General features: G+C 61.5%; 51 protein-coding genes (2 of these 51 only partly in view). 26 read left to right on the top strand and 25 right to left on the bottom strand.

Annotated elements, in window-relative coordinates; translation table 11 throughout:
- A protein-coding gene (locus AB4O12_RS20115; protein WP_039757489.1) for a DUF4399 domain-containing protein crosses the window boundary here: on the top strand, positions 1 to 204 show its 3' portion. The gene continues 222 nt to the left of window position 1, outside the view; 204 of the gene's 426 nt are visible here — the last part of the coding sequence; the start codon falls outside the window, past its left edge; its stop codon occupies positions 202 to 204.
- Positions 205 to 308: 104 nt separating this feature from the next.
- On the opposite strand, the gene serA is transcribed toward AB4O12_RS20115, so the two are convergent.
- Positions 309 to 1,538 (bottom strand): phosphoglycerate dehydrogenase, encoded by a 1,230-nt coding sequence (serA, locus tag AB4O12_RS20110; RefSeq protein ID WP_460059632.1) that lies wholly within the window; start codon positions 1,536 to 1,538, stop codon positions 309 to 311.
- Positions 1,539 to 1,743: 205 nt separating this feature from the next.
- Between serA and AB4O12_RS20105 the strand changes: the two genes are divergently transcribed.
- The 4 genes from AB4O12_RS20105 to AB4O12_RS20090 all read left to right on the top strand — a co-directional run bounded on the left by AB4O12_RS20105 (position 1,744) and on the right by AB4O12_RS20090 (position 6,071).
- Positions 1,744 to 3,138 carry an FAD-binding oxidoreductase gene (locus AB4O12_RS20105; RefSeq protein ID WP_024014706.1) on the top strand — a complete coding sequence of 465 codons (1,395 nt, stop codon included), beginning with the start codon at positions 1,744 to 1,746 and terminating at the stop codon, positions 3,136 to 3,138.
- 41 nt (positions 3,139 to 3,179) lie between these two features.
- On the top strand, positions 3,180 to 3,845 hold the full coding sequence (locus AB4O12_RS20100) for a fumarylacetoacetate hydrolase family protein (RefSeq protein WP_024014705.1): 666 nt from the start codon (positions 3,180 to 3,182) through the stop codon (positions 3,843 to 3,845).
- A 204-nt stretch (positions 3,846 to 4,049) separates the two neighbouring features.
- Positions 4,050 to 4,973 carry an SdiA-regulated domain-containing protein gene (locus AB4O12_RS20095; RefSeq protein ID WP_252877073.1) on the top strand — a complete coding sequence of 308 codons (924 nt, stop codon included), beginning with the start codon at positions 4,050 to 4,052 and terminating at the stop codon, positions 4,971 to 4,973.
- A gap of 180 nt (positions 4,974 to 5,153) precedes the next feature.
- Positions 5,154 to 6,071 carry an SdiA-regulated domain-containing protein gene (locus tag AB4O12_RS20090; RefSeq protein WP_056786260.1) on the top strand — a complete coding sequence of 306 codons (918 nt, stop codon included), beginning with the start codon at positions 5,154 to 5,156 and terminating at the stop codon, positions 6,069 to 6,071.
- Positions 6,072 to 6,214: 143 nt separating this feature from the next.
- On the opposite strand, the gene rpiA is transcribed toward AB4O12_RS20090, so the two are convergent.
- On the bottom strand, positions 6,215 to 6,889 hold the full coding sequence (gene rpiA, locus AB4O12_RS20085) for a ribose-5-phosphate isomerase RpiA (protein ID WP_007913886.1): 675 nt from the start codon (positions 6,887 to 6,889) through the stop codon (positions 6,215 to 6,217).
- A 317-nt stretch (positions 6,890 to 7,206) separates the two neighbouring features.
- Between rpiA and ilvA the strand changes: the two genes are divergently transcribed.
- Both ilvA and AB4O12_RS20075 read left to right on the top strand, forming a co-directional pair.
- Positions 7,207 to 8,721 (top strand): threonine ammonia-lyase, biosynthetic, encoded by a 1,515-nt coding sequence (ilvA, locus tag AB4O12_RS20080; RefSeq protein ID WP_016772678.1) that lies wholly within the window; start codon positions 7,207 to 7,209, stop codon positions 8,719 to 8,721.
- A 41-nt stretch (positions 8,722 to 8,762) separates the two neighbouring features.
- On the top strand, positions 8,763 to 9,176 hold the full coding sequence (locus AB4O12_RS20075; RefSeq protein WP_056786263.1) for a DUF2269 family protein: 414 nt from the start codon (positions 8,763 to 8,765) through the stop codon (positions 9,174 to 9,176).
- A gap of 120 nt (positions 9,177 to 9,296) precedes the next feature.
- Here the strand turns inward: AB4O12_RS20075 and AB4O12_RS20070 are convergent, their stop codons facing one another.
- Entirely contained in the window at positions 9,297 to 9,953 is a 657-nt protein-coding gene (locus AB4O12_RS20070) for a histidinol-phosphatase (RefSeq protein WP_056786265.1), read from the bottom strand.
- A gap of 143 nt (positions 9,954 to 10,096) precedes the next feature.
- Between AB4O12_RS20070 and AB4O12_RS20065 the strand changes: the two genes are divergently transcribed.
- Both AB4O12_RS20065 and ptsP read left to right on the top strand, forming a co-directional pair.
- On the top strand, positions 10,097 to 10,576 hold the full coding sequence (locus AB4O12_RS20065; protein ID WP_003229203.1) for an RNA pyrophosphohydrolase: 480 nt from the start codon (positions 10,097 to 10,099) through the stop codon (positions 10,574 to 10,576).
- A 22-nt stretch (positions 10,577 to 10,598) separates the two neighbouring features.
- Complete coding sequence (gene ptsP / locus AB4O12_RS20060) at positions 10,599 to 12,878, top strand: phosphoenolpyruvate--protein phosphotransferase (protein WP_041476855.1); 2,280 nt, start codon at positions 10,599 to 10,601, stop codon at positions 12,876 to 12,878.
- A 210-nt stretch (positions 12,879 to 13,088) separates the two neighbouring features.
- Here the strand turns inward: ptsP and AB4O12_RS20055 are convergent, their stop codons facing one another.
- Positions 13,089 to 13,835, bottom strand: a complete 747-nt coding sequence (locus tag AB4O12_RS20055) for an NRDE family protein (RefSeq protein ID WP_457264969.1) — start codon at positions 13,833 to 13,835, stop codon at positions 13,089 to 13,091.
- 130 nt (positions 13,836 to 13,965) lie between these two features.
- On the opposite strand from AB4O12_RS20055, the gene AB4O12_RS20050 reads away from it, so the two are divergent.
- From AB4O12_RS20050 to AB4O12_RS20040, 3 genes are all read left to right on the top strand, one after another.
- Complete coding sequence (locus AB4O12_RS20050; RefSeq protein WP_016772682.1) at positions 13,966 to 14,748, top strand: sulfite exporter TauE/SafE family protein; 783 nt, start codon at positions 13,966 to 13,968, stop codon at positions 14,746 to 14,748.
- Positions 14,749 to 14,827: 79 nt separating this feature from the next.
- Positions 14,828 to 15,643 (top strand): prolipoprotein diacylglyceryl transferase, encoded by an 816-nt coding sequence (lgt, locus tag AB4O12_RS20045; protein ID WP_016772683.1) that lies wholly within the window; start codon positions 14,828 to 14,830, stop codon positions 15,641 to 15,643.
- Between the two features lie 50 nt (positions 15,644 to 15,693).
- Positions 15,694 to 16,665: a thymidylate synthase gene (locus tag AB4O12_RS20040; RefSeq protein ID WP_460059631.1), complete on the top strand. Its 972-nt coding sequence runs from the start codon at positions 15,694 to 15,696 to the stop codon at positions 16,663 to 16,665.
- A gap of 125 nt (positions 16,666 to 16,790) precedes the next feature.
- Here the strand turns inward: AB4O12_RS20040 and cadR are convergent, their stop codons facing one another.
- Positions 16,791 to 17,240 carry a Cd(II)/Pb(II)-responsive transcriptional regulator gene (cadR, locus tag AB4O12_RS20035; protein ID WP_256807894.1) on the bottom strand — a complete coding sequence of 150 codons (450 nt, stop codon included), beginning with the start codon at positions 17,238 to 17,240 and terminating at the stop codon, positions 16,791 to 16,793.
- An 84-nt stretch (positions 17,241 to 17,324) separates the two neighbouring features.
- Between cadR and AB4O12_RS20030 the strand changes: the two genes are divergently transcribed.
- The 7 genes from AB4O12_RS20030 (at position 17,325) to AB4O12_RS20000 (ending at position 26,276) form a co-directional block, all read left to right on the top strand.
- Positions 17,325 to 19,580 (top strand): heavy metal translocating P-type ATPase, encoded by a 2,256-nt coding sequence (locus AB4O12_RS20030; protein ID WP_460059630.1) that lies wholly within the window; start codon positions 17,325 to 17,327, stop codon positions 19,578 to 19,580.
- A 15-nt stretch (positions 19,581 to 19,595) separates the two neighbouring features.
- On the top strand, positions 19,596 to 20,459 hold the full coding sequence (locus tag AB4O12_RS20025; protein WP_038861192.1) for a LysR family transcriptional regulator: 864 nt from the start codon (positions 19,596 to 19,598) through the stop codon (positions 20,457 to 20,459).
- A gap of 147 nt (positions 20,460 to 20,606) precedes the next feature.
- Positions 20,607 to 21,683, top strand: a complete 1,077-nt coding sequence (locus tag AB4O12_RS20020) for a putative 2-aminoethylphosphonate ABC transporter ATP-binding protein (RefSeq protein WP_252884983.1) — start codon at positions 20,607 to 20,609, stop codon at positions 21,681 to 21,683.
- On the top strand, positions 21,683 to 23,407 hold the full coding sequence (locus AB4O12_RS20015) for a putative 2-aminoethylphosphonate ABC transporter permease subunit (protein ID WP_122748338.1): 1,725 nt from the start codon (positions 21,683 to 21,685) through the stop codon (positions 23,405 to 23,407). Before AB4O12_RS20020 ends, AB4O12_RS20015 begins: the two co-directional genes overlap by 1 nt.
- A gap of 37 nt (positions 23,408 to 23,444) precedes the next feature.
- Positions 23,445 to 24,470, top strand: coding sequence for a putative 2-aminoethylphosphonate ABC transporter substrate-binding protein (locus AB4O12_RS20010; protein ID WP_460059629.1), 1,026 nt, complete (start codon positions 23,445 to 23,447; stop codon positions 24,468 to 24,470).
- A 118-nt stretch (positions 24,471 to 24,588) separates the two neighbouring features.
- Entirely contained in the window at positions 24,589 to 25,722 is a 1,134-nt protein-coding gene (locus AB4O12_RS20005; RefSeq protein WP_460059628.1) for a TIGR03364 family FAD-dependent oxidoreductase, read from the top strand.
- Positions 25,719 to 26,276, top strand: a complete 558-nt coding sequence (locus tag AB4O12_RS20000) for a phosphonate degradation HD-domain oxygenase (RefSeq protein WP_122881795.1) — start codon at positions 25,719 to 25,721, stop codon at positions 26,274 to 26,276. The genes AB4O12_RS20005 and AB4O12_RS20000 overlap by 4 nt, the downstream gene beginning before the upstream one ends.
- 162 nt (positions 26,277 to 26,438) lie before the next feature.
- On the opposite strand, the gene AB4O12_RS19995 is transcribed toward AB4O12_RS20000, so the two are convergent.
- Entirely contained in the window at positions 26,439 to 27,824 is a 1,386-nt protein-coding gene (locus AB4O12_RS19995) for a GTPase/DUF3482 domain-containing protein (protein ID WP_460059627.1), read from the bottom strand.
- Complete coding sequence (locus AB4O12_RS19990; protein ID WP_460059626.1) at positions 27,817 to 29,190, bottom strand: DUF2868 domain-containing protein; 1,374 nt, start codon at positions 29,188 to 29,190, stop codon at positions 27,817 to 27,819. Before AB4O12_RS19990 ends, AB4O12_RS19995 begins: the two co-directional genes overlap by 8 nt.
- 85 nt (positions 29,191 to 29,275) lie before the next feature.
- Between AB4O12_RS19990 and AB4O12_RS19985 the strand changes: the two genes are divergently transcribed.
- Entirely contained in the window at positions 29,276 to 29,788 is a 513-nt protein-coding gene (locus tag AB4O12_RS19985; RefSeq protein ID WP_460059625.1) for a dihydrofolate reductase, read from the top strand.
- A gap of 37 nt (positions 29,789 to 29,825) precedes the next feature.
- Here AB4O12_RS19985 and AB4O12_RS19980 read toward each other — a convergent pair whose 3' ends face one another.
- Positions 29,826 to 31,217: an L-cystine transporter gene (locus AB4O12_RS19980; RefSeq protein ID WP_236167729.1), complete on the bottom strand. Its 1,392-nt coding sequence runs from the start codon at positions 31,215 to 31,217 to the stop codon at positions 29,826 to 29,828.
- Between the two features lie 239 nt (positions 31,218 to 31,456).
- On the opposite strand from AB4O12_RS19980, the gene AB4O12_RS19975 reads away from it, so the two are divergent.
- Entirely contained in the window at positions 31,457 to 32,512 is a 1,056-nt protein-coding gene (locus tag AB4O12_RS19975; RefSeq protein ID WP_460059624.1) for an HAD family hydrolase, read from the top strand.
- A gap of 200 nt (positions 32,513 to 32,712) precedes the next feature.
- Here AB4O12_RS19975 and ilvD read toward each other — a convergent pair whose 3' ends face one another.
- The 6 genes from ilvD to AB4O12_RS19945 form a co-directional block, all read right to left on the bottom strand.
- A complete protein-coding gene (ilvD, locus tag AB4O12_RS19970) occupies positions 32,713 to 34,554 on the bottom strand; it encodes a dihydroxy-acid dehydratase (protein ID WP_024014684.1) in 1,842 nt (613 codons plus the stop codon).
- A gap of 256 nt (positions 34,555 to 34,810) precedes the next feature.
- On the bottom strand, positions 34,811 to 36,043 hold the full coding sequence (locus tag AB4O12_RS19965; RefSeq protein ID WP_460059623.1) for an MFS transporter: 1,233 nt from the start codon (positions 36,041 to 36,043) through the stop codon (positions 34,811 to 34,813).
- On the bottom strand, positions 36,036 to 37,013 hold the full coding sequence (locus AB4O12_RS19960; protein WP_095181321.1) for a diiron oxygenase: 978 nt from the start codon (positions 37,011 to 37,013) through the stop codon (positions 36,036 to 36,038). The genes AB4O12_RS19965 and AB4O12_RS19960 overlap by 8 nt, the downstream gene beginning before the upstream one ends.
- Positions 37,010 to 38,083 (bottom strand): SagB family peptide dehydrogenase, encoded by a 1,074-nt coding sequence (locus AB4O12_RS19955; RefSeq protein ID WP_460059622.1) that lies wholly within the window; start codon positions 38,081 to 38,083, stop codon positions 37,010 to 37,012. Before AB4O12_RS19955 ends, AB4O12_RS19960 begins: the two co-directional genes overlap by 4 nt.
- A 451-nt stretch (positions 38,084 to 38,534) precedes the next feature.
- Positions 38,535 to 39,731 carry a class I SAM-dependent rRNA methyltransferase gene (locus AB4O12_RS19950; RefSeq protein WP_016772700.1) on the bottom strand — a complete coding sequence of 399 codons (1,197 nt, stop codon included), beginning with the start codon at positions 39,729 to 39,731 and terminating at the stop codon, positions 38,535 to 38,537.
- Between the two features lie 162 nt (positions 39,732 to 39,893).
- The gene (locus AB4O12_RS19945; RefSeq protein WP_016772701.1) at positions 39,894 to 40,433 is read right to left on the bottom strand and encodes a type 1 glutamine amidotransferase domain-containing protein; all 540 of its coding nucleotides are present in this window, start codon (positions 40,431 to 40,433) and stop codon (positions 39,894 to 39,896) included.
- 228 nt (positions 40,434 to 40,661) lie between these two features.
- Here AB4O12_RS19945 and AB4O12_RS19940 point away from each other — a divergent pair, with 228 nt between their 5' ends.
- Genes AB4O12_RS19940 through AB4O12_RS19930 form a run of 3 tightly spaced genes read left to right on the top strand, consistent with a single transcriptional unit; the run spans position 40,662 to position 42,679 of the window.
- Positions 40,662 to 41,474, top strand: coding sequence for an HDOD domain-containing protein (locus AB4O12_RS19940; RefSeq protein WP_164558347.1), 813 nt, complete (start codon positions 40,662 to 40,664; stop codon positions 41,472 to 41,474).
- A 12-nt stretch (positions 41,475 to 41,486) separates the two neighbouring features.
- Positions 41,487 to 42,299, top strand: coding sequence for a bifunctional DNA-formamidopyrimidine glycosylase/DNA-(apurinic or apyrimidinic site) lyase (gene mutM / locus AB4O12_RS19935; protein ID WP_095181322.1), 813 nt, complete (start codon positions 41,487 to 41,489; stop codon positions 42,297 to 42,299).
- A 56-nt stretch (positions 42,300 to 42,355) separates the two neighbouring features.
- Positions 42,356 to 42,679 carry a hypothetical protein gene (locus AB4O12_RS19930; RefSeq protein WP_041476834.1) on the top strand — a complete coding sequence of 108 codons (324 nt, stop codon included), beginning with the start codon at positions 42,356 to 42,358 and terminating at the stop codon, positions 42,677 to 42,679.
- Between the two features lie 125 nt (positions 42,680 to 42,804).
- Here AB4O12_RS19930 and AB4O12_RS19925 read toward each other — a convergent pair whose 3' ends face one another.
- The 5 genes from AB4O12_RS19925 to AB4O12_RS19905 all read right to left on the bottom strand — a co-directional run bounded on the left by AB4O12_RS19925 (position 42,805) and on the right by AB4O12_RS19905 (position 47,532).
- Positions 42,805 to 43,056, bottom strand: coding sequence for a YfhL family 4Fe-4S dicluster ferredoxin (locus tag AB4O12_RS19925; protein ID WP_003195146.1), 252 nt, complete (start codon positions 43,054 to 43,056; stop codon positions 42,805 to 42,807).
- A gap of 148 nt (positions 43,057 to 43,204) precedes the next feature.
- Positions 43,205 to 43,684, bottom strand: a complete 480-nt coding sequence (gene coaD, locus AB4O12_RS19920; RefSeq protein ID WP_003229157.1) for a pantetheine-phosphate adenylyltransferase — start codon at positions 43,682 to 43,684, stop codon at positions 43,205 to 43,207.
- 115 nt (positions 43,685 to 43,799) lie between these two features.
- Positions 43,800 to 45,395 carry a GMC family oxidoreductase gene (locus AB4O12_RS19915; RefSeq protein ID WP_252868428.1) on the bottom strand — a complete coding sequence of 532 codons (1,596 nt, stop codon included), beginning with the start codon at positions 45,393 to 45,395 and terminating at the stop codon, positions 43,800 to 43,802.
- Positions 45,396 to 45,526: 131 nt separating this feature from the next.
- On the bottom strand, positions 45,527 to 46,072 hold the full coding sequence (locus AB4O12_RS19910) for a twin-arginine translocation pathway signal protein (protein WP_460059621.1): 546 nt from the start codon (positions 46,070 to 46,072) through the stop codon (positions 45,527 to 45,529).
- 29 nt (positions 46,073 to 46,101) lie between these two features.
- A complete protein-coding gene (locus tag AB4O12_RS19905; RefSeq protein WP_460059620.1) occupies positions 46,102 to 47,532 on the bottom strand; it encodes a coniferyl aldehyde dehydrogenase in 1,431 nt (476 codons plus the stop codon).
- A gap of 147 nt (positions 47,533 to 47,679) precedes the next feature.
- Between AB4O12_RS19905 and AB4O12_RS19900 the strand changes: the two genes are divergently transcribed.
- Both AB4O12_RS19900 and AB4O12_RS19895 read left to right on the top strand, forming a co-directional pair.
- Positions 47,680 to 48,351: a TetR/AcrR family transcriptional regulator gene (locus AB4O12_RS19900; RefSeq protein WP_460059619.1), complete on the top strand. Its 672-nt coding sequence runs from the start codon at positions 47,680 to 47,682 to the stop codon at positions 48,349 to 48,351.
- 31 nt (positions 48,352 to 48,382) lie between these two features.
- The gene (locus AB4O12_RS19895; RefSeq protein WP_310218880.1) at positions 48,383 to 49,237 is read left to right on the top strand and encodes a sulfurtransferase; all 855 of its coding nucleotides are present in this window, start codon (positions 48,383 to 48,385) and stop codon (positions 49,235 to 49,237) included.
- Between the two features lie 252 nt (positions 49,238 to 49,489).
- On the opposite strand, the gene AB4O12_RS19890 is transcribed toward AB4O12_RS19895, so the two are convergent.
- From AB4O12_RS19890 to AB4O12_RS19865, 6 genes are all read right to left on the bottom strand, one after another.
- Entirely contained in the window at positions 49,490 to 50,497 is a 1,008-nt protein-coding gene (locus AB4O12_RS19890; RefSeq protein ID WP_460059618.1) for a hydrolase, read from the bottom strand.
- Between the two features lie 71 nt (positions 50,498 to 50,568).
- Positions 50,569 to 52,041 carry a M16 family metallopeptidase gene (locus tag AB4O12_RS19885; protein ID WP_460059616.1) on the bottom strand — a complete coding sequence of 491 codons (1,473 nt, stop codon included), beginning with the start codon at positions 52,039 to 52,041 and terminating at the stop codon, positions 50,569 to 50,571.
- Entirely contained in the window at positions 52,038 to 53,378 is a 1,341-nt protein-coding gene (locus AB4O12_RS19880) for a M16 family metallopeptidase (RefSeq protein WP_460059614.1), read from the bottom strand. Before AB4O12_RS19880 ends, AB4O12_RS19885 begins: the two co-directional genes overlap by 4 nt.
- A 108-nt stretch (positions 53,379 to 53,486) precedes the next feature.
- On the bottom strand, positions 53,487 to 54,089 hold the full coding sequence (rsmD, locus tag AB4O12_RS19875) for a 16S rRNA (guanine(966)-N(2))-methyltransferase RsmD (RefSeq protein WP_460059612.1): 603 nt from the start codon (positions 54,087 to 54,089) through the stop codon (positions 53,487 to 53,489).
- Positions 54,089 to 55,579, bottom strand: a complete 1,491-nt coding sequence (locus tag AB4O12_RS19870) for a M16 family metallopeptidase (RefSeq protein ID WP_460059610.1) — start codon at positions 55,577 to 55,579, stop codon at positions 54,089 to 54,091. Before AB4O12_RS19870 ends, rsmD begins: the two co-directional genes overlap by 1 nt.
- A protein-coding gene (locus tag AB4O12_RS19865; RefSeq protein ID WP_041476824.1) for a M16 family metallopeptidase crosses the window boundary here: on the bottom strand, positions 55,572 to 56,366 show its 3' portion. The gene runs 561 nt beyond the window's last position; 795 of the gene's 1,356 nt are visible here — the last part of the coding sequence; its start codon lies beyond the right edge, outside the window — the gene reads right to left on this strand; the stop codon is at positions 55,572 to 55,574. The genes AB4O12_RS19870 and AB4O12_RS19865 overlap by 8 nt, the downstream gene beginning before the upstream one ends.

Raw genomic sequence — 56,366 nt, 5'->3', positions numbered from 1 at the left:
CTGATCGACGTCGATGATTTGCCGGCCGAAGGCGCGCCGATTCCGACTGACGCCCACCACATGCATTTCGGCAAGGCGCAGACCGAAGCCACGATCAAACTGGCCCCGGGCAAGCACACCTTGCAACTGATCCTCGGCGACAGCGGCCACATGCCGTTCGACCCATCGATCGTTTCGGAAAAAATCACGGTCAACGTGAAATAAAAAAAGGGAGCCTTTCGGGGCTCCCTTTTTTATTCAGCTTCAAGTGGCTAGCTGCAAGCGGCAAGTAAAGGCAAAGCGCTTTCACTTGCCGCTTGTAGCTGCTTTTAGAAAAGCACCCGACTACGGATAGTACCGTTGACGTGTTGCAGCTTCTCTTGCGCCAGCTCCGAGTATTCGGCGTCGACGTCGATCACCACGTAACCGACCTTCTCGTTGGTCTGCAGGAACTGACCGGAGATGTTGATGCCGTTTTCGGCGAAGACCTTGTTGATCTCGCTCATCACACCCGGGATGTTCTCGTGGATGTGCAGCAGGCGGTGCTTGCCGTGGTGAGCCGGCAGGGCCACTTCCGGGAAGTTGACCGACGACACCGAAGTACCGTTGTCGCTGTACTTGACCAGTTTCTCTGCCACTTCCAGACCGATGTTGGCTTGCGCTTCGGCGGTCGAGCCACCGATGTGCGGGGTCAGGATCACGTTGTCGAGGCCACGCAGCGGGCTTTCGAACTCTTCGTCGTTGGAGCGAGGCTCCACCGGGAACACGTCGATGGCCGCGCCGATCAGGTGCTTGTCTTTGATCGCGTCCGCCAAGGCGTCGAGCTCGACCACGGTGCCACGTGCAGCGTTGATCAGGATGCCGCCCTTCTTGATGGCGCGGATTTCCTTCTCGCCGATCATCCACTGAGTGGCGGCGGTTTCCGGTACGTGCAGGGTGACGATGTCGGACATGCCCAGCAGCTCGTGCAGATTGTTGACCTGCGTAGCGTTGCCCAGTGGCAGCTTGGTCACGGTGTCATAGAAGAAAACTTGCATACCCAGACCTTCAGCCAGCACCGACAACTGCGTGCCGATCGAGCCGTAGCCGACGATGCCCAGTTTCTTGCCACGGATCTCGAACGAGTTGGCAGCGGACTTGATCCAGCCGCCACGGTGGCAGGAGGCATTTTTCTCAGGGATGCCGCGCAGCAGCAGGATCGCTTCGGCCAGTACCAGCTCGGCTACGGAACGGGTGTTGGAGTACGGTGCGTTGAACACGGCGATACCGCGCTCGCGGGCCGCACTGAGGTCAACCTGGTTGGTGCCGATGCAGAAACAGCCGACCGCGACCAGTTTCTTCGCGTGATCGAAGATCTCTTCGGTCAGTTGGGTGCGCGAGCGAATGCCGATGAAGTGAGCGTCAGCGATCTTTTCCTTGAGCTGGGCTTCCGGCAAGGAACCAGTCAGGTATTCGATGCTGGTGTAGCCCGCCGCCTTGAGGACGTCGACAGCCGATTGGTGGACGCCTTCGAGAAGAAGGAACTTGATCTTGCTCTTATCGAGAGAAGTCTTGCTCATCTGCGTAAACCTGTATCCCGGAGAAAAATGGCAGGGAGGGAGCAGCCTGGAGCTGACCCGCACGGCAACAAAGCCGTCACCGCGGATCTGGCCTTGGGCACTGTCCTGCGGGGTCGGTATGCTAGCATAGCCACCCCGCTAAACACTCATTCCTGCGACGTGAAGCGTTCTCAGGATGACCATGAATTGTTCGAGAGTTCTGTCGATGACCAATCCTGCGCTGATTGATGAACTGAAGACCCTGGTTGAGCCTGGCAAAGTCCTCACCGACGCCGACTCCCTGAACACTTACGGCAAGGATTGGACCAAACACTTTGCCCCGGCACCGAGCGCCATCGTGTTTCCCAAGACCATCGAGCAAGTGCAGGCCGTGGTGCGTTGGGCCAACACTCATAAGGTTGCGCTGGTGCCATCCGGCGGGCGCACCGGTTTGTCCGCCGCTGCGGTGGCGGCCAATGGCGAAGTGGTGGTTTCGTTCGATTACATGAACCAGATTCTCGACGTCAACCTCACCGACCGCACTGCCGTGTGCCAACCGGGCGTGGTCACTGAGCATCTGCAGAACGTCGCCGAAGAAAACGGCCTGTACTATCCGGTCGACTTCGCCTCGGCAGGTTCCAGCCAGATTGGCGGCAATATCGGCACCAATGCCGGCGGGATCAAAGTGATTCGCTACGGCATGACCCGCAACTGGGTGGCCGGCATGAAAGTCGTCACCGGCAAGGGCGATGTGCTCGAACTGAACAAGGACCTGATCAAGAACGCCACCGGTTACGACTTGCGTCAGCTGTTCATCGGCGCCGAGGGCACCCTCGGTTTCGTCGTCGAAGCGACCATGCGCCTTGATCGCGCGCCGAAAAACCTCACGGCGATGGTCCTCGGTACCGCCGATTTCGATTCGATCATGCCGGTGCTGCATGCCTTCCAGGGCAAACTCGACCTGACGGCGTTCGAATTCTTCTCCGACAAGGCGCTGGCCAAGGTCATGGGCCGTGGCGACGTGCCGGCGCCATTCGACACCGAGTGCCCGTTCTACGCCCTGCTGGAATTCGAAGCGACCACCGAAGAAGTGGCGAACAGCGCGCTGGAAACCTTCGAACACTGCGTTGAACAGGGCTGGGTGCTCGACGGCGTGATGAGCCAGAGCGAAACCCAGCTGCACAATCTGTGGAAGCTGCGCGAGTACATCTCCGAAACCATCTCCCACTGGACGCCGTACAAGAACGACATCTCGGTTACCGTCTCGAAAGTGCCGGCGTTCCTGCGCGAAATCGACGCGATCGTTGGCGAGCACTACCCGGATTTCGAAATCGTCTGGTTCGGCCACATCGGCGACGGCAATCTGCACCTGAACATCCTCAAGCCGGAAAACCTGAGCAAGGACGAGTTCTTCGCCAAGTGCGCCACCGTCAACAAGTGGGTGTTCGAAACCGTCGAGAAATACAACGGCTCGATCTCGGCCGAGCACGGCGTCGGTATGACCAAGCGTGATTACCTGACCTACAGCCGCTCGCCGGCCGAGATCGAGTACATGAAAGCGGTCAAGGCAGTCTTCGACCCGAACGGCATCATGAACCCGGGCAAGATTTTCCCGGTTTGATCGGTAATCTCTGTTGAATCAATAAAGGCAGGAGTCGGTAAATGAGCTATCAGCACCAGTACGTCGACGGCACGCGCATTCACTTCCCGATCGGGAAAGTCGTGTGCATTGGCCGCAATTACGCCGAACACGCCAAGGAACTGGATAACCCAGTGCCGACCGAGCCGCTGCTGTTCATCAAGCCGGGCAGTTGCGTGGTGCCGCTGGAAGGCGGGTTCAGCATTCCGACCGAGCGTGGTTCAGTGCACTACGAGGCGGAGATCGCCGTGTTGATCGGCAAGCCGCTGTCGACCAAGCCGAGCCGTGAAGAAGTCCTCGATGCGATCTCAGGCTTCGCCCCGGCGCTGGACCTGACCCTGCGCGACAAGCAAGCCGAGCTGAAAGCCAAGGGCCTGCCGTGGGAAATCGCCAAGTCGTTCGACGGCGCGGCGGTGATCGCGCCGTTCGTGGTCGGCAGCACCTTCGCTGACCTGACCGACATCGGCATCCGCCTGACCATCAACGGCGAAGTGCGCCAGGACGGCAACAGCAGCGCGATGCTCAACCCGATCGTGCCGATGATCCAGCACATGGCTGGCTGCTTCTCGCTGCAGGCCGGTGACGTGATCCTTACGGGTACGCCAGTGGGCGTCGGCCCGCTGAACGTCGGCGATGAAATCGTCCTCGAGCTGCCGGGGGCGAGCAGCTTCAGCAGCAGCGTGCGCTAACCGCGGAACCCCTTGCAGGGGGTGAGCTTTGTGGTGAGGGTATAAATCCCCTCGCCACAAGTGTGTTGCTGGCAAACGCACACGGCAATCCCGCCATTTCCCGTTTTTTTCACATCCTCTCTGGATAATTCCCGCGATTCTGGCGTCTCAGCCGGCCTCTTTGTGCTATTACCCTTGGCCTGAATTAACGGAACGCATCCCTCGATGGCATCTCGAACTCAGCAGAAATCCCCCTCCCGTTCGCGCTTCGTCCTGCGCTGGTATGTCTGGCTGTTGCTGGTCATCGCCGCAGCCTATGGGCTGGCGTTCGCCATGCATTGGGATGATCGCGGCGTGCTGTGGGTGCTGGAGCGCTTCGAGAGCAAGGCCGAGCAAAAGGAGAGTGTGTGGCTGCCGGATTATCAGGTGGTCATCGATGCCAAGCCGCTGCCGGGTATGGAAAAGGACGAAGCTTCGGATCTGGCCTATAACCCGCAGACCAAGACCCTGTTCGCGGTGATGGGCAAGAATGCCTTCCTGGTCGAGCTGACGCTTGAGGGCGACGTGTTGCGCAAGATGCCGTTGGTGGGCTGGAGCAATCCGGAAGGCCTGACGGTCATGGAAAACGGCTTGCTGGCCATTGTCGATGAGCGTGAGCATACCTTGTCGATCGTCAAGATCGACGCCGCGACTCGTGAGCTGAACATCGCCGATTTCCCCAAATACGACCTCGGGCCGTCGAAAGATCAGAACAAGGCGTTTGAGGCCATCACGTGGGATCCGCGCAATCAGCGATTGATTCTGGGGGAGGAACGCCCACCGGCGCTGTTCACCTGGAAAAGCGATGGCGGCCAGACCCTGCAGGGCGACAAGCAGAAGCTGGCCAGCGATCAGCTGGATCTGCGCAACCTGTCGGCGCTGGCTGTCGATCCGCGCACTGGCCATCTGCTGGTGCTGTCGGCGGATTCACATCTGTTGCTTGAACTCGACGAGGATGGCAAGCAAGTCAGCTTCATGACGTTGCTTGGGAATTTCAACGGTCTGAAAGACACCATTCCCCGCGCCGAAGGCATGACCATGGATGCGGACGGCACGCTGTACATGGTCAGCGAGCCGAACCTGTTCTACCGATTCGAAAAACACCGGTGATGCCTTCCCTGGAGCTGCCGCAGGCTGCGATCTTTTGATCTTGCTTATGAAAGTCAAAAAATCGCAGCCTTCGGCAGCTCCTACGGCGCTTGGCTTGTGATCTGAGGCAAGTGGCCATTAAGCTTCAATTCAGACGGGCGTGATATTTCATCGGCCTGTCATGAATCCGAGCCTGCCTGAATGCGTCGACTTGCCCGCCCCAAACCGCTGATTCTCGTCCTGTTGATGATTGTCCTGATTGCGTTGATCGCGATCGGCCAATACCTGCGTCTGTTCGAGCGCGCCTGGTTCAACCTGCACACGCTGTGGCAACCGGTGAGCAGCGAGGCGATCGGGCTCGACCAGTATCGGGTGACGATCGAGGCGCGGCCGATCGAGGGGCTCGACGATGACGTCTCGGCGCTGACCTACGATCCGGTGCGTAAAAGCCTGTTCACCGTGACCAACAAGAATTCCGAACTGGTCGAATTGTCCCTGGAAGGCAAAATTTTGCGGCGCATCGCTCTGGTTGGGTTCGGCGATCCGGAAGCCGTCGAGTACATCAGTGCCGACACCTACGTGATCACCGACGAGCGTCAGCAACGCCTGATCAAGATCCACCTCGAGGCCGACACCACTTTTCTCGATGCCGAGGATGCCGAGCAAATGACCCTTGGCGTGCACATGTCCGGCAACAAGGGTTTCGAAGGGCTGGCTTATGATTCTGTGGGCAAGCGGCTATTCGTGGCGAAAGAACGCGACCCGATGCTGATCTACGAAGTCCACGGCTTCCCGCATTTCAAACCGGACAAGACCTACGCGGTGCACGTGATCAACAACCCCAAGCGCGATGCCGGAATGTTTGTGCGTGATCTGTCGAGTCTGCAGTACGACGAGCGCAGCGGGCACTTGCTGGCGCTGTCGGACGAGTCGCGCTTGATCATCGAACTGGATGTCGACGGGCGCCCGTTGAGCACCATGTCGATCAGCGGCGGGCGCCAGGGTTTGCAGAAAACCGTGCCGCAGGCGGAGGGAATTGCAATGGATGATGACGGCACGTTGTACCTGGTGAGCGAGCCGAATCTGTTTTACGTCTTCAAAAAACCCACACCAAACTAACTGACATCACAAAACACTGTGGGAGCGAGCCTGCTCGCGAAGGCGGTTGATCAGTCTCTGAATATGTTGACTGACCCGACGCTTTCGCGAGCAGGCTCGCTCCCACAGGTTATTTATCAGCCCATGGCAAGTGGGGCAGTCTGTTACTCAGCCTTCAGGGTTTTCACGCCTTCACTGGTGCCCAGCAACAACAGATCCGCCGGACGCGCGGCGAACAGGCCGTTGGTGACCACGCCGACGATGGCATTGATCTGTGCTTCCAGCTCCACCGGGTTGGTGATCTGCAGGTTGAACACGTCGAGGATGATGTTGCCGTTGTCGGTCAGCACGCCTTCGCGGTACACCGGGTCGCCGCCCAGTTTCACCAGTTGGCGGGCTACGTGGCTGCGGGCCATCGGGATGACTTCCACCGGCAGCGGGAACTCGCCGAGCACCGGCACCAGTTTGCTGGCGTCGGCGATGCAGATGAAGGTCTTGGCCACGGCGGCGACAATCTTCTCGCGGGTCAGGGCCGCGCCGCCGCCCTTGATCAGGTTCAGGTGCGCATCGCTCTCATCGGCGCCGTCGACGTAGAACTCCAGATCGCTGACGGTATTCAGCTCATACACCGGAATCCCATGGCCCTTGAGGCGCGCGGCGGTGGCTTCGGAGCTGGCGACCGCGCCATCGAACGCGCCCTTGTGCTGGGCCAGGGCGTCGATGAAGCAATTGGCGGTGGAGCCGGTGCCGACGCCGACGATGCTCTTGTCGTCGAGTTTCGGCAGGATGAAGTCGACGGCGGCCTGGGCCACGGCCTGTTTGAGTTGATCCTGGGTCATGCGGGCTCCGGAAGCGGGCAAGGGTTGGGCAGAAAGGCCGGCATTATAGGCCTCGCGGTGGTACAGGGGGAAACAAGCTGTGGCGAGGGGATTTATCCCCGTTCGGCGACGCAGTCGTCGTAAAACCCAGGAACGCGGTGTGACTGAAAAAAAGCAGGGGAGCGCTTCGCACTCCAGCGGGGATAAATCCCCTCACCACAACGGTGCTCACTCAAGATTGGGTTTCCAGACCTTAAAACCACCTGTTTAGTGTGGTCGCCTCGGCAAAAGGCGGGTTAGACTCGCTGGTCCCGCCCAGTCGCCAGTGATGCTTTCCGATGCTCGAACAGTACGTCAAAAAGATCCTCACCTCGCGCGTTTATGACGTTGCCGTAGAAACCCCGCTGCAGAACGCCCGCCAGCTCTCCGAGCGGCTGGGCAATGACATCTGGCTCAAGCGCGAAGACTTGCAGCCAGTGTTCTCGTTCAAGATTCGCGGCGCCTACAACAAGCTGACGCAATTGAGCGACGAAGAGCGCGCTCGTGGCGTGGTCACCGCGTCGGCGGGCAATCATGCGCAGGGTCTGGCTCTGGCGGCGAAAGTGTTGGGCGTCAAAGCCACCATCGTCATGCCCAAGACCACCCCGGAAATCAAAGTCGAAGGCGTGCGTTCGCGCGGCGGCAAAGTGGTGCTGCACGGTGACTCGTTTCCGGAAGCGCTGGCCTATTCGCTGAAACTGGTCGATGAAAAAGGCTACGTCTACATCCACCCGTACGATGATCCGCACACCATTGCCGGGCAGGGCACCGTGGCCATGGAAATCCTGCGTCAGCACCCGCAGCCGCTGGATGCGATTTTCGTCCCGGTCGGCGGTGGTGGTCTGATCGCCGGTATCGCGGCGTACGTGAAATACCTGCGTCCGGACATCAAGGTGATTGGCGTCGAACCGGACGATTCCAACTGCCTGCAAGCAGCGATGGCAGCGGGCGAACGCGTGGTTCTGCCGACCGTAGGCATCTTCGCCGACGGCGTGGCGGTGGCGCAGATCGGCCAGTACACCTTCGAGATCTGCAAGGATTACGTCGACGAAGTGATCACTGTCAGCACCGACGAGATCTGCGCGGCGATCAAGGATATCTACGACGATACCCGCTCGATCACCGAGCCTGCCGGCGCGCTGGGCGTGGCCGGGATCAAGAAGTATGTTGAGCAGCGTGGCGTAAGCGGCCAGACTTTCGTCGCCATCGACTCCGGCGCCAACGTCAACTTCGACCGCCTGCGCCACGTCGCCGAACGCGCCGAACTGGGCGAAGGTCGCGAAGCGATCATCGCCGTGACCATTCCGGAAAAGGCCGGCAGCTTCAAGGCGTTCTGCGAAGCCATCGGCAAGCGCCAGATCACTGAATTCAACTACCGCTACAACACCGGCAGCGAAGCGCACATCTTCGTCGGCGTACAGACCCACCCGGACAACGATCCGCGCAGCGCCCTGCTGGCGAGCCTGACCGAACAGGGGTTTCCGGTGCTCGACCTGACCGACAACGAGCTGGCCAAGCTGCACATTCGCCACATGGTCGGTGGCCGCGCCGCGCAGGTGGTCGATGAAGTGGTGCTGCGTTTCGAATTCCCGGAGCGTCCGGGCGCCTTGTTCAACTTCCTCAACAAGCTCGGCGGGCGCTGGAATATCTCGATGTTCCACTACCGCAACCACGGCGCAGCGGACGGCCGCGTGGTCGCCGGCCTGCAAGTGCCCCATGACGAACGTCATCTGGTGCCGGCGGCACTGGCGGAAATCGGCTACCCGTATTGGGATGAAAGCGACAACCCGGCCTATCAGCTGTTTCTTGGCTAAGCGGCTACGCTGATGGGCATGGATCTACGGAAGAGAACGACATGGAAACCCTGACCACCCTGAAAGTCCTCCACGTCGCTGCGACCGTGGTCATCCTCGCGAGCGGGCTGGGGCTCGCCGCCCTGACCTGGCGAAATCGCAGCGAAGGGCCGGCCAGTACGATGCGCCGTCCCTGGCTGTTCATCTGGTGTCTGATGCTGATCGGCATGCTCAGCATGCCTTTCACCGGCTGGTGGCTGGTGCACCTGGTGGGCTGGCCGTTGGGCCAATTGTGGATTCTGGGATCCAGCGTGATCTACGCCGTGGCCACGTTCAGTGCGGTCTGGCTGCTGGTCCGGCTGGATCGGCTGTGGACAAGCGGGGTGGGCAACCGCACATTCAATCTGGCGCTGGCGATTGTCAGCGGCGTCGGGTTTGTCGCCATAGCGGCGTTGATGGGGGCCAAGCCGGTTTAAGGCTTGAGACCGAGTTGACCCCCATCGCTGGCAAGCCAGCTCCCACAGGGGTATTCAGTGAACACAGATTAAGTGGACACTGACAACCCTGTGGGAGCTGGCTTGCCAGCGATAGCAATCTCAGCCGCGCAACGAAATCACCGGCCAGCCACGCTTCTCGGCCTCGGCCCGCAGATTCGGATCCGGGTCCACCGCCACCGGATTCGCCACCTGCTCCAGCAGCGGCAGATCATTCATCGAATCGCTATAGAAATAGCTGTCCTCGAGCGAATAGCCGGTCTCTTCCAGCCAGCGATTGAGGCGCGTGACCTTGCCTTCGCGGAAGCACGGGATGTCGGTGCTGCGCCCGCTGTAGCGGCCGTCGATCATTTCGCATTCGGTGGCAATCAGGGTTTCCACGCCCAGGCGCACGGCGATCGGTGCCGTCACGAAACGGTTGGTGGCGGTGATGATCACTAGTTTGTCGCCGGCATCGCGGTGCTTCTTCAGCAGCTCCAGTGCCTTGGGCAGCACGATCGGCTCGATGCAGTCGCGCATGTAATCGCTGTGCCATTGCTCAAGCACGGCCATTTCCGTGCGGCCGAGAATTTCCAGGCAGAAGTTCAGGTAGGCGGCGTTGTCCAGCTTGCCGGCCAGGTAATCCTGATAGAACTCGTCGTTGCGCGCCTTGTAGGCGATCGGGTCGAGGAAGCCGCGCTCGCACAGATAATCGCCCCAGGCGTGATCGCTGTCGCCGCCCAGTAGGGTGTTGTCCAAATCGAATAGAGCCAGGCGCATTGCAGTTACCCGCTGAAAAGTCAGTAAAAAGGCGACAAGAATACGGTCTTTTCACAAGAGTGCACATAAGGTAGGAACCTTCGTTGCCGCCTGATCAAGCTTTGTGGAACAATGCGGCGACATGCGTTTGCGAGGTTGTTGCCGTGATCGACCCCGATGGTTTCCGCCCCAATGTCGGGATCATTCTGACGAATGACGCCGGCCAGGTGCTATGGGCTCGCCGTATCAATCAGGACGCCTGGCAGTTTCCGCAAGGGGGGATCAACCCCGAGGAGACGCCGGAAGACGCCTTGTACCGCGAGCTGAACGAAGAAGTTGGCCTGGAACGTGAAGATGTTGAAATACTGGCCTGTACCCGAGGCTGGTTGCGCTATCGTTTGCCGCAACGCCTGGTGCGTACCCACAGCCAACCGCTGTGCATCGGCCAGAAACAGAAATGGTTCCTCCTGCGCCTGATCTCCAACGAGCAGCGGGTGCGGATGGATCTGACCGGTAAACCGGAGTTCGATGGCTGGCGCTGGGTCAGCTATTGGTATCCGTTGGGCCAGGTGGTGACATTCAAGCGCGAGGTGTATCGACGCGCTCTCAAAGAGCTTGCCCCGCGCCTTTTAGCGCGCGACTGACGACGGAGTTCGACCCCGAGCCATGCTCAATACGCTGCGCAAGATCGTCCAGGAAGTTAACTCCGCCAAGGATCTCAAGGCGGCGTTGGGGATTATTGTGTTGCGCGTCAAAGAGGCCATGGGCAGCCAGGTCTGCTCGGTCTACCTGCTTGATCCGGAAACCAATCGCTTCGTCCTGATGGCCACCGAGGGCTTGAACAAGCGCTCGATCGGCAAGGTCAGCATGGCCCCCAACGAGGGTCTGGTCGGTCTGGTCGGCACGCGTGAAGAACCCCTGAACCTGGAAAACGCTTCGGTTCACCCGCGCTATCGCTACTTCGCCGAAACCGGTGAAGAGCGTTACGCCTCGTTCCTCGGTGCACCGATCATCCACCACCGCCGCGTCGTCGGCGTGTTGGTCATCCAGCAGAAAGAACGCCGCCAGTTCGACGAAGGTGAAGAAGCCTTCCTCGTGACCATGAGCGCGCAGCTTGCTGGTGTAATCGCCCACGCCGAGGCCACCGGTTCGATCCGTGGTCTGGGCCGGCAGGGCAAGGGCATTCAGGAAGCCAAGTTCGTCGGCGTACCGGGTTCGCCGGGTGCTGCCGTCGGTACCGCCGTGGTGATGCTGCCGCCGGCGGACCTGGACGTGGTGCCGGACAAGACCATCACCGACATCGACGCTGAGCTGGCGCTGTTCAAGACTGCCATCGAAGGCGTGCGCGCCGACATGCGCGCCTTGTCCGCCAAACTCGCGACCCAACTGCGCCCGGAAGAGCGCGCGTTGTTCGACGTCTACCTGATGATGCTCGACGATGCCTCGCTGGGCAGCGAAATCACCACGGTGATCAAAACGGGGCAGTGGGCTCAGGGCGCGCTGCGTCAGGTGGTCACTGAGCACGTCAACCGTTTCGAACTGATGGACGACGCCTACCTGCGCGAGCGTGCTTCGGACGTCAAAGACCTTGGCCGCCGCTTGCTCGCCTATCTGCAGGAAGAGCGCCAGCAGAATCTGGTCTACCCGGAAAAAACCATTCTGGTCAGCGAAGAGCTGACGCCGGCGATGCTCGGCGAGGTGCCGGAAGGCACGCTGGTCGGTCTGGTTTCGGTACTCGGTTCGGGTAACTCTCACGTCGCGATTCTCGCCCGAGCCATGGGCATTCCGACAGTGATGGGCCTGGTCGATCTGCCGTACGCCAAGGTCGACGGCATCGAAATGATCGTCGACGGCACCCGTGGCGAGGTCTACACCAACCCGAGCGAAGTGCTGCGCAAGCAGTTCGCCGAAGTCGTCGAAGAAGAGAAACAACTGGCGCTGGGCCTCGACACCCTGCGCGACCTGCCGTGCGTGACCCTCGATGGTCACCGCATGCCGCTGTGGGTCAACACCGGCCTGCTCGCCGATGTGGCGCGGGCGCAGAAGCGTGGCGCCGAAGGGGTCGGCCTGTACCGCACCGAAGTGCCGTTCATGATCAACCAGCGCTTCCCGAGCGAGAAGGAACAGCTGGCGATCTACCGCGAACAGCTCGCCGCGTTCCACCCGCAACCGGTGACCATGCGCAGCCTCGACATCGGCGGTGACAAATCGCTGTCGTACTTCCCGATCAAGGAAGACAACCCGTTCCTCGGCTGGCGCGGTATCCGCGTCACCCTCGACCACCCGGAAATCTTCCTGGTGCAGACCCGCGCGATGCTCAAGGCCAGCGAAGGCCTGAACAACCTGCGGATTCTGCTGCCGATGATCTCCGGCACTCACGAACTCGAAGAGGCCCTGCACCTGATCCACCGCGCCTGGGGCGAAGTGCGCGACGAAGGTACCGATGTGCCGATGCCGCCGATCGGCGTGATGATCGAGATCCCTGCAGCGGTGTACCAGACCAAGGAGCTGGCGCGGATGGTCGATTTCCTTTCGGTCGGCTCCAACGACCTGACCCAGTACCTGCTGGCGGTAGACCGCAACAACCCGCGCGTCGCCGACCTCTACGACTATCTGCACCCGGCGGTGCTGCAAGCCCTGCAAACCGTGGTCACTGACGCCCACGCCGAAGGCAAGCCGGTGAGCATCTGCGGCGAGATGGCCGGTGATCCGGCGGCGGCGGTGCTGTTGATGGCGATGGGTTTCGACAGCCTGTCGATGAACGCCACCAACCTGCCGAAGGTGAAGTGGATGTTGCGTCAGGTGAACCTGAGCAAGGCGCAGGAGATGCTGGCGGAACTGATGAAGATCGATAACCCGCAGGTTATCCACAGCTCGCTGCAACTGGCGCTGAAGAATCTCGGGTTGGCCAAGATGAATTCGCCGGTGGTGACCAAGGCTCTCTAAAGATCAAAGGCCCCTCACCCTAGCCCTCCCGAAACGTCGGACCGCCCAGAGGGAGAGGGGACTGATTGGGGGATGCTGCAGAACTCCGTCGACCTGTAAGTGCTTTGCTGAATCCATAATCGACTCGATCTCTCAGGTCGATGTATACCGCAAGGCACTTCGGTCGGCCCCCTCTCCCCTCCGGGAGAGGGCTGGGGTGAGGGGCTGCTGTTAGACACAAACCTCAACTTCCCCGAGATGCCCGCCATACGGCCCAAAACTGCGCTCCACCATCCGCCGCGTGCCGTCCGCCTGCACAACCAACGCTGTACTCGCCCGCGTCCCGTAACTCTGGCTGGCAATAAACACGCTCGACAGCAACGACTCCGTCGCCATGCCCACCCCGGTATCCGGCAATTCGGCCTCGGGTGCGGTCTGTGCATCGCTGAGCAAGGTCAACAAATGCTCAGGCTGCGGATCATCCAGTACCGCGCTCAACGCCGCCCTGGCCTTGAGCAGTTTCGGCCAGGGCGTATCCAGCCCCGCGTTGGATAACCCATAAACTCCAGGCTGCAACATCACCGGCTCTGACGCTCGTGCATTGAAATGCCACAACTCATGGGCATTGCCCAGCAGCAGATTGAACCCGGCATATTCGGCGGCACGGGCCACTACATCGCTCAAATAATCATCAATCGACAGATCAGTCGTGAGAAACCGCGCTACCAGCTCGCCCCGGGATTTGGTCGCGGGCGGCTGTTGCGGATCGCGGATATTGGTCAGCGCTGCGAAGCGTCCGTTGCTGCCGATCCCCAGCCAGGTGCCGCCAGCTTCAAGATCGCGCCCGGCATGCACCTGTGACGCCTCGGGCCACGGCGCCAATGGCAGGCTGGGGCGGGCGTAGAACTCGTCGCGGTTGGCCGCGACGATCAGCGGCTGGGCATGGCCCGGGCGCCAGGCGAAAACAATCAGGCACATAAGGTGGTCCTTGTGTGTTTTTTGCCCACTCTACGCATCCGGCGTCCGTGCATCCATCGCCAGTGGAGCAGAAGGCTGCGCATCCGTTAACATGCCGCTCCTGTTTTGCCGATGCGTGCTGGAGACGGTCATGGAATTTCTGCTCTACCTGGCGCTCGGCGCCTGTGCGGGCGTGCTCGCCGGGCTGTTTGGCGTTGGCGGCGGGATCATCATCGTCCCGGTGCTGGTGTTCAGCTTCACTTTGCAGGGCTTCGATCAGTCGATTCTTACGCACCTGGCGGTGGGCACATCGCTGGCGACGATCATATTCACCTCGGTCAACGCCGTGCGTGAACATCACCGTCGTGGCGCGGTGCGCTGGGCGATTTTTCGCTGGATGACCGTGGGCATTCTGCTCGGCGCCGGTTTCGGTGCGCTGACCGCAGAAGCCATCTCCGGGCCGAACCTGCAAAAGATCATCGGTGTGTTCGCTCTGGTGATCGCCGTGCAACTGGCGCTGGATGTCAAACCCAAGGCCAGCCGAACGGTACCGGGCAAACTCGGTCTGACTGCCGCCGGTACGGTGATTGGCTGGGCGTCGGCGATTTTCGGTATTGGCGGCGGCTCGCTGACCGTGCCGTTTCTGACCTGGCGCAGCGTGCCGATGCAGCAGGCCGTGGCGACCTCATCGGCCTGTGGCCTGCCGATCGCTCTGGCCAGTGCAGCAAGTTTCATGATTCTGGGGTGGCACGATCCGTTGTTGCCGGCCCATAGTCTCGGTTTTGTTTATCTGCCGGCATTGTTGGGCATCGCCCTGACCAGCATGGTCTTCGCTCGGCTCGGCGCGCGTCTGGCGCACAGGTTGTCGCCGCGCTTGCTGAAAAGGCTGTTCGCCGCTTTGCTGTTCTGCGTGGGTTTGAGCTTTCTGCTCTGACCGCGTGGCAATCCTGGCTTAATCCTGAGGTGGCAGCGTCACCCGGGAATTTTGCTTTCAACTCTAACAAGGAGTCGCAATGCTGCCTTACCCGCAGATCGACCCGGTGGCCCTGGCCATCGGTCCGCTGAAAATCCACTGGTACGGTCTGATGTACCTGATCGGCATCGGCGGCGCGTGGCTGTTGGCGTCGCGCCGGCTCAACCGCTTCGACCCGACCTGGACCAAGGAGAAACTCTCCGATCTGGTGTTCTGGCTATCGATGGGCGTGATCGTTGGCGGCCGTCTGGGTTACGTGCTGTTCTATGATCTGAGCGCGTACCTGGCCAACCCGACGCTGATTTTCGAAGTGTGGAAGGGCGGCATGTCGTTCCACGGCGGATTCATCGGCGTGATGCTCGCGGCCTTGTGGTTCGGCAAGCGCAATGGCAAGTCGTTCTTCCAGCTGATGGACTTCGTCGCGCCGATGGTGCCGATCGGCCTGGGCGCCGGGCGCATCGGCAACTTCATCAACGCCGAGTTGTGGGGCAAGGCGACCGACGTGCCGTGGGCGATGGTGTTCCCGCCGTTCAGCGATCCGGCGCAGTTGCCGCGCCACCCGTCGCAGCTGTATCAGTTCGCCCTCGAAGGCGTGGCGCTGTTCCTGATCCTGTGGATCTTCTCGCGCAAACCGCGCCCGACCATGGCGGTCTCCGGCATGTTCGCGCTGTTCTACGGCATCTTCCGTTTCATCGTCGAGTTCGTCCGCGTCCCGGATGCTCAGCTCGGCTACTTGGCGTGGAACTGGCTGACCATGGGTCAGGTGCTCTGCGTGCCGATGATTGTCGGCGGGCTGTTGCTGATCTGGCTGGCCTATCGTCGCGCCCCGGCAGCGCCGCTCGCGCCGACGGCTTAAACTACGAACCCCGGCGCGCGACGCCGGGGCTCCAAGGACACAGGTACCTCATGAAGCAATATCTCGAACTGGTCTCGCACGTCATTCAGAACGGCACCAAACAGGCCAACCGCACCGGTATCAACACCATCAGTTTCCCGGGAGCGATGCTGCGTTTCGATCTGCAGGAAGGCTTCCCGGCGATCACCACGCGCAAAATGGCCTTCAAATCGGCCATCGGCGAGATGTGCGGCTTTCTGCGTGGCGTGAACAACGCCGCTGAATTCCGCGCGCTGGGCTGCAAGGTCTGGGACCAGAACGCCAACGAAAACGCGCAGTGGCTGGCCAACCCGTTCCGTCAGGGCGACGACGACCTCGGTGAAATCTACGGCGTGCAATGGCGCAAGTGGCCGGCGTACAAGCAGATCCCGCTGAGCAACACCGCTGCCATCGAACAGACCCTGAGCAACGGCTACAAGCAGATCGCTCAGGGCGAAGAAGACGGCCAGGCCTACGTCGTGCTGTACAAGGCGATCGACCAGGTACGCAAGTGCGTCGACACGATCATCAAGGATCCGGGCAGCCGCCGCATTCTGTTCCACGGCTGGAACGTCGCCCAGCTCGATGAAATGGCCCTGCCGCCATGCCACCTGCTGTACCAGTTCCACCCGAACGTCGAGACCAAAGAGATCTCGCTGACCCTGTACATCCGCTCCAATGATCTGGGACTGGGCACGCCGTTCAACCTCACCGAAGGCGCCGCACTGCTGAGCCTGATCGGTCGCCTGACCGGTTACACGCCGCGCTGGTTCACCTATTTCATCGGCGATGCGCACGTCTACGAAAACCACCTGGACATGCTCAACGAACAGCTCAAGCGCGAGCCGTTTGCCATGCCGAAACTGAAAATCTCCGACCGCGTGCCGGAGTTTGCCAAGACTGGTGTGTATCAGCCGGAATGGCTGGAGCTGGTCGAGCCGAGCGATTTCTCGCTGGAAGGCTATGAGCACCATCCGCCGATGACCGCGCCGATGGCGGTCTAAACCACACCGCAATATCCCTGTGGGAGCGAGCCTGCTCGCGAAGAGGGCGTGTCAGTCACAGATGTGTCGACTGATACACCGCTTTCGCGAGCAGGCTCGCTCCCACATTTGTTTTTGCGGTGTGCTTAGTGGCCGTGGCTACGGCCGACGTGGGAATGCTCAACTTCGGTCGCGACAACCCCGCCACTCACCTCCAGCCGCTGCAAGATCCCGCATTGATCCGCATCCGGCCCTTCGCCACAGCGTTGGCGCAGGTCGAGCAGTTGTGTCTGCAAGGCCAGCAAGCCATCAATCCGCGCCTTCACATGCTGAATATGTTCGTCGATCAGCGCATTGACGCTCTCGCACTGATCCTGCGGGCTGTCGCGCAGGGCGAGGAGGCTGCGGATTTCTTCGAGGGTCATGTCGAGGGTGCGGCAGTTGCGGATGAAGGTCAGGCGCTCGGCGTGGGCCTGGGTGTAGACGCGGTAGTTGCCGTCGCTGCGCGCCGGTTCCGGCAGGAGGTTTTCGCGCTCGTAGTAGCGGATGGTTTCAACCGCACAGTCGGTGAGTTTCGCCAGTTCGCCGATCTTCATGACCGCCATCTCCAAAAGGGTGCTTGACCCTATAGTGGCTACAGGGTCTTTACTTGGCAACAGGCACCTTCATGGACGCGACCAATGAGCGATTCCCTGCACACCCACAAGCGCGGCGACGGTCACGATCACAGTCATAAATTGCAGCCCGTGCATAAACATGCGCATGGCGGCGATTCCTGCTGCTCGTCAAAAGCCGCCGCACCTGCGCGGGTGCAACTGAGCGAAAAGACCAGCGCCGACGCGCGCCTGAGCAGCTTCCGCATCGAGGCGATGGACTGCCCGACCGAGCAGACCCTGATCCAGAACAAGCTCGGCAAACTGGCCGGGGTGCAGCAACTGGAATTCAATCTGATCAACCGCGTACTTGGCGTGACCCACAATCTGCCGGGCACCGAGCCGATCACCGAAGCGATCAAGTCCCTCGGCATGCACGCCGAGCCGCTCGAGGCGGGTGTCGACGCGCCGGCACCGGCTGCGGTGAAAAAACACTGGTGGCCACTGGCGCTGTCCGGCCTGACCGCGCTGGGCGCCGAAGTCATTCATTTCACCAGCGCCGCGCCGGACTGGGTGGTGGCAGTCGTTGCGCTGGTGTCGATCCTCAGCGGCGGCCTCGGCACTTATAAAAAGGGCTGGATCGCCCTGAAGAACCGCAACCTCAACATCAACGCGCTGATGAGCATCGCCGTGACTGGCGCGATTCTCATCGGCCAGTGGCCGGAAGCGGCGATGGTGATGTTCCTCTTCACCGTCGCCGAGCTGATCGAGGCACGCTCGCTGGATCGTGCACGCAATGCGATCAGCGGCTTGATGCAGATGACCCCCGAGCAAGCCACGGTCTTGCAGGCCGACGGCAACTGGCGCGAACAAGAGGTGAAAAGCGTCGATCTCGGCGCCCGCGTGCGGGTGAAACCCGGCGAGCGCATCGCGCTGGACGGCGCGGTGGTCAGCGGCAGCTCGACCATCGACCAGGCGCCGATCACCGGCGAAAGCCTGCCGGTGGAAAAAACCGTCGGTGACAAAGTCTTCGCTGGCACCATCAACCAGGCCGGTTCGCTGGAATACACGGTGACCGCTGCGGCGAACAATTCGACCCTGGCGCGGATCATTCACGCCGTCGAACAGGCCCAGGGCGCGCGGGCACCGACGCAGCGCTTCGTTGATCAATTCTCGAAAATCTACACCCCGGCGGTGTTCGTCTTCGCCTTGGCCGTGGCGATCATCCCGCCGTTGTTCATGGGCGCGGCGTGGTTCGACTGGATCTACCGCGCGCTGGTGTTGCTGGTGGTTGCCTGCCCGTGCGCACTGGTGATTTCCACCCCGGTGACCATCGTCAGCGGCCTCGCGGCGGCGGCGCGCAAGGGCATTCTGGTCAAGGGCGGCGTGTATCTGGAGGGCGGCTTCAAGCTTGATTATCTGGCGCTGGACAAGACCGGCACGATCACCCACGGCAAACCGGTGCAGACCGATTACCTGTCACTCGACCCGACGGCCGATGCCAGCGCACCGGCAATCGCCGCCGCGCTGGCCGGGCGCTCCGATCACCCGGTGTCGCTGGCGATTGCCAACGCCGCTGTGGATAAAAACCTCGCCGCGCTGACTGTGGATAACTTCGAGGCACTGGGCGGGCGCGGTGTTAAAGGTGACATCAACGGCCAGACTTATCACTTGGGCAATCATCGTCTGGTCGAAGAGCTCGGCCTGTGCTCACCGCAGCTGGAAGAGAAGCTGTTCGCCCTGGAAAAGCAGGGCAAATCCGTGGTGTTGCTGCTCGACAAATCAGGCCCACTGGCACTGTTCGCCGTGGCCGACACGGTCAAGGAAACCAGCCGCGAAGCGATTCGTCAGTTGCATGAACTCGGGGTGAAAACCCTGATGCTGACCGGCGACAACGTCCACACTGCCGAGGCGATTGCCGCCCAGGTCGGCATCGACGAGGCGCGCGGCGATTTGCTGCCGACCGACAAGCTGCAAGCCATCGAAGATCTGTACAAGCAGGGCCACCGGGTCGGTATGGTCGGCGATGGCATCAACGACGCCCCGGCACTGGCCCGCGCCGAGATCGGGTTCGCCATGGCCGCCGCCGGCACCGACACCGCGATCGAAACCGCCGATGTCGCCCTGATGGACGACGATCTGCGCAAGATCCCTGCGTTCATCAGCCTGTCGCGCAACACCGCGAGCATCCTGAAACAGAACATCGCACTGGCGCTGGTGATCAAGGCGATCTTTCTTGCGGTAACCTTTGCCGGGCTCGCCACCATGTGGATGGCGGTGTTTGCCGATATGGGTGTGAGCCTGCTGGTGGTGTTCAACGGTTTGCGCCTGCTGCGCAAATAAACGTGAGGGATGGTTGTGCTGAGTGCCGAGCTGAAAGCGTTTTACATGGTCGCCCGCCTGGGCAGCATTACGCTGGCGGCGAAAAAACTCGGCCTCAGCCAACCGACCGTGACCACGCAAATCCGCAATCTGGAGAGTCAGTATTCGGTGGAACTGTTCTACCGTGGCGGGCGCCGCTTAAGCGTCAGTGACGAAGGCGCGCGCTTGCTGCCGATGGTCAAGACCCTGTTGCAGCAAGAGGCGGACATCGAGTTTTTCCTGCGCAACAGCGGTCAGGTGCAGGGCACGCTGCGCATTGCCGCGACGGCGCCGTATTACATCCTCGATCTGGTGAAGACCTTCCGCGAGCGTTTGCCGCAGGTGGAAGTGTCGGTGGAAATCGGCAACTCGCAGCAGGTCCTGGAAGCGCTGGAGGATTACCGCGTGGATGTCGCGGCATCGTCGCAGTTGCTCGACGATGCGCGGTTGATTCGCCGGGTACTCGGCACCGATCCGCTGGTGCTGGCGGTGCATCGCAATCATCCGTTGGCCGCGCAGGAACATGTGACGCTGAACGCGCTGGCCGGGCATACGTTGTTGATGCGCGAGCCGGGTTCGACCACGCGGCGGTTGACCGAAGAGTTGCTGGCCAGCGCCGGAGTGAGCTTCGGGCCGCTGCTGGAAATCGGCAGCCGTGAGTCGATCCGCGAAGCGGTGCTGCGCAATATCGGCATCAGCATCATTGCCCGGCAGGAAGTGCCGCATGATCCGCAATTGCGCGTGCTGACCATCGAGAATGCGCCGCAGATTCCGGAGTATCTGTATTGCCTCAAAGAGCGCAAGGGTGCGCGGTTGCCGGCGGCCTTTTTGGGGCTCGCACAGGAAATGTCCCCGGCCTGAAGATGATCGTTCCCACGCGGAGCGTGGGAACGATCTGCAGTGAACCAAAATCCCCGAATACCACTATCAGCCGTTTTTGCCTCGCTGCCACATGACGGACGCATTACAACTCTAGGATTGGCCTCATCCGTTTGATGAGGCCTGTCCATGAATCCTGCCATCGCAACTGCCCTGACCAACCCCGGCGCGCCGATGAAAGTGCGCGGCGTGCACAAGCGTTTCGGCGCGTTCACTGCGCTGGATAACGTCTCCCTTGATGTCGCCGCCGGCGAACTGGTGTGCCTGCTCGGTCCATCGGGCTGTGGCAAGACCACGTTGCTGCGCTGCATCGCCGGGCTGGAGCAGCAGGACAGTGGCGAGCTGTACCTGGGCGATCGCGATGTCTCGCACCTCGCCCCGCAAGCACGGGATTACGGGATTCTGTTCCAGTCCTACGCGCTGTTCCCGAATCTGACGGTCGAGGCGAACATTGCCTACGGCCTCGCGGGCAGCGGCCGCGATGAAGTGCGCCGGCGAGTCGGTCAGATGCTGGAACTGGTCGGTCTCACCGGCAGTGAGAAAAAGTACCCGGGCCAATTGTCCGGCGGTCAGCAACAGCGGGTCGCGCTCGCTCGCGCATTGGCGCCGGCGCCGTCGCTGCTGTTGCTCGATGAACCAATGTCGGCCCTCGACGCGCGGGTGCGCGAGCATCTGTGCACCGAGCTGCGTCAGCTGCAACGCAACCTCGGCATCACCACGCTGATGGTCACGCACAATCAGGACGAAGCGATGCTGATGGCCGATCGCATCGCGGTCATGAATAACGGCCGCGTCGAGCAGTACGCCACGCCGCAGGAAATCTACAACCGTCCGGCCACGCCGTTCGTGGCCGAGTTTGTCGGCCAGGGCAACTGGCTGCCGTTCCAGCGCAGCAGCGACAGTCACGCCCAGGTCGGCGGGATGAATCTGCGTCTGGCCGAGGGCAGCGTGCACGGCGCTTCGGGTCGACTGTTCTGCCGCCCGGAGGCGATCAACGTCAACCCGCTGGTGCACGAAGAGAACCTGTTCCCGGCCAGGGTTCGCGAAATCACTTTTCTCGGCAACCGCTGCCGGATGAGCTTCGAACTTGATCAATTGCCGGGCCACGCGCTGCTCGCCGAGCTCGCGCCAGAAGCCATGCCGCGCCTCGGCGCCCAGCAGATCATGGTCGCCTTGCCGCCGCGCAGTTTGCAGGTGTTCGCCTGATGAACAGCAACCTCGCGCTGCCGCTACCGCACAAGCAGGTGCGACAGTCCTCGAAAGCCGAGATCGGCGATCGCCTGTTCGTGCTCGGCGGCAAAATCCTCCTGCTGGTGTTGCTCGGTCTCGCGGTGCTGCTGCCGTTGCTGGCGATCTTCTGGCGCGGTTTCAGCAATGACGCCGGGCAGGGCGGTGGCTGGCTCGCGGCGAAGGAGTTGGTGACCAGCGCCAATTTCCACTGGTTGCTCGGCAACAGCCTGAAAGTGTCCCTCAGCGTGGCGGCCATTGTCGTACCGCTGGCCTACCTGTTTGCCTACGCGCTGCAACGCACGCTGATTCCGGGCAAAGGCATCTGGCGCGGGATCTCCCTGCTGCCGCTGATGGCGCCGTCGATGCTGCCGGGAATTGCGCTGGTCTATCTGTTCGGCAATCAGGGCATGCTGCGTGGGCTGCTCTCGGACAATATCTACGGGTTCTGGGGCATTGTGCTGGGTGAGGTGATCTACACCTTTCCCCATGCGCTGATGATTTTGCTCTCGGCATTGTCGCTGGCCGATGCGCGGCTGTTCGATGCCGCATCAAGCATGGGCGCCAGCCCGGCCAAGGCGTTTCGCAGCATCACCTGGCCGGCGACCCGCCAGGCGGTGTTCGCCGCGTTCTGTCTGGTGTTCACCCTGACTATCACCGATTTCGGTGTGCCGGTGGTGGTCGGTGGCGACTATCAAGTGCTGGCGCTGGAGGCCTACAAAGCCGTGGTCGGCCAGCAGCAATTCGGTCGCGGCGCGTTGATCGGCATGGTGCTGTTGCTGCCGGCGCTGTTCAGTTTCGGTGTCGATGCCTGGTTGCGTCGCCGCCATGGCGACTCCATGAGCGGACGCGCGCAGGTGTTCAAACCGCTGCCGTCCAGGCTGCGCGACGGCTGCTATCTGGCGATCGTTTTGCTGATCAGTGCGGCGTTGATCCTGGTGTTCGGCATGGCGGTGTTTTCGTCGCTGGTGAAGTTCTGGCCGTACAACCTGTCGCTGTCGCTCAACCACTATCAGTTCAACGAGACCGCCGGCGGTGGCTGGCTCGCCTACGGCAACAGTCTGAAGATGGCTCTGGGCACGGCGCTGATTGGCAGCGTGCTGATTTTCACTGGCGCCTATCTGATGGAGAAAACCCGCACTCAGCGCGGGCTGAACCTGGCTTTGCGCATGCTCAGCTTCGTGCCGATGGCGGTGCCGGGGCTGGTGCTGGGCCTGGGTTACGTCTTCTTCTTCAACCTCAGCGGCAATCCGCTGCACGTGCTCTACGGGACGATGACGCTGCTGATCGTCTGCACCATTGCGCACTACCTGACCACCGCACAAATGACCGCGACCACCGCGCTGCGCCAGCTCGATGCTGAGTTCGAGGCTGCGGCGCTGTCGCTGAAGGCGCCGCTGTACCGGCATTACCTGCGCGTGACCGTGCCGATCTGCCTGCCGGCGCTGCTGGACATCGTGCGCTACCTGTTCGTCTCGGCAATGACCACGGTTTCCGCCGCGATCTTCCTCTACAGCCCCGACACCATCCTCGCGGCGGTGGCGGTGCTGAACATGGACGATGCCGGCAACGTCGGCGGCGCGGCGGCGATGTCGACCCTGATTCTGTTCACTTCGGCCGGCGTGTCCTTGCTGCTGGCGTGGGCTTCGCGCGGCTTGCTGCGCCGTTCCCAGGCCTGGCGGCAAACCGCGCCCGGTCACTGATTGCAACTCCGTTCAACTCATCTACAGGAAAACGCTCATGTTCAAGCCTATGGCCCTGGCCGCTGCTGTGCTCGCGACTTTCAGCCTGAATGCCTTCGCGGCAAAAACCGAGTTGACGGTGTACACCGCCCTCGAAGCCGAACAACTGAAGTCCTACAAGGAGGCCTTTGAAAAGGCCAACCCGGACGTCGAGATCAAATGGGTGCGCGATTCCACCGGGATCATCACCGCCAAACTGCTCGCCGAAAAGGCTCGTCCGCAGGCTGACGCGGTGTGGGGCCTGGCCGCGTCGAGCCTGGCGATTCTCGATCAGCAAGGCATGCTGCAAAGCTATGCACCGAAGGATCTGGCCAAGATCGGCGCGAATTACCGCGACGCCGCCAACCCGCCAGCCTGGGTAGGCATGGATGTGTGGGCCGCGACCATTTGCTTCAACACCGTCGAAGCCGAGAAGCAGGGGCTGAGCAAACCGGTCAGTTGGCAGGACCTGACCAAGCCTGAGTACAAGGGCAAGATCGTCATGCCCAATCCGGCGTCGTCCGGCACCGGTTTCCTCGACGTCAGCGCCTGGCTGCAAACCTTCGGCGAGAAACAGGGCTGGGCCTACATGGACGGCTTGCACCAGAACATCGGCCAGTACGTTCACTCCGGTTCCAAGCCGTGCAAACTGGCGGCGGCGGGGGAGTTTCCGATCGGGATTTCCTTTGAATATCCAGCCGTACAGCTGAAACGCCAGGGCGCGCCGCTGGACATCATCCTGCCGAAGGAAGGTCTGGGCTGGGAGATCGAAGCGACGGCGGTGATCAAGGGCACGCCGCATGAAGAGGCAGCGAAAAAACTCGCTGACTTCTCCGCCAGCGCCGAGGCGATGGATCTGTACAAGGAAAACTTCGCAGTGCTCGCCCAGCCGGGGATTGCCAAGCCGCAAACCGAATTGCCAGCCGACTATGAGCAGCGCCTGATCAAGAACGACTTTGCCTGGGCCTCGAAGAATCGCGACGAGATTCTGGCTGAATGGCGCAAGCGGTATGACGGCAAGTCCGAGAAAGTTGTCGCCAAGTAAGATCTTTATCGACTGACAAGGCCCCTTCGCGAGCAGGCTCGCTCCCACAGTTGCAATGCTGTCCCCTGTGGGAGCGAGCCTGCTCGCGAAAGCGGTTTCTCATTCAGAGCACCTCTACATGACACAACCCAAAGACCTGCTCATCATCGGCGCTGGCATCCTCGGTCTGTCCCACGCCTATGCCGCCGCCAAACGCGGCCTGAAAGTCGCGGTATTCGAACGCACAGCCACGCCCCTTGGCGCTTCGGTGCGCAATTTCGGCCAGGCACTGGTCACCGGTCAGCCGCCCGGCACCATGCTCGACCTGGCCAGGGCCAGCCGCGAAATCTGGGGCGACTGGGCGCAACTTGCCGGTGTGCAGATCAAGCGCAACGGTTCGTACCTGTTCGCCCGCAGCGAGGCCGAAGAACACCTGCTCGAAGCCTTCTGCGCCGACCGCGCGGTCGAGCATGGCTACAACGTCGAGCTGCTGCGCGGCGCGGCGTTGCGTGATCTCTATGGCGGCCAGTTCAGCCATCACCGCGCCGCGTTGCACGGTATCGATGATCAGCAGTTGTACTCGCGCGAAGCGATTCCGGCGCTGATCGACTATCTGCGCCGCGACCTCGGTGTCGAGTTTCACTTTTCCACGCTGGTGCGCGACGTCGAGCCGGGGCATTTGCACAGTACCGCCGGCAGTTTTACCGGCAAGCAGATCATCGTCTGCTCCGGCCACGATTATCAGACCCTGCTGGCCGAGCCGATTGCTGCGCTCAATCCGCAGATCTGTCGTTTGCAAATGCTCCGCGCCAGACCGCAGGCCGGTCTCAATCTGCAACACGCCGTGCTCACCGGCCTGAGCTGCGTGCACTACGGCGCTTTCGCCGATCTGCCGGAAGCCGCAGCGGTGCAGGCGCAGATCCTCCGTGAACAACCGCACCTGCACGCTAACGGCATTCACTTGCTGATCAGTCCGACGCCGTATGGCGAGTTGATCATCGGCGATTCGCATCATTACGGCAGCGATGCTTCACCGTTCAACGCCGAACAGGTCGACAACTGGATGCTCGAACTCGCCGAGCAGACGCTGGGCTGCCAGGTGCAAGTGGTCGAACGCTGGCAGGGCGTCTATGGTTCTCGGGGGCCAGGGCCGTTTTCATTCCTGCGTCCGGCACCGGGCCTGAGCGTGGCGCTGATGCACACCGGCGTCGGCATGAGCGTCGGCCCGGCGCTGGCCGAACGCAACATCGCGCAGTTACTGGAGGAGGCATGAATCACGAACAGGTGATCGCCCGGGTGTTCGGCCTGTATGAACGCTTCGGCGCCAGCGATTACATCGGCGAACCGGTGTCGCAGCTCGAGCACATGTCCCAGGCCGCAGAACTGGCCATGGCTGAAGGCTGTGACGATGAAGTGGTGCTGGCGGCGTTCTTTCATGACATCGGCCATTTGTGTGCCGAGGGCGCGGAAAACATGGGCGGTTATGGCGTGGTCAGCCATGAACGGCTCGGTGCCGACTATCTGCGTGAGGCAGGTTTCAGCGAACGGCTGGCGCGACTGGTGGAATATCACGTTCAGGCTAAACGCTATCTGACCTTGCGCGAGCCGGGGTATTACGCGCGGTTGAGTGAGGCGAGTCGCAGGACGCTGGAATATCAGGGCGGGGTGATGAGCGCGGCTGAGGCGGATGCGTTCGAGGCTGATCCGTTGTGTGCGCTGAGTTTGCGCATGCGGCGCTGGGATGAGTTGGCGAAGGAGGTTGCGGTGCCGCTGGTGGATCTGAGTGTGTTAAAGCGCAAGGCTGAGAAATTGTTGTCGGCTGAGTGATTGCAGCCCTCACCCCAGCCCTCTCCCGGAGGGAGAGGGCGCTGATCTCCATGCTTTTCAAACCTGAGTTCGACTGGATATCTCAGGTCGGTGTATGACCCAAGAGCAACACAGTCGGCCCCCTCTCCCTCCGGGAGAGGGCTGGGGTGAGGGGGTAGCGATCTAAAGCTCAAGCACCCGATCAACCAACGCCTCAACCTGCTCCTGCCGCTCCGCCTGATTCAACTTCGCCTGCGGATTGAGCGACGACCACTGCGGATGCGCACGGGCCTTGTTCAGCGCTTCCGGCAACTTGCCTTCGCGCCAGGTCTTGTCCACAGGCGTGGCCACCTGAATGCTGTCCATCGCCGCATGCCCACGCCGATCCAGGGCCAGCAGCAACTGGCGCTGGCGCAACGCCAACAGGCGCAGCACGGCGTCATCCACTGTCAATTCCCGCTGGCCTTTGATCTTGCCGAGCAGGCGACTGCCATAACTGCGCGCGGTTTGCAGTGCGCCACCGGCAATCGCGCCGGCCAGTGCTGCCGCGCCGAGGGTAATCCCGCCGACCAGCAAATCCACACCAGCGCCGGCCGCCGCACCGGCAGCAATGCCGCCGCCGACGCGCACGCCGAGTTGTTTCAGGGTTTCCGGGTTGAACAGGTCATCGCCCCAGCGCCCGTCGAGCAACGGCAAATCACTGGCCGCCGCGTCCTGCGGGCGAAACGCGTAGAGCTTGAGCAACGCCTCAACGCACTTCTGCTCACGCTGGCGTACGGCTTTGCGCAGCTCGCTGATTGCCTGCTGCTCCTGCTCGGCTTCGCTGACCACACTGCGCCGGCACGCGGCGCAGTCGATCAGCAATTCGGCAATCAGGCGTGCGGCGCTTTGCTGACGGGCGAGGCGCTGCGCCTGCTGGTCGGCGATCAAGCGCTCCAGTTGCGGCCGGGCGTTTTCCAATAGTAGGGCGAGGCTCTCGTACAAGCGCCGCTCGCCATCCTCGGGCGGCGCGACGCTGTCGAAACGTACCAACGCATGCAGCCCCAACCGCGCCAGCGCTTCACGCCAATCGGGTTCGCGATGGTTGGCGCTGCTGACGAAATTCAGCACTGGCAGCAGCGGTTTGCCGCAACTGGCGAGCACTTCCAGTTCGTCGCGATACTTGGCCAGCACCGGTTCACGGGCGTCGATCACATACAGCCCGGCGTCGGAAGCGAGCAATTGCCGCAGTACCTTGGCCTCCTGCTCGAAACGCTGGCGCGCCTCGCTGCCGTCGAGAAACCGCGCCAGCCGCGCCGGGCCGTCGAGGCGTTCGCCGGGGCGTTCCAGGCGTTCGAGAAAATCCAGCAGGGCGATCGCATCTTCCAGCCCCGGCGTGTCGTACAGATCGAGCAACGGCTCGCCATCCACCGACAACCGCGCGCCTTCGACATGCCGGGTGGTGCTCGGCCGGTGCGACACTTCGCCGAAGCCGACGTCACGGGTCAGCGTGCGCAGCAGCGAGGTCTTGCCGACGTTGGTGTGGCCGACAACCGCGAGTTTCAGCGGGGCCTTGCGTGCATCAGTCATGTCCGCTCTCCAGCCAGTTCATCGGCGCGCAATCGGCAAACGGCAGTTCCAGCTGTTGCAGCGCCGCGTGCCAGTCACCCAGACGTCGCCCGTCCAGCGCTTCGCCAGGCGGCGCTTGCAGCAGCCAGATGCGAGTGGCGCCGGCATTGCGTGCGAGTTCGGCGATCAATGCGAGGCTGCCGCGATCCGGCGAGCGTCGTGGATCGCAGGCGATGGCCAGCCGCGCCGGCGGGAAGCGACTGAGTTGTTCGAGCAGTTTGTGCCGCGATTCGCGACTGTCGAGGATACCCGCGTTGCCGACGTTTTTCGGCAGCGCGGGTGGCCACGGACGCTGTTCGTCCAACTCGATCGCCACCAGCAGCGCGCCTTCACTGGCCAGTTCGCCGACGTTGCTTTCGACGCGATGCAGTTGCGCCGGCTCCGGGTCGTTGACACCAAGGCGCTCGCTGGTTGGCATCAACCGTTCGCGCAGTTGCGCGTAGCCGGGCAAATTCAGATCCAGGCGCAGCGCGGCTTTGCCGCTGTTCCAGCGCCACAGACAGAACAGCGCGAGCAGCAGGCGCGGCAGCACGCCGTAGACCACCAGCACACCGACCAGCCAGGTCGCCCAGGCCTGTCGCGCGCTTTCAATATCCAGTGCGCCTGCGCCGCTGGCGCGGATCATTTCCTCGGTCGGCACATTGAAGCCGAGCAGCGCCGGCAGATAGCCGAGGGCCTGGGTGACGTGAATAAAGGTGTCGGCACCGAGGATCGTGGTTTCCCAGACAAAGCCGTAGCGCCGCGTGGCCATCAGGGTCAGCAACAGAATCAGCGCGCTGAGCATCGCCAGCAGCCACAGGCCATTGACCAACGCGCCGAGCGCCCAGCGGTTGAGTTTCTTGCGTTGCAGCAGCAACAGCAGGGCCGGCGCCAGTTGCGCGGCTTTGGCATCGCGGGCGAATTTTTCGCTGAGCCACAGCCACAAGCGCCCGAGGGTGGCGCCGTGTTCGCCTGCGAAAATCAAGCCCAGCGCCCAACTCAGCAGCAAAATCAGATTGATCCCGAGCAGACTGCCCAGCGCCCAGAACACATTCACCGGCGTCTGCCCAAGTGCGGCGAAAGCCAGACCGGCGCCGCTGAGCACGGCGAAAATCATCAGCAGCACCAGCGCCAGACGCGCGCCTTGCAGCCAGTGCTTGAGGGCGGCGGTCAGTCCGTCACGCTCGGCCAGCCATAGCGCCCGGCGCGCAATGCGGCTCGGCAGATCGCCGCCAGCGGCGCGGGCCAGACGATTGGCTTCCAGATCGTCCAGCGGCCCCGCGTGTTCTTCGCGCAGGCGGATGGTTTCGGTGAGCCAGAGGTTTTGCAGTGGAGTCAGTTCAGTCACGCGGCGTCCCGTCGCTAAATCGAGCGCTGAGCATAACCGCTGTGGCGCTTATCGGGGTAAGCGCGGCTCTGGTATCCTCGCTGGCATGACTAAATCACTGCCCCTCAGCCTGATCGCAGCCCTCGGTGAAAACCGCGTGATCGGCGTCGACAACAGCATGCCCTGGCACCTGCCGGGGGACTTCAAATACTTCAAGGCGACCACGCTCGGCAAGCCGATCATCATGGGTCGCAAGACCTGGGATTCGCTCGGCCGGCCGCTGCCGGGGCGCTTGAACATTGTGGTCAGCCGTCAGCCTGATCTGCGGCTCGAAGGCGCCGAGGTCTATCCGTCGCTGGAAGCCGCAGTGGCCCGCGCCGAGGAATGGGCGAAAGCCCAGGGCGTTGATGAACTGATGCTGATTGGCGGCGCGCAGTTGTATGCGCAAGGGCTGGCGCAGGCCGATCGGCTGTACCTAACCCGCGTAGCGCTGAGCCCGGAAGGGGATGCGTGGTTTCCGGAGTTTGATCTGAGCGAATGGAAGCTGGTGTCGAATGTACCGAATCCGGCAGAGGGCGATAAACCTGCATATAGCTTTGAGGTTTGGGAGAAAGCCTAACAGCTTCGCGAGCAGGCTCGCTCAGTCGCTGAGAAGCTTAAGCCTGGGCCAACTCTGCGTGCTCATCGGCATCCAGCAGCGCTTTATCCGTCTGCTGCATGACCTGACTGGTAATCGCCCCTGCGGTAATCGAGCCACTCACGTTCAACGCGGTGCGGCCCATATCGATCAGCGGCTCGACCGAAATCAGCAACGCCACCAGTGACACCGGCAAGCCCATCGCCGGCAGCACGATCAGTGCGGCGAACGTTGCGCCGCCGCCAACTCCGGCGACACCGGCCGAACTCAACGTGACAATCGCCACCAGCGTCGCGATCCACAATGGATCCAGCGGGTTGATGCCGACCGTTGGTGCGACCATCACGGCCAACATCGCCGGGTACAGGCCTGCGCAACCGTTCTGGCCGATGGTCGCACCGAACGAGGCAGCGAAACTGGCGACTGACGACGGAATGCCCAGACGACGGGTCTGCGCTTCGATGCTCAGCGGAATGGTCGCCGCGCTGGAGCGGCTGGTGAAAGCAAACGTCAGCACCGGCCAGATCTTGCGGAAGAAGCGCAGCGGGTTGATCCCGGCGGCCGACACCAGCACGCCGTGCACGACGAACATCAGGCCCAGGCCGATATACGAGACCACGACGAAACTGCCCAGCTTGATGATGTCCTGCAGGTTGGAACCGGCGACCACTTTGGTCATCAGCGCCAGCACACCGTACGGGGTCAGCTTCATCACCAGACGCACCAGACGCATCACCCAGGCTTGCAGGGTGTCGATGGCGCTGATCACTTTCTGACCTTTCTCGACGTCGTCCTTGAGCAGTTGCAGCGCGGCAACCCCGAGGAACGCGGCGAAGATCACCACGCTGATGATCGAGGTCGGCTTGGCCCGGGCCAGGTCGGCGAACGGGTTCTGCGGAATGAACGACAGCAGCAATTGCGGCACATTGAGGTCGGCGACCTTGCCGGCGTAGTCGTTCTGAATGGTTTGCAGGCGTGCCATTTCCTGAGTGCCGGCGACCAGACCTTCAGCGCTGAGGCCGAACAGGTTGGTCAGGCCGATGCCGATCAGCGCCGCGATGGCGGTGGTGAACAGAAGCGTGCCGATGGTCAGGAAACTGATCTTGCCCAGCGACGAGGCGTTGTGCAGGCGGGCGACGGCGCTGAGGATCGAAGCGAACACCAGCGGGATCACGATCATTTGCAGCAACTGCACGTAACCGTTGCCGACCAGATCGAACCAGCCGATCGAGGCTTTCAGCACCGGATTGCCGGCACCGTAAATCGTGTGCAGCGCGACGCCGAACGCCACGCCGAGGACCAGTGCGAGCAGGACTTTTTTCGCCAGGCTCCAGGTGGTGTGGCGGGTCTGCGCCAGACCGAAGAGCAGGGCGAGGAACACCAGCAAGTTGAGAATCAGCGGTAGATTCATGAGAACTCCAGTAAAGACTGTGCCAACAGCCATCCGGGGCTGCTGCGAACCGGCAAGCCTAACAGCTTGATTTGCAATGATTTAATACCAAAATGGCTGGGCATCCGTCGTTTTTGGAATAAGCGCGTGTCGTTGTCGGCAATGCATCTGGCGCGCAGGGGACGCAGGCGGTCGCTGACAGGCGAGGGTTGTCACACTGATTTGTTAGCGTCGAACTCTTTGCATCGGGGAGTAGCGCTATGAGAATTGCACGCACGTTGTTGGCTGTAGCACTGGCGGCTGGCCTCGCCGGCCATGCATTCGCCACGGACCTCAAGCACTGGCCGGCGGATCAGGCCAAGGCGCTGGACGCGATGATTGCCGCCAACGCCAACAAGGGTAATTACGCGGTGTTCGACATGGACAACACCAGTTACCGCTACGACCTCGAAGAATCCTTGCTGCCGTTCATGGAAAACAAGGGCCTGATCACCCGCGACAAGCTCGACCCCTCGCTGAAACTGATGCCCTTCAAGGACACCGCCGAGCACAAGGAAAGCCTGTTCAGTTATTACTACCGGCTCTGCGAAGTCGACGACATGGTCTGCTACCCGTGGGTGGCTCAGGTGTTCTCCGGCTTCACCCTCAAGGAGCTCAAGGGCTACGTCGATGAGCTGATGGCTTCGGGCAAACCGGTGCCCGCGACGTATTACGAAGGCGATGTGGTGAAGAAGCTCGACGTCAATCCGCCGAAGATCTTCACTGGCCAGCAGGAGCTGTACAACAAGCTGATGGAGAACGGTATCGAGGTCTACGTGATGACCGCCGCTTCAGAGGAGCTGGTGCGCATGGTCGCGGCGGATCCCAAGTACGGCTACAACGTCAAACCGCAGAATGTCATTGGCGTTTCACTGCTGCTCAAGGATCAGAAGACCGGCGAGCTGACCACTGCGCGCAAACAGATCACTGCCGGCAAATATGACGAGAAGGCCAACCTCGGCCTGGAGCTGACGCCGTACCTGTGGACCCCGGCAACGTGGATGGCCGGCAAGCACGCAGCGATCCTGACCTATATCGATGAATGGAAAAAACCGGTACTGGTCGGCGGCGATACCCCGACGAGCGACGGTTACATGCTGTTCCACGATGTCGATGTGGCCAAGGGCGGCATTCACTTGTGGATCAACCGCAAGGACAAGTACATGACGCAAATCAACGGCATGATGGCCGTGCACGCGGCGGCGCAGGCCAAGGAAGGCTTGCCGGTGACGGCGGACAAGAACTGGGTGATCGTCAAACCGGAAGACATCCAGTAAGCCACGATCGCATGTAGGAGCTGCCGAAGGCTGCGATCTTTTGATCTTGTTTTGGATCGTTCCCACGCTCTGCGTGGGAATGCAGCCCGTGACGCTCTGCGTCACTGGACGCGGAGCGTCCCTTGAGACATTCCCACGCAGAGCGTGGGAACGATCAGCCCCGCACATGGCGGGGCATTTTTGCATCGACGATTTGACGGTTACAGCCCGTCGAGCATCGCTTTGTTGCGCACCGCGCCCTTGTCGGCACTGGTGGCCAGCAGGGCGTAGGCCTTGAGCGCGGTGGTCACTTTGCGTGGACGCACCTCGACCGGTTTCCAGCCTTTCTTGTCCTGCTCGGCACGGCGTGCCGCCAGTTCTTCGTCGCTGACCAACAGGTTGATCGAGCGGTTCGGAATGTCGATCAGCACCTTGTCGCCATCCTGCACCAGACCAATCGCGCCGCCGGCCGCAGCCTCTGGCGAAGCGTGACCGATTGACAGGCCGGAAGTACCGCCGGAGAAACGCCCGTCGGTGAGCAGCGCACAGGCTTTGCCCAGACCTTTGGATTTCAGGTAGGACGTCGGGTAGAGCATTTCCTGCATGCCCGGGCCGCCTTTCGGGCCTTCGTAGCGAATGATGACGATGTCGCCTTCCTTCACTTCGTCAGCGAGGATGCCGCGCACGGCGCTGTCCTGACTTTCGAAAATTTTCGCGTTGCCTTCGAAGACGTGGATCGACTCATCGACCCCGGCGGTTTTCACCACGCAACCGTCCTGCGCGATGTTGCCGTACAGCACGGCGAGGCCGCCTTCTTTCGAATAGGCGTGCTCGAAGCTGCGGATGCAGCCGTTTTCACGATCGTCGTCGAGGGTTTCCCAACGGGTCGACTGGCTGAACGCGGTCTGGGTCGGAATGCCCGCAGGACCTGCCTTGAAGAAGTGATGCACGGCTTCGTCGCTGGTCTGGGTAATGTCCCACTTGGCGATGGCTTCTTCCATGCTGCGGCTGTGTACGGTCGGCAGGTCGGTGTGCAGCAGGCCGCCACGGGCCAGCGAACCGAGGATGCTGAAAATGCCGCCGGCGCGGTGCACGTCTTCCATGTGGTACTTCTGGATGTTCGGTGCGACTTTGCACAGCTGCGGCACGCTGCGCGAGAGACGGTCGATGTCGCGCAGGTCAAAATCGATCTCGGCTTCCTGGGCGGCTGCGAGCAAGTGCAGGATGGTGTTGGTCGAACCGCCCATGGCGATGTCGAGCATCATCGCGTTCTCGAACGCCTTGAAGTTGGCGATGTTGCGCGGCAGCACGGAGTCATCGTTCTCGCCGTAGTAACGCTTGCACAGCTCGACGATGGTGCGACCGGCCTGCAGGAACAGCTGTTCGCGGTCGCTGTGAGTGGCCAGAGTGGAACCGTTGCCCGGCAAGGCCAGACCCAGTGCTTCGGTCAGACAGTTCATCGAGTTGGCGGTGAACATGCCGGAGCACGAACCACAGGTTGGACAGGCGCTACGCTCGTACTCGGCGACTTTCTCGTCAGAAGCGCTGGAGTCGGCGGCGATCACCATGGCGTCGACGAGGTCGAGGCCGTGGGAGGCGAGTTTGGTCTTGCCCGCTTCCATCGGGCCACCGGAAACGAAGATCACCGGGATGTTCAGGCGCAACGCGGCCATCAGCATGCCCGGGGTGATCTTGTCGCAGTTGGAAATGCACACGATAGCGTCGGCGCAGTGGGCATTGACCATGTACTCGACGGAGTCGGCGATGATCTCGCGGCTCGGCAGCGAATACAGCATGCCGTCGTGGCCCATGGCGATGCCGTCATCGACGGCGATGGTGTTGAATTCCTTGGCCACGCCACCGGCGCGTTCGATCTCGCGGGCGACCAGTTGACCCAGGTCCTTCAGGTGCACATGCCCCGGGACGAACTGGGTGAACGAGTTGGCGATGGCAATGATCGGCTTCTTGAAGTCGTCATCTTTCATGCCGGTGGCGCGCCACAGTGCGCGGGCGCCGGCCATGTTGCGGCCGTGGGTGGATGTTTTCGAGCGGTAATCTGGCATGGAGCACTCCGGGCGGCTAATCACGTACTAAAGGGGAGTGAGCTTCTGTTGACCTCTGAAACACCCGAAAAATGGCCGTGTGTCCGGAAGCTGCCGATGACGTTGCGGGATCGCCGCTGGTCTCAGCCTGAGCTCATAAACCCGCCGGGGATGAATGGCGATGAATGAGGCGATTCTACACCGCTGGCGTCGCGAGGGAATGGCGCAAAGCGTTGTTCCCCCGCTGAAGAGGCACGCGGGATGACGACTGGCAGGATCAGTGGTCGCCTCCCGGCATCACCGGATTGCTGCGCAGGTTGCTGACGCGACGGCCAATCACGCTGTTGAGCAACAGCGATACGCCGCTCAACACCACGAAGCCGTAACCCAGCGTCGCTTGCAGGTTGGCCGGGCCGAGGCTGATCAAGGCGCTGACCAGCCCGCCACAGATAAAGATGATGGTGCTGCCGGCGGACGCCGATGCGCCGGCATTTTCGGCGAACAGGCTCATGGCGCGGGAGGTAGCCGGTGGCCGGGAAATGGTCGTGCCCACCGTGCAGATGAGCATTGGAATCAGCACCGTCGCAGCTGACAAATCATGATTGGCGGCCAGATAGAGCATTACCAGTCCCGAGAGCAGGATCAGACTCAGCCCGGTAAAAATCTGCTGTTGCGCATTGATATGCCGGTTCAGCACGCTGGCGAGCACGCCGCCAAAGACATAGGCGGCGCCGTAAATCAGCAGGATCAAGGCGAAATCGTAAGGTGCCATCTGCAGCTGCTCCATGAAGATCAGCGGGGAAATGACTATGAAGGAAAAGTGGCAAGCGAAAGCGAATGCGGAAATCAGCCAGCAGCCGACAAATTCGAAATTGCCCAGGACGCGCTGATAGGACTGGATGAAGCCAAGGCGGGTGGGATCATGAGGAGGACGGCTGTTATCGAGCAATCGCCAGGTCTTGATCAGAACTGCTGCGGCCAGGGCGATGAAGACCCAGAAGCTGCCGCGCCAGCCGAGCGTGGCTTGCAGAAACGTGCCCGCCAATGGTGATACCGAAATGAAGATGCCCGTTGCGGTGACCATCAGGATCCGCAGGCGATCACGCTCGTTGCCTTCGAACAGATCCTGCACCAGTGCCTGGGACAGCACGAAGCAACCGCATCCCAGCGCCTGCATCACCCGGAAAATCAGGAACAGCGTGTAGTCATTGCTCAGCACGCAGCCAAGTGCGCCGAGCAGCGACACGCTCATGCCGGCAAGCAGCAGACCTTTGCGCCCGATCACATCGGACAACGGGCCGATCAATAACTGGGCAAATGCGATGCCCACGGCAAACAGACTGATCGACAGCGCGATGTCGTTTCCCGATCGGCCAAAGTGGGCTGCCAATGCCGGAAAGGAAGGCAGCAGCACATCCAGCGGAAACACCCCAAGCAGGATCATCGCCAGCAGCAGGCTGATTGCTCCGCGCTGTTGTCGGCGGGTGGTTGCACGGCTGTGTTTATCCATCGATCAATCCTGCTTTGGCGAAGAGTGTCTGGTTATGGGGCAATGCAAAGAAGCCGGCCTTGTGCAGGGCCTCCACAGTAGGTTTGCAGCCAACGCGTGCACGGGCGCGGTTGGCCTGCACCGTTGCCGTGCCGCCGACAATCTCCATCACGTCGATCTCGGCAATACCGGCCGAACGCAGGCTTTGTTGCAGCCAGCCTTCATCTGCTTCGAAGAAGATGGAAATGATCTCCACGAGCGTCTTGCTGGCGAACAGGCGTTGACGACTGTTCATCGCAATCCAGAAGTAATGGAAGGCTTCGGCGAAATAGCGGCTGTGCCGGGCTTCGTCGGCAAGGTGATCGCGCAACATGTCACTCACACTGGACACCAGCGTGTCGCGGCAGACCTCCAGCAACTCGCGGGCAATGATGGTTTCCGAGACAAATCCCAGCAGGAACCAGGCCAATGCACGGTTTTTCTCCGGCGTGCGCGCGATCAAAGCGTTCATGCGGCTGATCCGCTTCGGAATGACCGGTCGCCGGGTGATGCCGTAGAGCGCAGCGATCTGCTCGGCAATCTGGTTGGAAAACAGCGCGTGGTAGCCCTCGTCGGTATACAGCTGCAGTGCCGCATGTTTCATCGGTAGCGGTATATAAATGGGCAGTTCGCGGTGCACGATGACTTCCACCGCGCGGTTGACGATGCGGTGTTCGAGCAGGGTGGTGTAGTCGAGGAAATACACCAGATGATTGGCGGTAAGGCGGTGCAGGGTTTCGCGACCTTTGGCCTGGATGGCCGGATGCGCCAGATAGGGCACAAAGGCCGGGGGTAACCAGTAGCGGGTTTGCAATTGCTGCTCGACATCGCCCGGTAATCGATAGTCGTGGACACTGCTGCGTACCGATGCACGGTTCTCCCAGCCTGGAAGCGTGAATTTGAGCGACCATGACACCGGGGCTTCGCTTTCGTCCATAGCCGTGGGAATCATGACTGTGCTCCGCTGAGCAGATCACGCATTTCCTGGCACATGGCCTGGCCATCGCTTTGTCCGCAGCCGACGAAGAACAACGGTTGCTCGGCGCTGTCCGCGATGCCGAGCAGGGTTTCAATCTGTGCGTCGGCAAATGCGCCGGTCAACCAGGTGTTCAACCCCAGCGTCGTCGCTACCAGTTGAAAGGTTTGCGAGAGATGACCGGCTTCGATGAAGGCCATGCGATAGGCACGCGAGTGCTCGTACTTCCACCAGAGACGATCAAACCTTGCAGTGATGAACACGCCCAGTGGCAGGTTGTTGATGAAATGCTGGCCGCCGAGCAATTGACCCAGCTCCGGATCCGGCAGCGCATTGATCCGACTCAGGGCGTGTTCGGCAGGGTGATAGGCGTAGATGCCGGGTTCCAGTCCGCTGACATTTTGCGCCAGGACAAATCCCTCACAGGCGTTCAGTCCGCCGCCGGACGGGCAGCTTCGGCGTGCCTCGAGACCCGGTGCGACCGGATCGTCGTGGGCATTGTCGCGTGGGGGAAGATAGCCGAGGGTCAAATACAGCAGCGTGCCAACCTCATCCAGTGTCACCGCTACACCGGTGTAGGAACGACAGGTTTTGCGCCTCATCAGGGCCTGAGTCAGGCTGTCATCATCAATGGCGCCCGGTACGGGCAGGGTAATCAGGGGCTGCACTGATCGCCGCGCCCGGGTGTCTGCAGGTTCTGGCTTCGCCAGCACTTCGCTGCAGTGCGCCAGATATTGCCTGGACCACTCGTGGATATTCCGAGGCGTATGTGCGCTAGGTATGTTTTGTGTGCCGATGTGATAGATCTTCGACAATTCATCCCAGCCCCAATTCGGGCTGTCTATTTTGGAAGTTGTCAGAATTCCTGCGTCCAGAAGTTGTGTGTCTATTATGTTGTTCGGATCAAATAATTCAGGGTTGTGTATAAGTCTGGCGAGGCGATGGGAGTAATCAAGATCAAGTTCGTGTTGAGTGTGGTTCTTGTAGTTCCAGACAACTTGTCCAGGCGGGCGCGGCAATATAAAAAGAAAAGGATTGATATACATGGGCTCAGGTCACTCGGGAAAAAGTCTGATGGACGCCAGAGTGCCGGCACTCTCCGGCGTCCAGGCTTACTTAGCGGCCGGTGGCTGCAACCAGAAAGGCCAGGTTGGCGAGTTTGTCTGTTTCGAGATAAATGGTTTTCATGATGTGAACTCCTTGTTCGTTGGTAGTTGAGTCGCTTCGTTGCGACAACTTCATATTAGTTTGTAATCGAATATTGGCAAGCGGATATTAAGTAGGAATATTCCAGTAATTTTGTCGGAGTGATCTTTTGCAGGAGGCTTACTGTGTAGGTTTAATTTCCATGATTGACAGGCATGACGAAACTTCCTGCAAGGCAGCGAGAAAGAAGTTGTAGGAAGAGGGCAGTACACTCATGTCGAGTGTGAAAAAACGGGGGAGGGCGCGCAAAAAAAACGGGGAGCTCATTGGCTCCCCGGTGTTCAAGCGCAATCAGCTGTTGGGCAGCAGACGGCAGGTGATGCTTTTGATGTAACGGGTTTCAGCGATGGCCGGATGCACCGGATGATCCGGACCCTGACCGCCACGCTCGAGCATCTGGATATTGCGGTCCAGGTGACGGGCGCTGGTCAGCAGGATGTTCTGCAGATCGTCTTCCGGCAGGTGCATGGAGCACGAAGCACTGACCAGAATGCCGTCCTTGGTCAGCAGGCGCATGGCTTGCTCGTTGAGACGACGGTAGGCGCCTTCGCCGTTCTTCATGTCTTTCTTGCGTTTGATGAAGGCCGGCGGATCGGCAACGATCACGTCGAAGCGCTCTTCGCTGGCTTTGAGTTCCTTCAAGGCTTCGAAGACGTCGCCTTCGATGCAGGTCATCTTGTCAGCGAAGCCGTTCAGCGCGGCATTGCGCTCGACGCCGTCGAGGGCGAATGCAGAGGCGTCGACGCAGAACACTTCGCTGGCGCCGAACGCAGCGGCCTGCACGCCCCAGCCACCGATGTAGCTATAGAGATCAAGTACGCGTTTGCCCTTTGCGTAAGGTGCCAGGCGCGCGCGGTTCATGCGGTGATCGTAAAACCAGCCGGTTTTCTGCCCTTGAATGACCGGCGCTTCGAACTTGACGCCGTTCTCTTCCAGCGCGACCCACTCCGGCACCAGACCGAACACGGTTTCGACATAACGGTTGAGGCCTTCGGCGTCGCGGGCGGCGGAATCATTCTTGAACAAAATGCCGCTTGGCTTGAGCACCTGGGTCAACGCGGCGATCACGTCGTCCTTGTGCGCTTCCATGGTCGCCGAGGCGATCTGCACCACAAGAATGTCGCCGAAGCGATCGACCACCAGACCCGGCAGCAGGTCGGAGTCGCCGTAGACCAGACGATAGAATGGTTTGTCGAACAGACGCTCGCGCAACGAAAGTGCGACATTCAGGCGATGCACCAGTAGCGACTTGTCGAGTGCCAGTTTGATGTCGCGTGACAGCAGACGCGCGCAGATCAGGTTGTTCGGGCTCATGGCGACGATGCCCAACGGCTTGCCGCCAGCGGCTTCGAGCACCGCCTGATCGCCGGCCTTGAAGCCGTGCAGAGGCGTGGCGGCCACGTCGATTTCGTTGCTGTAGACCCACAAGTGGCCGTTGCGCAGGCGACGGTCGGCGTTGGCTTTGAGGCGCAGGCTAGGCAGGGACATGACGTCGCTCCGGAAAAAAGAGCGGGAGTATAGCGTGTTGACGCGTGCTCCGGTCTGGCCTGCGATGAAAAGCGGATGGCCCCTTCGCGAGCAGGCTCGCTCCCACACTTGGAATGCATTCACCTGTGGGAGCGAGCCTGCTCGCGAAAGCGATTTCAGCTCTTATGCAGCCAGTGCGTCAATCAGGGCCTGACTGAACGCCGGCACATCATCCGGTTGGCGGCTGCTGATCAGGTTGCCGTCCTTGACCACTTCCTGGTCGACCCAGTTGACCCCGGCATTGACCAGATCGTCCTTGACCGTTTTGTAGCTGGTCATGGTCTTGCCATTGACCAGTCCTGCCGAGATCAGCAACCAGCTGCCGTGGCAGATCACGGCAATCGGCTTGCCCGCCGAAGCGGCAGTCTTGACCAGATGCTGGGCATCCTGATCGATACGGATGGTGTCGGAATTCTGCACACCGCCCGGCAGCAGCACGGCATCGTATTGATCGACGCTCACAGCCTGGAAAGTGTTGCTGACGGGGAAGTCGTCGGCCGGTTTGTCATGGTTCCAGCCTTTCACCGTGCCAGCCTCGGCGGAAAGGATATCGACCTGCACGCCGGCCTGCTCCAGAGCATCCTTGGGGCCTGTCATTTCGACCTGTTCGAAACCATCGGTAACCAAAATAGCGACGCGTTTGCCATTGAGGGAAGTTGCCATCGGTAAGCTCCTGAGTCTGTGGAGATTTTGCCTTCGCAGCGGACCGTTGAGGTCCGATGCGCCCTACAGATTCCGAAGCCTGGGCACAGATGAAAGTTCCGACGATGTGCCCATCGGTGTGTCGCCCTGCCGTTTCAGCGGTTAGAATCGCCGCCTGCCCCGGAGTGTGTACTTATGTCCCAAGAGCTGACCACCGAACAGATTCAACAATCGCTGCAAGGCATCAGTGTGCCGGCGCAACCGCAGATCATGGTGGATCTGCAAATGGAGCAGTACATGCCCGACCCGGACCTGGAGGTGATCGCCAAGCTGATCTCCCAGGATCCCGGCCTGTCCGGCGCGCTGCTGAAAATCGTCAACTCGCCGTATTACGGCCTGAGCAACAAGATCACCTCGATCCAGCGTGCGGTGAACCTGTTGGGCAGCCGCTCGATCATCAACCTGATCAACGCGCAGTCGATCAAGGGCGAGATGAACGACGACACCATCGTCACCCTCAACCGTTTCTGGGACACCGCGCAGGACGTGGCGATGACCTGCCTGACCCTGGCCAAGCGCATCGGCACCCAGGCCGGTGACGAAGCCTATGCGTTAGGGCTGTTCCACGATTGCGGCGTACCGTTGATGCTGCAGCGTTTCCCCAACTACATGACCGTACTGGAAGAGGCCTATGCCAGCGCCAGCCCGGAATGCCGTGTGGTCGATACGGAAAACCGTGTGTTCAACACCAATCACGCCGTGGTCGGTTACTACACTGCCAAGTCCTGGCGCCTGCCGGAGCATGTCAGCGCCGCCATCGCCAACCACCACAACGCGCTGGCGATTTTCAGCGACGAATCGTCGAAGAACAGCCAGCTGAAAAATTTGCTGGCGATTCTGAAAATGGCCGAGCACATCTGCGCCTCGTATCGGGTGCTGGGCAACCAGACCGAAGATTTCGAGTGGAACGCGGTCGGCCCGTTGGTGCTCGATTACGTCGGTCTGTCGGACTACGACTTCGAAACACTCAAACAAACGATTCGCGACCTCGGCGCGCATTGATCCGAGGACACCATGCCTGAACTGCCGGAAGTCGAAACCACCCGTCGCGGGATCGCCCCGCACCTGGAAGGCCAGCGTGTCAGCCGCGTCATCGTCCGCGACCGGCGCCTGCGCTGGCCGATCCCCGAAGACCTCGATGTGCGCCTGTCCGGGCAGCGCATCGTGCTGGTGGAGCGGCGCGCCAAGTACCTGTTGATCAACGCCGAGATCGGCACACTGATCAGCCATCTGGGCATGTCGGGCAATCTGCGTCTGGTCGAGGCCGGGTTGCCGGCGTTGAAGCACGAGCACGTCGACATCGAACTGGAATCGGGTCTGGCCCTGCGCTACACCGACCCGCGACGGTTCGGCGCGATGCTGTGGAGCAACGACCCGCTCAATCACGAACTGCTGATTCGCCTCGGACCGGAGCCGCTGACCGATCTGTTCGATGGCGAAAGATTGTTCAAGCTGTCACGCGGGCGCTCGATGGCGGTCAAGCCGTTCATCATGGACAACGCGGTGGTGGTCGGGGTGGGCAATATCTATGCGACCGAAGCGCTGTTCGCCGCCGGCATCGACCCGCGCCGCGAAGCCGGGAGCATTTCCCGCGGGCGTTACTTGAAACTGGCGATCGAGATCAAACGCATCCTTGCCGCCGCCATTGAGCGTGGCGGCACGACATTGCGCGATTTCATTGGCGGCGACGGTCAGCCCGGCTATTTCCAGCAGGAACTGTTTGTCTACGGCCGGGGAGGACAGCTCTGCAAGGTCTGCGGCACCGGATTGCGCGAAGTGAAGCTCGGTCAGCGTGCCAGCGTGTTTTGCCCGCGCTGCCAGACCTGAAAAAATCCTTGGGTCTATAGTGAGAAGTCTCACTGTTCAGCCCGAAGGATCGTGCCATGAAACTCCTGCAAGTCTTCTTCGTCACGCTGCTGTTGTGTTCCAGCTTGGCCGTTCAGGCCTCGGAAAACGGCAGCGGTGACCCGCGATACACCATCCAGAATCCCCCGGCGTACGCCATGCTTGGCGACCTGCTGATTGCCCGACCTTTGCTGGTGGTGGCCACGGTGATCGGTGCGGGAGCGTTTGTGGTGTCGTTGCCGTTTACCGCGCTCGGCGGCGGTGTTGGCGATGCCGGTCAGGCGCTGGTGGTAGACCCGGCGAAAGCAGCGTTTGTGCGGTGTCTGGGGTGTACGGGGGAGGGGTTCGAGCAGCGCGAGTGAGCTGATCGGGTTTCAGGGGTGTGGCTGATGGCCCATTCGCGAGCAGGCTCGCTCCCACAGGAGAATGCATTGCAAATGTGGGAGCGAGCCTGCTCGCGAAGAGGGCCGGACGGGCACTGAAGAGATCAGGCCTTGCCGGTAATCTTGCGGTACTTCTCCATCAACTGTTCTTCAGTTTCCGGATGGGCTTCGTCCAGTGGAATGCAATCCACCGGGCAGACCTGCTGGCACTGCGGCTCGTCGTAGTGGCCGACGCACTGGGTGCACAGGTTCGGGTCGATCACGTAGATCTCTTCGCCTTGGGAAATGGCGGCGTTCGGGCACTCGGGTTCGCAGACGTCGCAGTTGATGCAATCGTCGGTGATGATCAGGGACATGCTAACTCCAGCCGGGGCGGCAGGCCCGGGCGCTATAAATCAATGCGCGCAATTGTGCCGCATTGAAGCTCGCAGTGCACGCGGGGGCGATCAAGGGCACTCTTTGGCTGCGATCCAAAAACGAAAGGATCGCAGCCTGCGGCAGCTCCTACTTCTTGAAGCGCAGGGTCAGCGCGTCGGCCACGGCCGGGTGGACGAACTTGCTGATATCGCCGCCCAGCGCGGCAATCTCCCGCACCAGCGTCGAGGAAATGAACGAATAACGCTCCGACGGCGTGAGAAACAGGCTCTCCACATCCGGTGCCAGTTGGCGGTTCATGTTGGCCAGCTGGAATTCGTACTCGAAGTCCGACACCGCGCGCAGACCACGCAGGAACACATTGGCGTTCTGCTCTTTGGCGAAATGCGCGAGCAGCGTCGAGAAACCGACCACTTCCACGTTAGGCAGGTGTTTGGTGACCTCGCGAGCCAGTTCGACCCGTTGTTCCAGCGGGAACAGCGGGTTCTTTTTCGGGCTGGCGGCGACCGCAATGATCACGTGATCGAACAGGCGCGAGGCGCGTTCGACCAGATCGCCATGGCCCTTGGTAATAGGGTCGAAGGTACCTGGGTACAACACTCGGTTCATCGCGTCGTCCTGGCGGGAGTCCGTTGGGGAGTCGGATGGTATCGCAGCCTTCCCGGTCGGCCAAGTCGCCTGTTGGGTAAGAAAGCACTATAGACGATGGGAATATTCTGCTTTTTCATGGATTTTTCAGTCGGTCAGCCAAGGCTGTCGCCAGTTGCGCGGTCAGGCCATACACCGACAACTGCGGGTTGGCGCCGATGCTGGTGGGGAACAGCGAGCCGTCGTGAATCGACAGATTGCGCAGTTGATGATGGCGACCGAGGCTGTCGGCGACCGCGCTTTTCGGATCTTCACCCATCGCACAACCACCCATCACGTGGGCACTGCCCAGTCGCGTGCGGTACAGCTCCAGGCTCAATCCGTCGATCAGCGAGCGCGCCTCAGCCAGTGTCTTCACATAGCGACCGTCGGCGTGCATCGGCATGACCGATTGCGCGCCGCCGGCGAACTGGATTTCGGCCATGACGTGAAAGGCCCGGCGCAAACCGTCCCAGGCGTACTGCGAAACCTGATAGTCGAGCACCGGCGAGCCGTCGCCGCGCAGCTCCACCGAGCCACCGCTGCTGTCCGGGTGGAAGCCATCGCGCAGCAGCGCCAGCATTGCGTGGGTGTGCGGCAGGTCGGCCATGTGCCGGGCGTTCTCCCGGCCGAAACCACCCAGCAGCGTGGCCGCCAGCGCCGGGTGCAGCGGCGGCACTTCGAGTTTGAAAGCCATCGGCCCAGTGGTGCCGTCCTTCCACTGAAAATGGTCGGAATAGATCGACTGCGGCGCGCCGTAAAACGGATTGACCACCTCGGCGAAACGCGCGGCGGACATGTTCACCGGATGCAGAAAAGTACGCTTGCCCACGCGCTCATGCGGATCCGGTGCGTCGGAGCGCAGCAACAGCGCCGGGCTGTTGATGCCGCCGCCGGCCAGCACGTAATGCCGCGCCTTGACGGTGATGCTGCGCCCGGTCGGCTCGACGCAGCGTTCGTCCATCGCCACGCAATGCAGCCCGGTAACCTTGTCGCCACTGATCAGCAGCTTCTCCACCCGCGCCAGATACAGCAGCTCGCCGCCCTTTTCCAGCGTCGCCGGGATGGTCGTGACCATCATCGATTGCTTGGCATTGCTCGGGCAGCCCATGCCGCAATAGCCGAGATTCCAGCAGCCGCGCACGTTGCGCGGGATTACGTGCCAGCTGTAGCCGAGTTGCTCGCAACCTTTGCGGATCACGTCGTTATTGGCGTTGGGTGGCACCATCCACGGCGCGACCCCGAGGCGCTGCTCCATTTTTTCGAACCACGGCGCCATCTCTGCCGGGCTATGGCCTGTGACGTTGTGCTCGCTGGCCCAGTGTTCGAGGGTCGGCTCGGGCGTGCGGAAGCTCGAGGTCCAGTTGATCAGCGTCGTACCGCCGACCGCGCGGCCCTGCAGGATAGTGATCGCGCCGTCCTTGCTCATGCGCCCGATGCCTTCCTGGTAGAGGCTGCTATAGGCCTCGTCTTCGAGCAGTTTGAAATCCGAGCTGGTCTTCAGCGGGCCTTCTTCGATCAGCAGGACTTTGTAGCCGGCCGCGCTGAGGATCTCTGCCGTGGTGCCGCCGCCGGCGCCACTGCCGATGATCGCCACGTCGGCTTCGAGGGTGAGGTCGTCGCTCAGTTGCGCGCCGTTGTAGGTTTTCCAGCCTCGGGCGAGGCCTTCGCGGAAGGGATCGGGTACGGGCATCGGTCAGGTTCTCTTTATTATTCTGGATGCTGAGGTGATGCAGCAGGCCCCTTCGCGAGCAGGCTCGCTCCCATAGGGGGATGCATTTCAAATGTGGGAGCGAGCCTGCTCGCGAAGGCCGCGCCCTGGTTTCAGACCTTCGGCGGACCGGGATAACCGCAGTGAGCCCAGGACTCGGCGCGGGTGTACCAGGCCATCATCACCATCTGCTGCAACGAGCTATGGCCCATGCGCAGCAAGCTCAGTGAACTGTTCTCCCAGCGTTCAAGGAAATGCCGCATCGCTTCAGGGCTGGCGTTTTCCCAACTGCCCCAGATACCGGTGAGCGGGCCACGGGTCACGGCCATGCCGAGCACATCGAAGAGTTGCCGAGTGAGCTTGAGCATTTCCAGCGACAGGTGATCGAGGCTGTAGTCCAGCGACTTCAGCGTGCCGTCTAGCGCTGCGGGCATTTCCCCGGCGGCGACGGCGCCGTCGAGCATCACCGGGATCAGCGCGCGCAGGAACAGCAGATCGCCGTCGCGCAAACTGACGAAACCGTTGGCGCTGACGCTCGACGAGCAGCCAGTGAGGCTGGCGCCAAGGCCGGCGGTGGCGAGAAACGCGCTGGCGCCGAGGCTGAATTTCAGCAGGCTACGGCGCGACAGGGCAGGTGTTTCGGTCAGGCTTGGGTGCATTGTTTTTATTACCCGGCGTCGACGAACGTTTAGCGAATGAACAGCTTCTGAATCAGTTTCTGAATCGATGTGCCGTAGGGCGGGTAGATAAGCCGGGCCGCGTTGAAGCGCTGTTTGATCAGCACGCCCTTGGCCTTGCTGAAGGTCAGGAAACCTTCGTGGCCGTGGTAATGGCCCATGCCCGAGGGGCCGATGCCACCGAAGGGCATATCGTCCTGAGCGACATGCAACAAGGTGTCGTTCAGGCATACGCCGCCGGAATGGGTCTCGTGCAGTACGCGATGCTGTTCGCGTTTGTCGTAGCCAAAGTAGTAAAGAGCCAGAGGACGAGGCCGCTGATTGATGTAAGCGAATGCCTGCTCCAGATCGCGATAAGGCACGATTGGCAGCAATGGGCCGAAGATTTCGTCCTGCATCACCGTCATCTCATCGCTGACATTGAGCAGCACGCTGTGCGGCATGCGTCGGCCCTGGCCTTGTTCGAACAGTGGGATCAGCAGCGCGCCCTTGCTGGTCGCGTCGCTGACGTAACCGTTCAGTCGGGCCATCTGGCGTTCGTTGATGATCGCGGTGTAGTCGGCGTTGTCGGCCAGTGTCGGGTAGAAGCCTTTCACAGCCTGACGGTAGGCCTCGACGAAGGCGCCGACGCGGTCTTCCGGCACCAGCACATAGTCGGGCGCGACGCAGGTCTGCCCGGCGTTGAGGGTCTTGCCGAAGGCGATGCGTTCGGCGGCGTCCTTGAGCGGTACGTCTGTGGAGACGATGGCCGGCGACTTGCCGCCCAGTTCCAGGGTGACCGGCGTGAGGTTTTCCGCCGCAGCGCGCATGACGTGTTTGCCGACGCTGGTGGAACCGGTGAACAGCAAGTGATCGAACGGCAACCGCGAGAACGCTACGCCGACATCCGCTTCGCCCAGCACTACACAAACCAGGTCTTCGGGAAAGATCCGCGCGAGCAGCTCTTTGAGCAACAGGCCGGTGGCCGGGGTCGATTCGCTGAGCTTGAGCATCACCCGATTGCCCGCCGCCAGGGCGCCGACCATCGGCCCTACGGCCAGATACAGCGGGTAGTTCCACGGCACGATCACACCGACCACGCCCAGCGGCTGGTAAACCACCTTTGCCGAAGCAGGCTGGAAGGCCATGCCGACCTTGCGCCGCGATGGCTTCATCCAGTTCTTCAGATGACGGCTGGCGTAGTGAATGCCGTGCAGGCTCGGCATCAGTTCGGCGAGCAGGGTTTCGTCGGCGCTGCGGTGACTGAAATCGGCGCTGATCGCCTCGATCAATGCCTGCCGCTCAGCGCTGAGCAGATCGCGCAAAGCCTTGAGCCATTGCTGACGTTGCGCGGCCGGCGGCATCGGGTTGGCGGCATATGCAGCCCGTTGCGCCTGGAACTGCCGATCGAGGGTTTCAAGAGGCTGTTGCAGGGTTTGCAGGTAGGCAATGTCGGCAGTCATCGCGGGCTCCGGATTTTATTGTAATGGGCACTTTTTAGAGTCTAAGCTCTAGAAAGTCAAACGACTTCCGTGCACGGCAAGGTTTTATCCATTTCCGGTTAGGTCGTAAGATGCGCCGTCTACGCACTCTGAATTAAAGCTCAAGCCATGGCCCCACGAATAAAAACCAGCGAGCGCATCGTTCAGAACAGCCTGGAGCTGTTCAATCAGCAGGGCGAGCGCAGCGTCAGCACCAACCACATCGCCGCGCACATGGAGATTTCTCCGGGCAACCTGTACTACCACTTCCCCAACAAGCAGGCGATCATCGCCGTGTTGTTCAGTGAGTACGAAGCCCTGGTGGACAGCTTTTTGCGTCCGCCTCAGGGCCGCCCGGCGACCGTCGAAGACAAGCGTTTCTATCTCAAGGAACTGCTCTCGGCCATGTGGCGCTACCGTTTTCTGCATCGCGACCTCGAGCATCTGCTCGACAGCGATGCGGAACTGGCCGCGCGCTATCGGCGCTTTTCCCAGCGCTGCGTGATCCAGGGCGCAGCGATCTACGAAGGCTTCGTCGCCGCCGGCATCCTGAAAATGGACCGTGTGCAGATCGAATCGCTGACCCTCAATGCGTGGATCATCCTGACGTCGTGGGGGCGTTTTCTGTGCACCACCCGGGAAAACTCCAACCACCTCAGCGAACAGGCCGTGAAGCGTGGCGTGTATCAGGTGTTGGTGCTTGAGGCAGGGTTTGTCACCGATCAGGCGCGGGATGAAGTCAACGCACTGTTCGACGAGTTCTATGTGCCGCTGGCGCAGGCCCTTGAAGACGTGAAATAAACCGTTCAGCCGAATTCCACAGGAGCCCGTTATGTCGATTGCGCAGTTGATCAGCCCACAAGCTTTGGACGCTCGCAAAGAGCAGCCGGGGCTGGTGATTCTCGATTGTCGTTTCGCCCTCGAAGATCCGGATTACGGCCAGCGCAGCTACGCCGAAGGGCATATTGCCGGGGCGAGTTTCGCCGATCTGGAACGGGATCTGAGCGGTAAAGTCGAGAAGGGCGTGACCGGGCGTCATCCGTTGCCCGAGCCGGCGGTGTTGATCGAGCGCCTGCAAGCCTGGGGCATCAGCAACGACAGCGATGTGGTTTTGTACGACGACGGCCCGGGTGCGTATGCGGCGCGGGCGTGGTGGTTGCTGGCATGGCTGGGCAAGCGCGACGGCGTGTTCATTCTCGACGGCGGGCTCAAGGCCTGGCACGCGGCCGGCCTGCCGCTGAGCCTGGATCCGCCGAGCGTGACGCCGGGTAACTTCAGTGGGCAGCCGGACATGAGCCTGTTGCTCAGCGCCGAGCAATTGCAGCAGCGCCTCGGCCAGCCAACCCTGACCCTGCTCGACGCCCGCGCCTTGCCGCGCTTCAAGGGCGAAGTGGAACCGATCGATCCGGTGGCTGGGCATATTCCCGGCGCGCAGTGCGCGGCGTTCACCGACAACCTCGGCAGTGATGGACGTTTTTTGCCGGCGGAGCAGCTCAAGCAGCGCTTTGCGGCGAAGCTGGGTGATCGCTCACCGTCGGAACTGGTCGCGTATTGCGGCTCGGGAGTGACGGCGTGTCACAACCTGTTCGCACTGTGCCTGGCTGGGTATCCGCTGGGGGCGCTGTATGCCGGATCGTGGAGCGAGTGGATCAACGAACCGTCGCGCGGCATTGCCACGGGCGAATAAACCCAGCGATCTCCTGTAGGAGTGAGCCTGCTCGCGATGGCGGTATGTCTGTGAGTTAAATGCCAACTGACTCACCGCTTTCGCGAGCAGGCTCGCTCCCACATTGAACCAGGTTGTGCCATGCATTTTCATGCCGACACAAATCCCAGTGGGAGCGAGCTTGCTCGCGAAGGCGTCCTGTCAGGCATTGAATTTCCAGACTGACACACCGCCATCGCGAGCAGGCTCACTCCTGCAAGGGATATGCGGCGCTCAATGACCTAGTGCGGCCAGCCATTGTGGTATGCGCCGCTCCAGGTAATACCCGGGCCGGCGAAACGAGCCGTCGACGAAGCCGACATGACCGCCACGCGCCTGCAATTCGAACCGGGTGCAGGCTGACAACTCGTCGGCTTGCGGCAGGCTATGGGGAAATACGAAGGGATCGTCCGCCGCCTGAATGATCAGCGTCGGCGTGCGGATCTCGCCGAGGTAGTAGCGGCTCGAGGCGCGGCGGTAGTAATCCTCGGCGTCATTGAAACCGTGCAATGGCGCGGTAACCCGGCCGTCGAAATCCCAAAACGTACGCATGTTTTCCAGCGAGCCGAGCGCGGCCAGTTTCGCCAGGCCGTCTTCGCGCCCGTCATGCTGGAACTGGCGCTGCTTGTTTTTGATGTAGGCGACCATTTCGCGCATGAAATGCGCCTGATAAACCCGCGAAAATCCCTGGCCAATCCGGTCTGCGCACTGGTCGAGCCTGAACGGCACCGACACCGCCACTGCGCCGAGCACGCCGCTGTTGCTGCCGGTTTCGCCAAGATGTTTGAGCAGCACGTTGCCGCCCAGTGAATAGCCGACCGCGTACAACGGCGCCAACGGTCGTTTCGCGCGCAGGTGCTGGATGGCTTCGGCAAGGTCTTCGCTGGCGCCGGAGTGGTAGCTGCGCGGCAACAGATTCGGCTCGCCGGAACAACCGCGCCAGTTCAGCGCGACGCTGGCCCAGCCCTGCTCGGCCAAGGCCTTTTGAATGCCCGCCACATAGGGCGAATTGGATGAGCCGGTCAAACCGTGCAGCACCAGTACCAACGGCGCCTCGGCGCTGTGCGGGCCGTGCCAGTCGAGGTCGAGGAAGTCGCCGTCCTCGAGCCACAGGCGTTCGCGTTCGCGCTCGATGTGCACGGTCTTGCGCCACAGCGGACCCCACAGGGTTTGCAGATGCGGATTGCCGAGGCCGAAGGCCGGAACGAAACGCGAGGCGGGAAGCGGGGACGGTGATTGCACGGCAAATCTCGACAGGTCTTGCGTAAAGCGACCGGCGCACAGGGCGGGCTGTCGCTTCTCAACGAAAGCGCCTAACTTGCCACAAAGCCCGGGTCGGCGCGACACATGTCCTCTTCAGCCTGACCGATCGGCGCAACCTCCGGTCCAGGCAGTGGCTGTTGCTCGACACTGGGGCCGACCGTAACCGACACCCAGCGATCAACAGACAAGTGACGGTTCATAGCGAGTTTGATGTCGTCCACCGTCAGCCTCTGCACTTGTTGCATTGTGTAATCCAGATCGAGCGGCAAGTCGTAGCGGTTGATCTCCACGAGTCTGGCCAGAATGTGCCGGTTGCTGGCGCTGGTGAGCACATTTCTGTTGGCCAGCCTGCGCTTGAGGTGCTCGAGTTCCGGGGCGGTCGGCCCTTCCCGAAGAAAATCATTGAGCATCGAGCGCACCAAAGCGACGGTGCTGTCGCTCATGGAGCTACCGGTCTGCAAGGTGACGGTCAGCAACCCGGCGCCACCAGCCCAATTGACGCTGGCGCCATACACGTCATAAACCTGTCCGCGTTTGTGCCGCAGTTCATTCATCAACCGACTGTTGCTGCCTCCGGCGAGAATCTGACTGGCGGCGTACAAGGCGGTGTGATCGGCATGTCGTCGCGGCACGCTGATTTGGGCAAAGGCAATGTGGGTCTGCAGTTGATTCAGTTCCAGGTGACTGGACTGGACGTTTCCGGGTGTTGCCATTGCTGAAGACACCAGCGCGTCAGGAGGCTTGGGCAGGGCATTGCTGATCTGCAGGCTGATCGCTTGTGCCTGGTCCAGAGTGAGGTCGCCGACGAGGGTAATTTGCGCATGTCGGGCAGCGTAATAGCGGCGATGGAAATCCTCCACGGCGGCGCGGGTCACGGCATTGAGGCCCCATTGCGTGCCATAGACCGGAAGGCTGTACGGGCTGTCCGGCGCAAGCAGTGCCTTGATGCTCTGCGAGGCCAGACCCGCGGCATCGCCTTGCTCTGCGATGAGCGCGGCGCGCAGTTCGTCTTTCACTGGCGGCAGGCGCTGGGCGCTGAGCGATGGCTCGCTGAATATTCGCGTCAACAGATCCATCGCCGGTAGGCGCTTGGCCGGATCGCTGAGGCTGCGCAGGGAGAACACGGCGCGGTCGTGATCGATGTCCATTTCCCATTGCGCGCCGAGCCCGTCGAAGGTTTCGACGATGGCGGACAAATCCTTGCCGGGGATACCTTCATTGAGCATGGAAAAGGTCGTGGCAGCCAGGCCCGGCAGGCTACCGTCGCGGGCGCTGCCTGCGGCGAAGCTGACGTGAATATCGAACATCGGCAGATCGCTCGTGCGCACGAACAGCACCTTGGTGCCGGTCAGGGTTTTCCAGCCCCTGATCTGCAATGCGCGCGGCTTGATTTCCAGCGCCTGGACTTCGCTGAGCGATTGCAGGCGCGATGTCCGCGCTTGTTCAGGCTGACCATCAGCGCAAGCCGCCGCAGCCGACAGCCACATCAGGACCAACCCCGTGCGCCTTGAGGACCTGCTCATCGGACGTCCACCTTGCGTACGTGGGCAACGCTGAGACGCTCGGGTGTCAGCCACGTGGCGGCCACTTCGCGGATCTGTTGCGGCGTCACTTTCGCCAATGCAGCTGCATCTTCATCGAGTATTCGCCAAGGCAAGCCGATGGCCTGGAGCCTGGCCAGCTGACGCGCCTGTTCCTGAATCGAATCGCGGGCATACACCTGCTGCGCGATCAGTTGCGTGCGTGCCCGCTCGAGCTCTTCTGCCGACGGTGGTGTGGTGCGCAACGTTTCGATCTGCTCCCACACCCGCGCTTGCGCACCTTCAAGATCGGTCAGCGGCGGATCGGCCAGCTCGGCAGTCAACATCAGCAGGCTGTCGCCGCGCGTCCGTTCGTCGTAGTGAGTGTCGACACGATTGAGAACGCGGTCGGTAAAAATCAGTTTCTTTTGCAGGCGCGCGCCATGTGCGCCGCCGAGTATCGCGTTGATCAGGCGCAGGGCGTGCACGGTGTGCAGGTCTTTGGCCGTGGCCAGTCCGGGCAGATTGAAAGCCATCAGCAACCGCTCTGCTGGGACATGGCGCTGCAAGGTCAGTCTGCGTTCGCCCGGCACTTTCAGCTCCACGGGCCGTAACAGGCGCGGCACGGGACGATTTGCGAGCGCGCCAAAATAGCGCTCGGCCAGCGGCTGCACGTGTGCGAGCGTGACATCGCCGACGATCACCAGTACGGCGTTGCCCGGCGCATAACGGCTTTGATACCAATGGCGAAGTTCCTTGGCGTCCACGTGCTGCAGGTCGTGCATCCAGCCGATGACTGGCATGCGATAGCTGTTGGCGACATGCGCCTGGCTGGTGAAGTGTTCCAGCGCAGCGGCGTCGACATCGTCGTCGATGCGCAGCTGGCGCTCTTCGCGGATGACTGCCAGTTCGGTTTTCAGGTCGTCGACGTGCAAATCAGCAGTCGTCATCAGGTCGGCCATCAGCTCGAAAACCACGCCCAGATAGCGCGGCGACAAGGTCTGGTAGTAGCCGGTGACGTCCTCGGCGGTGAAGGCATTTTCTTCGGCACCCAGGGATTCCAAAAGACGCGAAGCCTCACCGGCGCAGGTCTTGCGGCTGCCTTTGTAGAGCATGTGTTCAAGAACGTGCGATAGCCCGGCTTGCCCCGGCGCCTCGTCTGCCGAGCCGACCTTGAACCACAAATGCGAAGTGACCAGCGGCGCACGGTGATCCTCGCGCACCAGTACCTGCAAACCGTTTTCCAGGGTGAATTGATGAGTCGGCGGGGGCGTGGCGGCCAGCGTCATGAACGGCGCGAGGCCAAGAAAAAGCAGCATCCGGCTGCAGAGCGTATCCATACGCGAAATCCTCAGTGGTTAACGCAGATTGCGGCAACCACTGTGGCGGACTGCGAGGCACTGGGTGCGGTAACTATCTACCGCACGCTAAAGCGCAGTGCGGATGGTTCAGGCGCTGCGCTGCCACAACGCGTAATACACACGACCGGATTTCTGTTCGCGGTGCAGGCGCCAGTTGCCCGGCAGGCCCAGCGTCGATGGCGCTGTTTCGCTTTCCGTGTAGATCCATGAATCGGTGGCCAGCCATTGGCGCTCTTCCAGCAAAGTACAAACCGCTGGTAACAGGTTCTGGTTGAACGGCGGGTCGAGGAACACCAGATCGAACGGCGTCGCGGCCTGGGTTTCCAGGTAGCGCAGCGCGTCGGCGGTTTGTACTTGGCCGTTGCTGCAACGCAAGGTGCCGAGGTGCTCTTTCAGGCTGGAAACTGCAACGTTGCTGGCGTCCAGCGCCTGGGCCGTAGCCGCGCCTCGGGACAGCGCTTCGAGAAACAGCGCGCCGCTGCCGGCGAACGGGTCGAGCACTTTCGCCCCTTCGACATAGGGCGCGAGCCAGTTGAACAGGGTTTCACGCACGCGATCCGGGGTCGGGCGCAGGCCCGGTGCGTCAGGGAAGCTCAGCTTGCGGCTGCGCCACTGGCCGCCAATGATGCGCAGCTGGTTCACGCCGTTGTGCACGTTTTGCACAGGTTTTTTCGGTGCTCGAGTGGCCATTAATGCTCCGGAACCCCGAGCGGTTGCTCGGCAGGTTTATCAGATGGGGCCGGTAACGGCTTTTGCGGCACGGTCGGGCCAGCGGTGACGATGACCATTTTCTCCGTGCTCAGGTGTTTGTTCAGCGCATCGCGGACCTGCTCTACGGTCAGGCTCTGCGACTGCCGCATGAAATCGTCGAGATAGCTCAGTGGCAGATTATAGAAGCCCATCGCGCCCAATTGGCCAACGATGTCGGCGTTGCTCGCGGTGGACAGCGGGAAGCTGCCGGCCAGTTCGCGCTTGGCATCGTCGAGTTCTTTCTGTGTCGGCCCGGTTTTCAGGTAGTCGGCGAGCACGTCCTGCACCAGTTTCAGGGTGCCTTCGCTCATCTCGGCGCGGGTCTGCAGGTTGATCATGAACGGGCCACGGGCCTGCATCGGGCTGAACGCCGAATACACGCCGTAGGTCAGGCCGCGCTTCTCGCGCACTTCGCTCATCAGGCGCGTACCGAAACCACCGCCGCCGAGGATCTGGTTGCCCAGCGACAGCGCGGCGTAATCCGGATCATCGCGATCGATGCCCAGTTGCGCGAGCATCAGGTTGGTCTGTTTCGACGGAAACTCGATGTGGTTGACGCTGGCTTGCGGTTCCTGCGGCGCAGCGATTTTCGCCAGTGCCGGGCCTTTCGGCAGGGCCGAGGAAACCTGATTGGCAATCGCCTCGGCTTCGGCTCGCGACAAATCACCAACCAGCGCAATCACCGCATTGCCGGCGGCGTAGGCCTTGGCATGAAACTCGCGCAATTGCGCCAGGGTGATCTTCGGCACGCTCTGGGCAGTGCCGTCGCTGGAATGCGCGTACGGGTGATCGCCGTACAGACGCTTCATCAGCTCCAGGCTGGCGAGTTTGCCGGGGTTCTGTTTCTGATATTCGAAACCGGCGAGCAGTTGGTTCTTGATGCGCGCGAAGGAATCGGCGGGGAAGGTCGGTTTGCCGACCACATCGGCGAACAGCTTCAACGCCGGTTCACGCTGCTCAGGTGCGCTCAGGCTGCGCAACGAGGCCAGCGCCATGTCCTTGAACGCACCGTTGCCGAAGTCGGCCCCAAGGCCTTCAAAACCCTGGGCGATAGCGCCGACGTCTTTGCCGGCGATACCTTCATTGAGCATGGCGTTGGTCAGCACCGCGAGGCCGGGCGCGTTGCCGTCCTGGCTGCTGCCAGCGGCGAAGATCAGGCGCATATCGAACATCGGCAGCTCATGCGCTTCGACGAACAGCACTTTGGCGCCGTCAGCGGTGTTCCAGGTCTGTACATCGAGCTTGCGGCTGGCCGGGGCCTTGCCGTCGAGTTCGGCCAGCGATTGCAGTTTCTGGCTGGTTTTGGCGTTATCCAGGGCTTCGCTGGCGTGGCTGTCAGCGCCGGGCGACAGATACACGGCCGCCGAGCCGATCACCGCGACAGCAATCAGGCCAAGCAGCATCAGGCGTGGGGTTTTGCGCTCACTCATGAGTCGTCTCCAAAGGCAGGACGTGGGCGACGCTGAGACGTTCGCGGGTGAAATACTTTTTCGCGGCGTTCTGGATGTCTTGCGGGGTCACGCTTTCCAGATCGGCCAGTTCGGTGTCCATCAGCTTCCACGACAGACCGACCGTTTCCAGTTGACCGATCGCGGTGGCCTGGCTGGTGATCGAGTCACGCTCGTAGACCAGGCCGGCGATGACTTGAGCGCGGACGCGTTCCAGCTCTTCGGCAGACGGCGCGGTGGTTTTCAGTTGCTCAAGCAGTTTCCACAAGCCGGCTTCGGCCTGGGCGATGGTCTTTTTCTTCTGCGTATTTGGCGTGGCCGACAGGGTGAACAGGCTGTCACCACGGGTGTAGGCGTCATAGTCCGACGAGCCGCCGGAGACCAGCTCTTCGCCACGTTCCAGCTGCGTAGGGATGCGCCCGCTGTAGCCGCCATCGAGCAGCGCGGAGATCAGGCGCAGGGCGTTGACCGAGCGTTTGTCTTCAGCGGTAGCAATGCTCGGCACGTTGAAGCCAAGCATCAGGCTCGGCAGTTGGGTCTGCACGCGCAGGGTGATCTGGCGTTCGCCGGGCTCGGCCAGTTCCAGCGGTTTTTTCGCCGGTGGCACGTCGCGTTTGGCGACCGGGCCGAAATAGCGCTGGGCGAGGGTTTTCACTTCGTCCGGAGTGACGTCACCGACCACCACCAGCGTGGCGTTGTTCGGCGCGTACCAGGATTGGTACCAGTGACGCAGTTCCTCGACTTTCATACGGTCGAGGTCAGCCATCCA

It is taken from the genome of Pseudomonas sp. S2_A05, from assembly GCF_054668485.1.
This window is presented reverse-complemented; position numbering and strand designations above follow the sequence as displayed.

Bases quoted from the DNA above. Each gene is read 5' to 3' on its own strand.
- rsmD (WP_460059612.1), bottom strand. From the start codon at position 54,089: ATGGCCACTCGAGCACCGAAAAAACCTGTGCAAAACGTGCACAACGGC.
- AB4O12_RS20005 (WP_460059628.1), top strand. From the start codon at position 24,589: ATGACACAACCCAAAGACCTGCTCATCATCGGCGCTGGCATCCTCGGT.
- AB4O12_RS20095 (WP_252877073.1), top strand. From the start codon at position 4,050: ATGGCATCTCGAACTCAGCAGAAATCCCCCTCCCGTTCGCGCTTCGTC.
- AB4O12_RS20075 (WP_056786263.1), top strand. From the start codon at position 8,763: ATGGAAACCCTGACCACCCTGAAAGTCCTCCACGTCGCTGCGACCGTG.
- AB4O12_RS20050 (WP_016772682.1), top strand. From the start codon at position 13,966: ATGGAATTTCTGCTCTACCTGGCGCTCGGCGCCTGTGCGGGCGTGCTC.
- AB4O12_RS19975 (WP_460059624.1), top strand. From the start codon at position 31,457: ATGAGAATTGCACGCACGTTGTTGGCTGTAGCACTGGCGGCTGGCCTC.
- AB4O12_RS19955 (WP_460059622.1), bottom strand. From the start codon at position 38,083: ATGTATATCAATCCTTTTCTTTTTATATTGCCGCGCCCGCCTGGACAA.
- cadR (WP_256807894.1), bottom strand. From the start codon at position 17,240: ATGAAGATCGGCGAACTGGCGAAACTCACCGACTGTGCGGTTGAAACC.
- AB4O12_RS20000 (WP_122881795.1), top strand. From the start codon at position 25,719: ATGAATCACGAACAGGTGATCGCCCGGGTGTTCGGCCTGTATGAACGC.
- ptsP (WP_041476855.1), top strand. From the start codon at position 10,599: ATGCTCAATACGCTGCGCAAGATCGTCCAGGAAGTTAACTCCGCCAAG.
- AB4O12_RS19895 (WP_310218880.1), top strand. From the start codon at position 48,383: ATGTCGATTGCGCAGTTGATCAGCCCACAAGCTTTGGACGCTCGCAAA.
- AB4O12_RS19905 (WP_460059620.1), bottom strand. From the start codon at position 47,532: ATGACTGCCGACATTGCCTACCTGCAAACCCTGCAACAGCCTCTTGAA.
- AB4O12_RS20070 (WP_056786265.1), bottom strand. From the start codon at position 9,953: ATGCGCCTGGCTCTATTCGATTTGGACAACACCCTACTGGGCGGCGAC.
- AB4O12_RS19950 (WP_016772700.1), bottom strand. From the start codon at position 39,731: ATGTCCCTGCCTAGCCTGCGCCTCAAAGCCAACGCCGACCGTCGCCTG.
- lgt (WP_016772683.1), top strand. From the start codon at position 14,828: ATGCTGCCTTACCCGCAGATCGACCCGGTGGCCCTGGCCATCGGTCCG.
- AB4O12_RS19885 (WP_460059616.1), bottom strand. From the start codon at position 52,041: ATGAGCAGGTCCTCAAGGCGCACGGGGTTGGTCCTGATGTGGCTGTCG.
- AB4O12_RS19930 (WP_041476834.1), top strand. From the start codon at position 42,356: ATGAAACTCCTGCAAGTCTTCTTCGTCACGCTGCTGTTGTGTTCCAGC.
- AB4O12_RS19980 (WP_236167729.1), bottom strand. From the start codon at position 31,217: ATGAATCTACCGCTGATTCTCAACTTGCTGGTGTTCCTCGCCCTGCTC.
- AB4O12_RS19880 (WP_460059614.1), bottom strand. From the start codon at position 53,378: ATGGATACGCTCTGCAGCCGGATGCTGCTTTTTCTTGGCCTCGCGCCG.
- AB4O12_RS20055 (WP_457264969.1), bottom strand. From the start codon at position 13,835: ATGTGCCTGATTGTTTTCGCCTGGCGCCCGGGCCATGCCCAGCCGCTG.
- ilvD (WP_024014684.1), bottom strand. From the start codon at position 34,554: ATGCCAGATTACCGCTCGAAAACATCCACCCACGGCCGCAACATGGCC.
- AB4O12_RS20015 (WP_122748338.1), top strand. From the start codon at position 21,683: ATGAACAGCAACCTCGCGCTGCCGCTACCGCACAAGCAGGTGCGACAG.
- AB4O12_RS19900 (WP_460059619.1), top strand. From the start codon at position 47,680: ATGGCCCCACGAATAAAAACCAGCGAGCGCATCGTTCAGAACAGCCTG.
- AB4O12_RS19965 (WP_460059623.1), bottom strand. From the start codon at position 36,043: ATGGATAAACACAGCCGTGCAACCACCCGCCGACAACAGCGCGGAGCA.
- mutM (WP_095181322.1), top strand. From the start codon at position 41,487: ATGCCTGAACTGCCGGAAGTCGAAACCACCCGTCGCGGGATCGCCCCG.
- AB4O12_RS20020 (WP_252884983.1), top strand. From the start codon at position 20,607: ATGAATCCTGCCATCGCAACTGCCCTGACCAACCCCGGCGCGCCGATG.
- AB4O12_RS20030 (WP_460059630.1), top strand. From the start codon at position 17,325: ATGAGCGATTCCCTGCACACCCACAAGCGCGGCGACGGTCACGATCAC.
- AB4O12_RS20010 (WP_460059629.1), top strand. From the start codon at position 23,445: ATGTTCAAGCCTATGGCCCTGGCCGCTGCTGTGCTCGCGACTTTCAGC.
- AB4O12_RS19960 (WP_095181321.1), bottom strand. From the start codon at position 37,013: ATGATTCCCACGGCTATGGACGAAAGCGAAGCCCCGGTGTCATGGTCG.
- coaD (WP_003229157.1), bottom strand. From the start codon at position 43,684: ATGAACCGAGTGTTGTACCCAGGTACCTTCGACCCTATTACCAAGGGC.
- AB4O12_RS19985 (WP_460059625.1), top strand. From the start codon at position 29,276: ATGACTAAATCACTGCCCCTCAGCCTGATCGCAGCCCTCGGTGAAAAC.
- AB4O12_RS20100 (WP_024014705.1), top strand. From the start codon at position 3,180: ATGAGCTATCAGCACCAGTACGTCGACGGCACGCGCATTCACTTCCCG.
- AB4O12_RS19870 (WP_460059610.1), bottom strand. From the start codon at position 55,579: ATGAGTGAGCGCAAAACCCCACGCCTGATGCTGCTTGGCCTGATTGCT.
- serA (WP_460059632.1), bottom strand. From the start codon at position 1,538: ATGAGCAAGACTTCTCTCGATAAGAGCAAGATCAAGTTCCTTCTTCTC.
- AB4O12_RS20040 (WP_460059631.1), top strand. From the start codon at position 15,694: ATGAAGCAATATCTCGAACTGGTCTCGCACGTCATTCAGAACGGCACC.
- AB4O12_RS19925 (WP_003195146.1), bottom strand. From the start codon at position 43,056: ATGTCCCTGATCATCACCGACGATTGCATCAACTGCGACGTCTGCGAA.
- AB4O12_RS19910 (WP_460059621.1), bottom strand. From the start codon at position 46,072: ATGCACCCAAGCCTGACCGAAACACCTGCCCTGTCGCGCCGTAGCCTG.
- AB4O12_RS19995 (WP_460059627.1), bottom strand. From the start codon at position 27,824: ATGACTGATGCACGCAAGGCCCCGCTGAAACTCGCGGTTGTCGGCCAC.
- rpiA (WP_007913886.1), bottom strand. From the start codon at position 6,889: ATGACCCAGGATCAACTCAAACAGGCCGTGGCCCAGGCCGCCGTCGAC.
- AB4O12_RS19915 (WP_252868428.1), bottom strand. From the start codon at position 45,395: ATGCCCGTACCCGATCCCTTCCGCGAAGGCCTCGCCCGAGGCTGGAAA.
- AB4O12_RS19945 (WP_016772701.1), bottom strand. From the start codon at position 40,433: ATGGCAACTTCCCTCAATGGCAAACGCGTCGCTATTTTGGTTACCGAT.
- ilvA (WP_016772678.1), top strand. From the start codon at position 7,207: ATGCTCGAACAGTACGTCAAAAAGATCCTCACCTCGCGCGTTTATGAC.
- AB4O12_RS20105 (WP_024014706.1), top strand. From the start codon at position 1,744: ATGACCAATCCTGCGCTGATTGATGAACTGAAGACCCTGGTTGAGCCT.
- AB4O12_RS20090 (WP_056786260.1), top strand. From the start codon at position 5,154: ATGCGTCGACTTGCCCGCCCCAAACCGCTGATTCTCGTCCTGTTGATG.